The sequence below is a fragment of the Nonomuraea terrae genome (assembly GCF_004348995.1).
In the GTDB taxonomy this organism is placed as follows: domain Bacteria; phylum Actinomycetota; class Actinomycetes; order Streptosporangiales; family Streptosporangiaceae; genus Nonomuraea; species Nonomuraea terrae.
This window is the reverse complement of record NZ_SMKQ01000031.1, coordinates 1-57319: the sequence shown is the minus strand read 5'-3', so window position 1 is coordinate 57319 and position 57319 is coordinate 1. Positions and strand designations below refer to the sequence as shown.

Below are 57319 nucleotides of genomic sequence, written 5' to 3'. Positions count from 1 at the left end.
GGCCCATGCTCAGAGGGCGGCGGTGACGCGGTCGAGTGCGGGAGGGACGATCGTGTCCTTGGACTGGAGGTAGGTGCGGAAGGCGTCGTAGTCGCGGGAGCCGCGTACCGGGTCGGTGAAGGCGGCCAGGGCGTCGAAGCCGTCGGCTCCGATCAGGGTGTACGCGAGGGCGGCCACCCGGTAGGTCCGCCCGGTGTCCAGCGGCGCGCCGTCGACCAGCACGTCGGCGGGGTCGACCCGGTCGCCGACCGGCCGTGAGGCGTCATAGGAGTACCGGACGCCGGCTGAGACGGCCAGCGGGCTGAAGCGCACCGTGCCGTCGGGCTGCGTCTGCCACTGCTGCTCCAGGGCCTGCTCCAGCTGCTGCCCGGTGAGGGAGGCGGTGATCACGGGATTCGCGTAGCCGTACGCGGCCCAGGCCTCCCCGAACAGGACGGTGCCGTCGCCGTCGGCCGGGTCGGCGCCCTTGGCGAAGCGCAGATCGCCGCGCAGGCTGTTGGAGCCCTTCAGCGGCGCCGTGGCCACCAGCGCGAGGTCGACGGGGCCGCCGGCCGTCCGTACGGCGTCGGCGTACTGCGCGTCGGCGATGAGGTTGCCCAGCGAGCTCTCGCCGTCGGCGGCGCGGGCGCGGGTGATGTCACCGCTGATCCTGCCGACCGGGCGGGCGGCCGTCCGGGCGGCGCGGGTCTTCCAGTAGTCGACGAGCCGGGTCATCGCGGGATCGGGGGTGACGTCCCGGGTGACCGGGTGGTTCACCGTGGTGGTGGCGGAGCGGAGGACGTCACCGGTGCGCGGGTCGATCTTGAGGTTCATCTCGTTGATCAGGCGCCCGTGGTTGGCCGCCTCCACCACCGGCCGGGGGTTGCCCGCCGGGTCGGGGACCACGCAGTCGTTGAACAGCGCGTGCCAGTGGCCGGTGATGATCGCGTCGATGTCGGGGGAGGCCTGCTCGGCGAAGTCGAAGACCGGTCCCGAGGGGGTGCCGCATCGGTCGTAGACGTCCCCGGCCGTCCCGCCCTCGTGCACGTTGGCCACGATCGCCTCGACGCCGCGGCGCTTCAGCTCGGCCGCGTACCTGTTCGCGGTCTCCACCAGCGGCAGGTTGTCCAGGTCCGGCTGGTAGGACGTCGAACCGGTGACCGTGGTGGGGGTGGTCAGGTTGATGAACCCGATCCGGACGTTCCTGCCGCCCGTGACCTTCACCTGCTTGATGACGTACGGCTGGAAGATCGGTTTCGTGGAGCCCTTGCGGGTGATGTTCGCGGAGGAGATCGTGTAGTCCGCTCCCCGGAATCTGCGGCCGGTGGAGTCGGTGAAGCAGCTGTCCACGTCGATCTCGCCGAAACAGCGGCCCTTGTCCATGTGGTCGCGCAGGAACTCCAGAGACCGGTCGAGCTCGTGGTTGCCCACCGCGGCGAACTCCACGCCGATCGCGTTGAGGAACTCGATCGTCGGCTCGTCCTGGTGGTAGGCCACCTCGGTGGGCCAGCCGCTGAAGTCGTCGCCGGTGGTGAACGTGATCGAGTTCTTGTGACCCTGCCTCAGGTTCTTCAGGTGCGTGGCGATGTACGGGGCGCCGCCCACCACGATGCTGTTGCCCTGGGCGTCCTTCACCGTGCCGTTCGCGGCGTCGTTCTGCGGGGTGAGGTACCCGTGCAAGTCGGTGATGGACAGCAGTTGCACGTCCACGGGCGCCTCGGCGGCCTGGGCGACGCCGGTCTGCAGGGTCGTGACGGCCGAAACGGCCAGGACGGCGGACAGGACGGGGGACAACATCGTCCAGCGCCGGAAGCTGCTCTGTTGCATGGCGGGATTCGATCACCGTGGGGTGACGGCCCGCGGGCCATTGATCGCCGCGCAAGTGAAGATCGGGATAAAGCGGACAGAAGGGCGGTGGGTCCCGTAGCACGGGACCCACGCGGCTACTTCGTCAGAGGAGCAAGGTTGGGGTCGTCGGCGTACGCCTCGGCGGCGTTCTCCTTGGTGACGATCTGCGGCTCCAGGAGGTAGGCCGGGACGACCTTCACGCCGTTGTTGTACGACTTGGTGTCGTTGATCTGCGGGTCCTTGCCGGCCTGCAGATCCTTGACCATCTGGATGGTCTGCTTGACGAGGTTGCGGGTGTCCTTGTTGATCGTGGAGTACTGCTCGCCGGCCACGATCGACTTGACCGACTCAACCTCGGAGTCCTGGCCGGTGACCACCGGCACCGGCTTGCCGGCGCCCTTGACCGAGGTCAGGATGGCGCGGGCCAGCGTGTCGTTGGGGGAGAGCACGCCGTCCAGGGTCTTGCTGGTGTAGGTGGAGGTGAGCAGTGAGTCCATCCGCCGCTGGGCGTTCTCGGCCTTCCAGCCGTCCGTGGCGGTCTGCTTGATGTCGGTCTGGCCCGAGCCGACCACCACGTCACCCTTGTCGATCGCCGGCTTCAGCACGCTCATCGCGCCGTCGAAGAAGACCGCCGAGTTGTTGTCGTCGGGGGAGCCGGAGAACAGCTCGATGGTGTACGGGCCCTCCGGCTTCTTCTCCTTCATGCCGTCCAGCAGGGCCTGGCCCTGGAGCTGGCCGACCTTGTAGTTGTCGTACGCGACGTAGTAGTCGACGCCCTCGGTGTTCTTGATGAGCCGGTCGTAGGCGATGACGACCGCGCCGGCGGCCTTGGCGGCCTCCACCTGGGTGCTCAGCTGCGCGGCGTCGGTCGCGCCGATGACGATCACCTTGGCGCCCTTGGTGACCATCGCCTGGATCTGCGACTGCTGGTCGGCGACGGTGGTGGAGGAGCCGGCGTACTGCACGTCGGACTGGAAGCCGGCTTCCTTCAGGCCGTTGGTGAACAGGTCGCCGGCCAGGACCCAGTTCTCCGACGTCTTCGCCGGCAGCGCGACGCCGATCACCGAGTTGGCCGGGAAGCCCTTCGCGGCCTCCGCCGAGGCGCCGTCGGCGCCGGCGTCCTGTGAACGCTGGGAGCAGGCGGTGAGCGTCAGCAGCGCGACGGCTGCGGCTGCCACACCCCTGACCAGGATATTGCGCATTTTTCAGCTGCCCTTCTTGGAAATATGACGAGGTGGAGGCTTACCGCGTAGGGGGCCGGCCGGCCGTCAGCCGGCCACCGGACTCTTGCCGCGTTCCTGGCCCGGCTCGGCGGGAGAGGCCGGGCCGGTCGGGGTGTCACGGCGGAAGGGGCGCATCAGCGAGTCGATGACGGAGAAACGCCCCTGCTTCTTGTTGTAGACGTCGAACGCGACGGCCAGCAGCAGGACCAGGCCCTTGATGATCTGCACCCGGTCGGACCCCACGCCCAGCAGTTGCAGGCCGTTGTTGAGCACGGCCATGACCAGGCCGCCCACGATGGAGCCGCTGATCGTGCCGAGGCCGCCGGAGACGGCCGCGCCGCCGATGAAGACGGCGGCGATCGCGTCGAGCTCCCAGCCGATGCCGTCCTGCGGGCCGGAGGCGGCCGAGCGGGCGACGAAGATCATGCCGGCCAGGGCCGCCAGGACCGACATGTTCATCATGACCATGAAGTTGACGCGCTTCAGCTTGACGCCGGACAGCTCGGCGGCCCGGGCGTTGCCGCCGACGGCGTAGATGTGCCGGCCGCCCGCGGTGTTGCGGGTGATGAACGAGTAGATCACGACCAGGACGCCGAGGATGATGCCGGAGACCGGGAAGCTCGTGCCGATCCGTCCGCCGGCGAACTGCAGGGTCGCGAACACCACCACGGCGAGCGGGAAGGCCACCCGGATCACCGAGATCCACATCGGGGCGGCGTCGGCCCCCATCTCCCGCCGGGTGCGGCGGCCCCGCCACTCCCGGACGACCACCGCCACGCAGACCACCAGGCCGAGCAGGAGCGTCAGGTTGTTGTAACCGGTGTCGGGGCCGACCTCCGGCAGGAAGCCGGAGCCGATGACCCGGAACCCCTCGGGAACGGGGATGGTGTTGGCGTTGCCGATGAACTGGTTGCCGCCCCGGAAGAGCATCATGCCGGCCAGCGTGACGATGAACGCCGGCACGCCGACGTACGCGACCCAGAACCCTTGCCAGGCGCCGATGACGGCGCCGACCGCCAGGCCGATCAGGACGGCGAGGAACCATGGCACCGCGTAGTCCTGCATGACCTTGGCGACCACGATGCCGACGAACGCGGCGATCGAGCCGACGGACAGGTCGATGTGCCCGGCGACGATGACCATCAGCATCCCGATGGCCAGCAGCAGGATGTAGGAGTACTGGCTCACCAGGGAGATGAGGTTGCCCGGGTTCAGCGTGAGGCCGTTGGTCAGGATCTCGAACAGCAGGACGATCGCCACCAGCGTGAAGATCATCCCGAACTGCCGGGCGTTGGAGGTGTTGCCTCCGAACAGGGACTTCTGGAGTTCTTTCACGCGGCTCATGATCGCTGTGCTTTCTTCACTGAGGTCATCTGTTTCAGCAGGAGTTCCGGGTCGGCGTCCCGGCGGGGGATGTCGCCGGTGATGGTGCCTTCGAAGACCGTGTAGATCCGGTCGCACAGGCCGATCAGCTCGGGCAGCTCCGACGAGATGACGATGACGCCTTTGCCCTGGTCGGCCAGGCGCTGGATGATGCCGTAGATCTCGTACTTGGCGCCCACGTCGATGCCCCGGGTGGGCTCGTCGAGGATCAGCAGGTCGGGATCGGTGAACATCCACTTGGCCAGCACGACCTTCTGCTGGTTGCCACCGGAGAGCGTGGTGACCGGCTCGTCGACGGTGGGCGCCTTGACGCGCAGGCTCGTCCGGTAGTCCTCGGCCGCCCGGTGCTCGCGTACGTGGTCGATCACGCCGTGGCTGGTGATCTTGGACAGTTTGGCGGACACCACCGAGGTCTTGATGTCGTCGAGCAGGTTCAGGCCGATCGACTTGCGGTCCTCGCTGACGTACGCCAGGCCGTGCTCGATGGCGTCCGACACGGACTTGATCACGATCTCCCGGCCGTCCTTGAAGATCTGCCCGGAGGCGTAGACGCCGTACGAGCGGCCGAAGATGCTCATCGCCAGCTCGGTGCGCCCGGCGCCCATCAGGCCGGCGAACCCGACGATCTCGCCCCTGCGCACGGTGAAGCTCGCGTTCTTGGCCACCAGGCGGTCGCTCGCCACCGGATGCCGGACCGTCCAGTCGCGTACCTCGAAGAAGACCTCGCCGATGTCCGGGGTGTGGTCGGGGAAGCGGCTGTGCAGCTCGCGGCCGACCATGCCGCGCACGATCCGGTCCTCGTCGACACCGTCGGCCTTGACGTCGAGGGTCTCGATCGTGTGGCCGTCGCGCAGGATGGTGATCGCGTCGGCGATCTCGGCGATCTCGTTGAGCTTGTGGGAGATGATGATCGAGGTGATGCCCCGCTGCTTGAAGTCGCGCATCAGCTCCAGCAGGTGCTGGGAGTCCGTCTCGTTCAGCGCGGCGGTGGGCTCGTCGAGGATGAGCAGCCGCACGTTCTTGGCGAACGCCTTGGCGATCTCCACCAGCTGCTGCTTGCCCACGCCGATGTCCTTGATCAGCGTGTCGGGGTCCTCTTCCAGGCCGACCAGGGCCATCAGCTCCAGCGCCCGGCGGTTGGCGGTCTTCCAGTCGATCACGCCGCCGCGGCGCGGCTCGTTGCCGAGGAAGATGTTCTCGGTGATGGACAGGCCGGGCACCAGGGCGAGCTCCTGGTGGATGATCACGATGCCGGCGTTCTCGCTGGCCCGGATGTCGGAGAACCGGCTCTCCGTGCCCTGGTAGAGGATCTGGCCGGTGTAGCTGCCGTAAGGGTGGACCCCGCTGAGCACCTTCATCAGCGTGGACTTGCCGGCGCCGTTCTCCCCGGCGATCGCGTGGATCTCGCCCTGCCGGACCACCAGGTTGACGTCGGAGAGCGCCTTGACCCCGGGGAACTCCTTGGTGATCGCACGCATCTCCAGCAGGACGGGTGCGTCGCGCATGACGTCTTCCCCCTAGATCGTCGTGACATCGTTGTCATCGGGCAGCGGGTAGAGACTGCTCCGACGTGACGAGTGTGTCAACTGATGTGGCCATTTCGTAACGCATCCCGACGTTGAAGCTGGTATTTCCCGATCGGCCGCACGCCCCGATCGGCGCCGTGCCGCCGGCCTTCGGGGGGAACCATACTCGCGCTGTGGCCGCTACTGTGACAACGTTGTCTCGATGAATCCCTAGGGAGTCCCGTGTCCGATTTCGCCCTCGCCCTCGACATCGGGGGCACCAAGGTCGCCGCCGGTCTGATCGCCCCCGACGGAACCGTCGCCGACCGCCGCGTGCGGCCCACGGCCGCCTCCCCTGACCCCGAGACGGTCTGGCGGCCGGTGGCCGAACTGGTCTCGGAGCTGCGCGCGGTCGCCGGCCCGGCGCGGGTGATCGGCGTCGGCGTCGGCTCGGCCGGCCCGATCCACCTGCCCGACGGCTCCATCAGTCCGGTCAACATCCCGGCCTGGCGCCGCTTCCCCCTGCTGGAGCGTCTGGCCGAGCTCGTCCCAGGGGTGCCGGTACGGCTCGCCGGCGACGGCAGCTGCGCCGCGGCGGGGGAGCACTGGCGCGGTGCCGGGCAGGGCGCGGACGATTTGCTGGCCATCGTCGTCTCCACCGGTGTCGGGGGCGGATTGATCCAGGGCGGTCGCCTGGTCGCCGGCCCGACCGGGAACGCCGGCCACATCGGCCACGTGGTCGTCGACCTCGACGGCGTTCCCTGCCCTTGCGGTGGGCGCGGTTGCGTGGAGGCGATGAGCAGCGGGCCGAGCATGGTGGAGTGGGCGTTGAAGGAGGGGTGGCGGGCGCCCGTGCCGGCGCCGACCGGGGTGGAGCTGGCGGCCGCGGCCCGGGAGGGCGACCCGTACGCGAGCCAGGCGTTCCGGCGGGCCGGCCACGCCCTCGCGGCGGGCATCGTCTCCACGGCGGCGATCGGCGACCTGTCGCGGGTGGTGATCGGCGGCGGTGTGGCGGCCGCGCACGACCTGCTCTTCCCGCCGCTGCGGGCGGCCATCACCGAGCACGCGCGGCTGGGCTTCCTGCAGGGGCTGACGGTCACGACGGCCGCTCTCGGCGGCGCGGCCGGCCTGGTCGGGGCCGCGGCGCTGGTGCTCGTCCCGGAGGCGTACGTCGGCCGCGGCGTCGCCTCCCTCGCCTGAGGCCCCGCCCGGGCGAACGGAGCGTTTCGGCGAGGTTACGCGATGAGGCTTGACAACGTTGTCTGAGGTGGACAGGCTAGCGGCGATCTTCAGCCGGATGTGCCCTTCCGTGACGGCCGGCCATCCCGGCGAGTCCGGCGCGACATCCCGCTCCGTCGCGGCCGGCGTTCACCCCGACGTTCGACGCACTCGACGTTCGTCGAGTCGAAAGGCCCTTCGTGATGCCATCTCCCTCCTTCGCCCGCCGGCTGTCCCTCCGGCGGTTAGCCGCGGCAGCGGCGCTGTCGCTGCCGATGTGGGTGCTCGTCCCCGCACAGGGAGCGAGCGCCGCGGCGCCGCCCGGCGACTTCGCCTCGTCCATCGAGTCCTCCGATCCTCAACCCGCGCAGAGCACCGTCGAGGTCGGTGCCGACGGCAAGCCGGTCCAGTCGAACCTGAGCGGATCGAGCTCCACCGAGCTGCCCGGCAGCCTGCTCGGCCAGATCGGCGCGGTGACCGCGAGCGCGGAGAACCCGCCGGGCGAGAGCGCGGCGAACCTCAAGGACGCCGACCCGTCGACCAAGTGGCTGACGTTCGACCGGACCGGCTGGGTGACGTACCGGCTGGTCAAGCCCGCGGTGGTGGTGAAGTATGCGCTGACCTCCGCGAACGACGCGCCGGGCCGTGACCCCAGGGACTTCACCCTGCAGGGCTCGAACGACGGCAGCACGTGGACCGACCTGGACAGGCACACGGGTGTGAGCTTCAGCGGCCGGTTCGCCGGCAACACCTACGCCTTCGGCAACACGACCGCCTACGGCTACTACCGGCTGAACATCACCGCCAACTCCGGTGACTCGCTCGTCCAGCTCGCCGACTGGAACATCAGCGACGGCTCGGACGTCACGCCGCCCGTCACCCCGATGGTCAGCGTCGCCGGCGCCGGCCCGGTCAACGGCCCCACCATGAAGCCGGGGGCCGGCTTCACCGGAGTCGCCTCGCTGCGCTACTCGGGCGGCGCCAAGGCCGACGGCCGTTCGTACGCGACCAACAAGCTGTTCGACGTCGACATCCCGGTCGGGCCCAAGACGCGGCTGTCGTACACGATCTTCCCCGAGTTCACCGGCGGGGACGACCGGTACCCGTCCACCTACGCCGCCGTCGACCTGCACTTCACCGACGGCAGTTACCTGAGCGAGCTGTCCCCGCGCGACCAGCACGGCTACCCGCTGACGGCCGCCGGGCAGGGCGCCGCGAAGGTGCTCTACGCCGACCAGTGGAACGCGGTGCGGTCCGACATCGGGACGGTCGCGAACGGCAAGACGATCGATCGCGTCCTGCTCGCCTACGACAATCCCGGGGCGACCGCGTCGACCCGGTTCCAGGGCTGGCTGGACGACCTCGCCCTGACAGCCGCCCCGGCGCCGATCGACGGGTCCAGCCTCACCAACTACGTCGACACCCGGCGCGGGACCAACGCGACGGGCGGGTTCTCCCGCGGCAACACCCTGCCGATCACGGCGATGCCGAACGGCTTCAACTTCCTCACGCCGACCACCAACGCCGCGTCCGACACCTGGCTGTACGACTACCAGCGGGCCAACAACGCGGACAACCTGCCCACCCTGCAGGGACTCGCGATCTCGCACGAGCCCAGCCCGTGGATGGGCGACCGCAACCAGATGTCCGTCATGCCGGTGCCGGGCGGCGGGCCGCTCACCGGGCCGCTCACCGGGCCGCTCACCGGGCCGCCCAGCGGCCGGGCGGCCGCCTTCAGCCACGACGACGAGACCGCGCGGCCGGACCTCTACCGGGTCACGCTGCGCAACGGCCTGGTCGCGCAGATGTCGCCCACCGACCACGGCGGGATCATGCAGTTCACGTTCCCGTCCGGGCAGGCCGCCGGAAGCCTCGTCTTCCACAACGGCACGTTCACCATCGGCACCGACGGCACGTTCACCGGCTGGGTCGACAACGGAACCGGCCTGTCGGCCGGGCGCAGCCGGATGTTCGTCTCCGGCGCCTTCGACCGGGCGCCGTCGGCGGCCTCCGCCACGTCCGCCACCTTCGACGTCTCCGCCGAGCGGCAGGTGACGCTGCGCATCGCGACGTCGTTCCTCTCCGTCGAGCAGGCACACCGGAACCTCGGCCTGGAGGTCTCCGGCAGAGGCTTCGAGCAGATCCGCGCCGCGGCCGCCGCGGCATGGAACGAGCGGCTCGGCCGGGTCGAGGTGCGGGGCGCGACCGAGACGCAGCTGGTGACCCTGTACTCGAACCTGTACCGGCTGAACCTGTATCCGAACTCCCAGTCGGAGAACACCGGCACCGCCGCCGAGCCGCGCTGGCGGTACGCGAGCCCGGTGTCGGCGCCCACCGGCACGTCGACGGCCACGCAGACCGGCGCGAAGATCGTCGATGGGCAGATCTACGTCAACAACGGGTTCTGGGACACCTACCGCACGGTGTGGCCCGCGTACGCGCTGCTCTACCCGGACGTCGCGGCGAAGATCGCCGACGGGTTCGTCCAGCAGTACCGGGACGGCGGGTGGATCGCCCGCTGGTCGTCACCCGGCTACGCCGACCTGATGACCGGCACCAGCGCGAACGTCTCCCTGGCGCAGGCCTACCTCACCGGCGTCGAGCTGCCCGACCCGCTCGCCGCGTACGACGCGGCGGTCAAGGACGCGACCGTCGCCTCCGGGCGCAGCGAGGTCGGCCGCAAGGGCATCGAGTCCTCGCTGTTCCTCGGCTACACGCCGACCTCCACCGGCGAGTCGGTGTCGTGGGCGCTGGAAGGCTTCATCAACGACTACGGCATCGGCAACATGGCCGCGGGCCTGGCCGAGGACCGGGACACCCCGAAGTCGCAGCGCCGTCGGCTCAAGGAGGAGTCGGAGTACTTCCTGCAGCGAGCCCGCAACTACGTCAATCTCTTCGACCAGAACGGGAAGTTCTTCCGGGGACGCGACGCCGGCGGCAACTTCCTCGCCGGCGACCCGCTGGACTGGGGTGGCGTCTACACCGAGACCAACGGCTGGAACTTCGCGTTCACCGCGCAGCAGGACGGCCAGGGCCTGGCCAACCTGTACGGCGGGCGGCAGGCCCTGAAGCAGAAGCTCGACGAGTTCTTCAGCACCCCGGAGAACGCCGACCGGTTCGGCGGGTACGGCACCCTGATCCACGAGATGCTGGAAGCCCGCGCGGTGCGCATGGGCCAGCTCGGCATGAGCAACCAGCCGTCCCACCACATCCCGTACATGTACGACTACGCCGGCGCGCCCGCCAGGACGCAGGCGATCGTCCGGGAGATCCTGCAGCGTCTCTACGCGGGCGGTGAGATCGGCCAGGGCTACCTGGGCGACGAGGACAACGGCGAGATGTCGTCGTGGTACGTCCTCAGCTCGCTCGGCATCTACCCGCTGCAGGCGGGCTCCTCCCAGTGGGCCATCGGCTCCCCGCAGTTCGCCCAGATGACCGTCCACCGCGAGAGCGGCGACATCGTCGTCGACGCGAGGGACAACAGCACGGAGAACGTCTACGTGCAGAGCGTGAAGGTCAACGGGAAGCAGCAGCGCGGAGTGTCCCTCGACGCTTCCGCGCTCGCCCGCGGCGGCAGGATCGACTTCCAGATGGGCCCGCGGCCGTCGTCCTGGGGGACCGGCAAGAACGACGCGCCACCGTCGCTGACCAAGGGCGACGCGGCGCCCAAGCCGTTCCAGGACACCACGGGGCCCGGACTCGGCACCGCGACCGCGAGCGACGGGCAGGACGCGTCGAAGCTGTTCGACGACTCGTCGATCACCCAGCTGACCTTCGCCTCCGGCACTCCGCAGATCGGCTGGGCGTTCCGGAGCGGTCGGCAGACGCCGGCCTACTACACGCTCACCTCGGGGGCGAGCGCCGGTGATCCGGCGGACTGGCGGCTGGAGGGCTCCAACGACGGGGTCACCTGGGCCACCGTCGACTCCCGCAAGGGGGAGGAGTTCCGGTGGCGCAACGAGACCCGGCCGTTCAGGATCGGCGATCCGGGACGGTACGCGCGCTTCCGCCTGGTCGTGACCAAGACCGCCGGCGCGGCGCAGGCCAACCTCGCCGAGATCGAGCTGCTCGCCGGCGGCGACGTCCAGCTCGGCGGCGGCGCCATCACGGTCACCGGCGCGAGCGGCGTGCGGGCGAGCACCGGCGTCGCGGTGTCGGTGCCGCTGGCCACGGTCACCGGGGGCGCCGCGAGCGGCTACCAGGCCTCCATCGACTGGGGTGACGGCTCACCGGCCACCGCGGGCACCCTGACGCTGAGCTCGCGCAGCGTGTACAGCGTGCGCGGCTCGCACACCTATGCCAAGCCCGGTCACCACCAGGCGAGCGTCACGGTGACCGACGGCACCGGCCAGGGCTCGGCCACGGTCGGCGTGGACGTGGCGTACGTGCCGGACTCCGGCCTCACCGCGGCGTTCGACACCGTCTGCGTCGGCGACGAGGGTGTCCTCGCGGCGGACTGCGACGCCAAGTCGTGGGCGTACTCGCGGGCCGCTCTCGCGGCGGCGGGTGTGACGCAGGGCAGCCGGCACGAGGTGCCAGGAACGGCGCTGCACTTCACCCTGCCGGCGGTCCCCGCCGGCCAGCCCGACAACGCGACCGGCAACGGCAGGACGATCGAGCTCGACCTGCCGGACGACGCGAAGAACGTCTCGTTCGTCGGCGCCGGCACGCAGGGCGGCCAGAGCACGACCGGCACGGCGACGTTCAGCGACGGCAGCACCGCCGCCATCCCGATCCAGCTGAGCGACTGGACGCTGGGCGGCAACGCGGGCGGCACGCCGGCGTACGGCAACATCGTCGTCGCCAAGGCCGCGTACCGGCTGCACGGCACGAGCCGCGACAGCGCACAGCCGTTCCTGTTCGCCACCGCGCCGTACCGGATCCCGGACGGCAAGACGCTCGTCTCGGTCACCCTGCCCGCGCAGACCGGCGACCCCGCGTCGGCGGGCAGGATCCACGTGTTCGCGGTCGCCGACGACGGCACCCCCGCCGCCGCGCTGGCGATCAGCGGTCTTGAGGACCAGAAGGCCGCTCCGGGGGAGCTGCTCTCGACCGGTCTCGGTTCCGTGACCGGTGGCGCCGCCGGGCCGGAGGGTTACCACGCCCGCGTCCAGTGGGGTGACGGCACGGTTCCCGACGACGTCACCGTCGACGCGTCGGGTGCGATGACCGGACGGCACACCTACGCGCAGGACGGCGCGTACACGGTGCGGGTCACCGCGTGGGACACGCTGGCGAGCACCACCGGCACGTTCACCGTGACGGTGGCGCGGGCCGGGGCGCGGCCGTCGATCTCGGTGTCCGCCTCCGCCGCCGCCGGAGACCCGGTCACCGTCGAGGGCAGCGGGTTCGCCGCCGGCGAGCAGGTGACGGTCAAGCTGGGCACCAGCCCGGCGCGGAGCCTGACCGTGGAGGCCTCGCCCACGGGGACGCTACGCACGTCGGTCGAGACGTCCGGCCGGCCCGGCCGGTACTCCGTCACCGCCGCCGGCACGTCCTCGCGGACGCCGGCGACGGCGACCGTCCAGGTGACCGAGGAGCCGCAGGCGCGGACGTACCGTCCGCAGGCGCTGCTGTCGGCGACCTCGGGACCGCGCGGCACGGCGATCGTCGTCGACGGCTCCGGATTCGCGCCCAAGGAAGCGGTCACCATCGGCTTCGGTGACGGCCTGTCCTCCATCATCGTGCACGCGAACGGCGACGGCGTCATCTCGGGCGCGACCCTCAGCGTCCCGGGTACGGCGAGACCCGGCCCGGCCGGCGTCACGCTGACCGGCGCCGCATCGAGGACGGAGGTCGAGGCCCCCTTCGAGGTCACCTCGAACTGACCTGAGCCGGCGAGCCGCCGGCGATCACGACCTCGATCGCCGGCGGCTCCTTGCGTACACCCGGAGATCCTGAGCAGGCAGGTGGTCGCGGTCGGTCCGTCAGGCGCCACTGGACGAGCCCGTCGACATGGGAAAGCCGGGTTGGTGGCCCGAGTCGTGTGGACGCGGGCCACCCGTCGGGTTACTTGGGCAGGCCGGCGCGGATCACGAGGGCGTCGTGGTCGGTGTACGTCGCGGGCTCGAGTTCCAGGGTGGGCGAGGAGAGGGTGCCGTAGGCGTGCTGGATGCCGGGGGCCTGGGTGGCGGCGGCGTCGGTCAGGGTCCAGTGGCCCTCGGGGGCGCAGGAGGCGTGGCGGTTGACGTCGCCGGCGAAGATCGTCGGGCGGCCGCGGGAGGCGAGCACCTTGCCCAGCTCGGCGCACTGGGTGGAGTTGGCGGTGCCGGGCGCCTCGCCGTCGGTGGACAGGTGGCTGGTGCACACATCAACGCCGCGGGCGGTCGTCACGCAGATCCAGCGCCGCTGCTCCACCCCGCTGAACACCGAGTACGGCTCGTCCTGCGACGCCTTGATCGCCTCCTTGGTCAGCACGGCGTTGCCGAACTCGCCGCGCCCGCCCGGCGTCTTGCAGGCCAGCGGGCCGCCGTTGTAGACGACCGTGGCGAAGCGGTAGTGGTAGCCGGTGCGCCGGGCGATCTCGGCCACGTCGCCGCTGCACGCCTCGTTGAGGGTGACCGCGTTGACGTCGTTGGCCTGGATGCGCTCGACCACCTCGTCGAGGACCTTCGGGTACTGGGTGCGGGCGAAGCAGCCGGCGTACCCGCTGTCGCAGATGTTCATCTGCAGCAGCGAGTACGGCGGGCGCGCGTCCTGCACGTTCCCGGGCTGCGCCATGGCGGTGGCGGGGGACAGCAGCAGTCCGGCGGCCGTCAGACCGCCGAGCATCAGGGTACGCAGACGCGTCAGGGAGAATCGGATCACGCCGCAATTGTGGTCGTGCCGGAATCCGACCCGAAAGGGTGCTCGAAAAGAGTTCACCCCCCTCTCATGCGGCCGTCACCGAGCTTGTGGGCGTTCAGGCGAGCCACCCGCCGGACGTCCGTCCACGTCAGGGCCGCAGGAGCGTGGATGGACTACGGGGGGTAACCGCTCGTGTGTCAGTGGATATGCGTCCGGCAGGACGCGCTCCGAGGGCCCGCACTGAGTTACGGAGGGTTATACGGCGCCGGCCTCTCCGAAGAGACACTGTCGGCGAATCGGGTTGGGTGCAGCGCTTCGGTAGGGACTGGTCGCCCAGCCCACAGGCCCCGCGCAGGAGAGCTGCGCCTCATTTCCGTGACTCATGATGATGGGGGTAGGGAACGCCGGTGTTGATCAGGGCGAGGAGGCGGTCGAGAAGGCCGGCGTCTGCGGGGGTCTGCTCGCTGGCCCAGGCGATGGCGTTGGTGAGCATGAGGAGGTCGGCGATGTCGAGCTGCGCGGGGGCGTTGCCGTGGTGTTGGGCGCGGCCGAGCAGGGCGGTTCCGGTGGCGTGGATCGCCTGGTGACAGGCGGCCAGGGCGGTGCTGGTCTCCGTGGTGGGCTGGGCGATCATCTCGGTCGCGACCAGGCCCCGCATGGCAGTCGCGTGGCGGGCGATGGCGCGTAGCCAGATGCGCAGCGCCTCGTCGGGCGACGGATGCTCCAGCAGTTCACGGCCTTGGGCGCAGAGGACCTCGACGTCGCCACCGATGATCGCAACCAGGAGGGCGTGGACATTAGGAAAGTGGCGGTAGAGGGTGCCGGGTCCGACGCCCGCCCGCTGGGCGATCTTGTTGAGCGAGGCATGGGGGCCTTGTTCGTCGAACTCGGCCCGTGCCGCCTGGAGAAGCCGGTCGCGGTTGTCGCGGGCGTCGGCACGCTGTGGGCGGCGACCGTCCCCAGGACTGCTCTTCATGGGTGCCCCCGGGTTGATAAGCGGAGAAGTTCTCCGTACTCTAGCCGAACCTGAGCGGAGAACCTCTCCGCATATGAGGGGAGCGGCAGGATGAGAATCGGGTTGGCAGTTGGCGATCTGCGGGGACCGGTGACGGCCGGCGAGCTCGCCCGCCAGGTCCGCGGTGCCGCCGAACGCGGGCTGAGCAGTGTGTGGGCGTCCCAGGCGTTCGGTTGGGACGCCCTGACCGCCTTGGCCGTGGCTGGTGTCCAGGCTCCGGAGATCGAGCTGGGGACGGCGGTCGTGCCCGTCCCGCAGCGCCACCCTCTCGTCCTGGCGGGCCAGGCGCTGAGCGTCCAGGCGGCCACGGGCAACCGGCTCGCCCTGGGCATCGGGGCAGGGATCTCGACGATGGTCACCAACATGTACGGCCTGCCCGCCGATCGCCCTGCCGCCCGGATGCGCGAGTACCTGTCAGTCCTGCGTCCGCTGCTGCGCGGCGAGGCGGTCTCCCACCAAGGCGAGACCCTGACAGCCGCAGGCCAGGTGGCTGTTGCGGGTACGACACCGCCACCGGTACTGCTGGCCGCCCTGGCTCCCATGATGCTGCGCCTGGCAGGAGAGCTGGCCGACGGAACCGTGACCTGGATGACCGGCCCCCGGACCCTGGCCGACCACATCGTGCCCTCGATCACCAAGGCCGCCGAGGGCGCGAGCCGCCCGTCGCCGCGCGTGGTCGCCGGGCTGCTGGTCAGCGTGACCAACGACGAGCACGGTGTTCGCGGGCGGATCGCCGAACAGTTCGGTCTGGCCGGCCAGGTTCCTGAGTACCGGGCGGTCCTGGATCGAGAACGGGCCGCCGGTCCCCAGGACGTCGTCATCGTTGGAGATGAGACCCAGGTGGAACGCCAACTGCGACGGCTTCATGACGCAGGCGTGACCGACTTCTTCGCCGCGCCCTTCGGCAGCCAAGAGGAACAGGACCGCACCATCGAAGTGATCGCGGCCCTGGCCCGAACCAAGCGCCATCAGAGCTGACCCAGTAAGGCTCGCGAACACGCCTGGCTGCGCTCATGTGCCTGACGTCGACCAGGTGCTCGGCCGGCAGCAGCCCGCGCTCGGCCAACTCCTGTGAACGAGGGGCAGGGGAGCCGGCCTGCGTGAGTCCGGCGGGCAGGGAAGCTCAGGCGTCGCGCTGGGCGCGGGCGCGCCAGAGAAGGTAGACGAAGTACGGGGTGCCGATCAGGGCGGTGACCAGGCCGGCCGGCACCTGGGCCGGGGCGATGACCGTACGTCCCAGCGTGTCGGCCAGGCTCACCAGCAGCGCGCCGAGCAGGGCGGCCACCGGCAGCACCCGCACGTGGTGCGCCCCCACCAGGGCACGGGCGGCGTGCGGGGCCACCAGGCCGACGAAGCCGACCACCCCCACCGCCGACACCGCCGCCGCGGCGAGCAGCACGGCGCAGCCCAGCGCGGCCAGCCGTACCGGCTCCAGGGGGACGCCGAGGATGCGCGGCGTGTCCTCGTCCAGGGAGAGCAGGTCGAGGTCGCGGCGCAGCCACGCCAGCAGCGGCACGGTGACCACGAGCGCGAGCGCGACGGGGACCAGCTGCTCCGGCACCCGGCCGTACGTGGAGCCCGACAGCCAGGTCAGCGCCTTGGCGGTGTTCCACGGGTCGGACAGCACGATGATCAGCACGGTTCCGGCGGTACAGGCCGCCTGCACGGCGACGCCGATCAGCACCAGCCGGTCGGAGCTCAGCCCGCCCCGCCACGACAGCCCGTACACCACGGCGAACGTGACCAGCGCGCCCGCGCCCGCCGCCGCGGACATCGTCCAGATGCCGGCCAGCGGCGCCAGGGTGAGCAGCGAGATCGCCCCGACGCCCGCGCCCGCGGTGACGCCCAGCATGCCGGGCTCGGCGAGCGGGTTGCGGCACACGGCCTGCACTGCCGCACCGGCCACGGCCAGCGCGGTGCCGGCCAGGACGGCCGCCATGACGCGCGGCCAGCGCTGGTCGAGGACGAACGTCAGCGCCCGCCCGCTGCGCCCCTGCAGCCAGTTGACCACGTCACCGGTGAGCAGCCACCTGTCCCCGCCCAGCATGCCGAGGACCAGCGCCCCCGCCAGCAGGGCCGCGCAGACGGCGACCACGGCGGTGAACGCGGCCCGCGACCGCGTCGCACCCGTACGGACCGCCGGAGGACGGCGGGTCGGGCCCGCGTCGCGGTAGCGGCGGGCCAGCCAGATCATCACCGCCGCGCCGAGCACGGTGGTCACCACGCCCGGCGGCACCTCCACCCCGGCCTGCGCGCCCAGCAGAGCGCGCAGCGCGATGTCGGAGCCCAGCACGACCAGCACCCCGGCGAGCCCGGACATCGGCACCAGGACCCGGTGCCGGTGCAGCCCGGGAATGGACCGGGGCAGCAGCCGAACGATCACCGGCGCGCACAGCCCGACGAACCCGATCGGCCCCGCGACGGTCACCGCGGCGGCCGACAGCAGCACGGCCAGCAGGGTGAGCCACAAGCGCAGCCGGCGCACCTTCACGCCGAGCACCGTGGCGGTGTCGTCGCCCAGGCCGAGGATGTCCAGGCGCGGCCCGGCCAGCACCGCCGCCGCCAGCGCCACGGCGATCACCGGGCCCATCTGGGTGACCGCGTTCAGGTCGCTCTGCACGAGCGAGCCGCTGCCCCAGGCGAACAGCCCGGTCGTCTCCTGCTCGAAAAGGATCATGAACAGGTTCGTCAGCGAGCTGAGCGCCAGGGCGGTGGCCGAGCCGGCCAGGATCAGCCGGGTCGTCCCCGTACGCCCGCCCGCCGACAGCGCCAGCACCAGGGCCGCGGCGGCCAGCCCGCCGAGCAGCGCGAGCCCGCCCGACAACGCCACCGGCAGGGTCAGCCCGAACGCGGCCGCGGCGGCGGCCGCCAGGTACGCCCCGGCGCTGACGGCCAGCGTGTCGGGGGAGGCCATCGCGTTGCGGGCGACCGCCTGCAGCAGCGCTCCCGCCGCGCCCAGCGCGACGCCGACGCACACCCCGGCCAGCAGCCGGGGCAGCCGCGAGGCGAGCAGCACGCGGGCGGCCTCGTCGCTGCCGCCGAACGGCAGCGCCAGCAGGTCGAACGCGCCGACCGACGAGGTGCCCTGCGTCACGTGCACGGCGGCCACCAGGACGGTGGCGGCCAGCGCCAGGAGGAAGACCCCGGCGGTGCCCAGCCGCCGCAGCGGCGTGGCGGGCGGCGCCCCGGGAGACGCGGGGGTCAGGACGTCCGTGCTCACCCCGCGTACGCCTTGACCAGGGCGTCGGCGTACTGGCGGCTGGACAGGGGGCCGCCGAAGGTCCAGATGCCGTTGGGCAGCTTGGTGACCTGCCCCTTCTCCACGAACGGCAGCGACTTCCAGATGGCGTTGCCGGCCAGCCCGTCGGCGAAGACGTCGTCGCCGTCGGAGGCGTTGTAGAAGAAGCGGATCGCGGGGTCCTTGAGCGTGGTCAGGCCCTCGACGTCGGTGTTGCCGAGGCCCCACATCTCGTCGACCTTGCCCGTCCAGGCGTTCTTCAGGCCGAGTTCGGTCGCGACGTCGGAGACGAGCGAGCCCTTGCCGAACAGCCGGATCGAGATCGTGCTGCCCTGCTTCCACCCGTCGGCCATGACGAACGGGCTGCCGGCGGCGCCCGCCGCGGCGATCTTCTGCTTGCCCTCGGCCAGCGCCGCGTCGAACTCGGCCAGCACCTTGCCGGCCTCCGCGGTCTTGCCGAGCGCGGTCGCGATCATGTTGAGGTCCTCGCGCATGCGCGCGAGGTTGCCGGTCGCGTCGCTGCCCTCGGTCACCAGCACCGGCACGAACGACTCCAGCTGCGTGACCAGCGCGGAGTCGCGCACGGCCTCCATGACGACCAGGTCGGGCTGCAGGGCGCTGATGGAGTCGACGCTGGGCTCCTGCCGGTTGCCGACGTCCTTCACGGACGGGTCGAGCTTGACGGAGGTGTTCCAGACGCCGTACCCCGCCACGTCGGCCGCGCCCACCGGCATGACGCCGAGGGAGGCCACCATCTCGGTCTCGGCCCACTCCAGGGTGACGACCCTGGTGGCCGGGCGGTCGAGCGTGATCTGCTTGCCGCGGCTGTCGGTCACGGTCACGGGGGCGGCCGACGGCGTCGTGCCGCCGGAGGGAGCCTGCTCGGCCACCGGGGCCTCGGTCGTGCCGCAGGCGGCGAGGAGGACGATGGCGGCCAGGGCCGTCAGGGCGCTGCGCATGGTGGTTCCTGTCATGTCGTCGCGGGGGCGGTTCTGCTGTGGCGGCCGATCGGCCGGGTGGTCACGGCCCCGGTGCCGGGGTCGTGGCTGATCTCGATGCGGATGCCGTAGGTGTCGCTGAGCAGGCTCTCGGTGAGCACCTGCGCGGGCGGGCCGTCGGCGCGGACCCGCCCCTCGTGCAGCAGCACGACGTGGTCGGCGATCTCGGCGGCCTGGTTGAGGTCGTGCAGGACGACGCCGATCGCCACGCCGTGCCCGTCGGCCAGGTCGCGGACGAGCTCCAGCAGCTCCACCTGGTAACGCAGGTCGAGGAACGTGGTGGGCTCGTCCAGGAGCAGGACGCCGGTGTCCTGCGCCAGGCAGGTGGCCAGCCAGACGCGCTGCAGCTCGCCGCCCGACAGCTCGTCCACCGGCCGGTCGGCCATCGGCGTCACGCCGGTCAGCTCCATCGCCCTGGTGACGGCCGCCGCGCCGCCGGGGTCGGCGGCCCGCCAGCGCCGCCGGTAGGGGTGGCGGCCGTACCCGACGACGTCCGACACCCGCACGCCGCCCGGCGTGGGGCGGCTCTGCGCGAGCAGGGTCACCCGCCGGGCGAAGTCGCGCGCCGTCAGCTGCAGCGCGTCGGTGCCGTCGCCCAGCGTCACGGTGCCGCCGTCGGGGTGGTGCAGCCTGGCCAGCGCGCGCAGCAGCGTGGACTTGCCGCTGCCGTTCGGGCCCACCAGGGCGGTCACGTGGCCCGGGCGCAACGTGATGCGTCCGTCCTCGACCACGGGGGTGCCGTGATAGCTGAGGCGCAGCTCCGCGCCGCGGAGGGCGATCTCCTCGGTCATGGGCCTTAGGTTAGCCTAACCTTTCCTGAAATATTACTCCAGGTCGTCTTATGTCAGAGATGACACGAGGGCGGCGCGCTCGGCGGCCTGCCGGCGGACGGCGACTCCGAGCGGCGCCGGCTGATCGAGGCGGGGAGATCGCGGACGTCGTCCAGCGCCATGTTGTCAGATGACTTGGCGACTCGTACGATGACATGCGACTTGTCCGACTTCACTGCTGGGATCCGCCATGGCCTCCGACCGCATCCGCCACGTCTCGCTCTCCTCCGTCAGCCTTCCGCTCGACGTCCCCGTCAGTGACGCCAAGGTGCTGACAGGGCGGCAGAAGCCGATGACGGAGATCGCCTTCCTCTTCGCCGAGATCTCCACGGAGGACGGCCACGAGGGCGTCGGCTTCAGCTACTCCAAGCGGGCGGGCGGCCCGGCCCAGTACGCCCACGCCAAGGAGGTCGGTGAGAACCTCCTCGGCCAGGACCCGTCCGACATCGGCAAGGTGTACGACACGCTGCTGTGGGCGGGCGCCTCGGTGGGCCGCTCCGGGGTGGCCACCCAGGCGCTGGCCGCGATCGACATCGCCCTGTGGGACCTGAAGGCCAAGCGCGCCGGGCTGCCGCTGGCCAAGCTGCTCGGCGCCTACCGCGACTCCGTCCGGACGTACAACACCTCCGGGGGCTTCCTGCACGCGCCGATCGAGGAGGTCAAGGAGCGTGCGGCGAAGTCGCTGGCGGACGGGATCGGCGGCATCAAGATCAAGGTGGGCCAGCCGGACATGAAGGAGGACCTGCGCCGCCTGGCCGCCGTGCGCGAGCACATCGGTGCGGACACGCCGTTGATGGTGGACGCCAACCAGCAGTGGGACCGGCCGGCCGCTCTCCGCTTCGGCCGCGCGGTGGAGGAGCTCGGCCTGGTGTGGATCGAGGAGCCCCTCGACGCGTACGACGCCGAGGGGCACGCCCAGCTCGCCGCCGCGCTCGACACCCCGGTCGCGACAGGGGAGATGCTCTCCAGCGTCGCCGAGCACGTCCGGCTCATCGAGGCCCGCGCCGCCGACATCATCCAGCCCGACGCCCCGCGCGTCGGAGGCATCACCCCGTTCCTGCGCCTGGCAACCCTCGCCGACCACGCGGGCCTGCAGCTGGCCCCGCACTTCGCCATGGAGATCCACCTCCACCTGGCCGCCGCCTACCCGCGCGAGCCCTGGGTCGAGCACTTCGAGTGGCTCAACCCGCTGTTCAACGAGCGGCTGGAGACCCGCGACGGCCGCATGGTCGTCCCGGACCGGCCGGGGCTCGGGTTCACGCTGAGCGAGCAGTGCCGCAAGTGGGCCGTGGACGGCGTCGAGTTCGGGAAGGCCTGACGGCGTGGGCGACCGCGTCAGGTCGGTACGCCTCGGCCACTACGCCGTGCCACTGGACCAGGCCGTCAGCGACGCCAAGGTCGCGACGGGCAGGCAGCGGCCGCTGACCCAGATCGACGTCCTCACCTGTGAGATCGTCACGGACGACGGCCTGACCGGGCTCGGGTTCTCCTACACGACGCGGGCCGGGTGCCGGGCGCAGTTCGCGCACGCCAAGGAGATCGCGGAGAACCTCCTGGGCGAGGACCCGTCCGACATCGGGCGCCTCTACGACCGGCTGTTGTGGGCCGGCGCGTCGGTGGGCAGGTCGGGAGCGGCCACGCAGGCCATCGCGGCCGCCGACACCGCGCTCTGGGACGTCAAGGCCAGGCGCGCCGGGCTGCCGCTGGCCAAGCTGCTCGGCGCCCACCGCGACGCGGTGCGGGTCTACAACACCTCCGGCGGCTACCTCCAGGCGCCGATCGAGGAGGTCAAGGAGCGCGCCGCCGCGTCGCTGGCCGACGGGATCGGCGGCATCAAGATCAAGGTCGGGCAGCCGGACATGCGGGAGGATTCGCGCCGGCTGGCGGCCGTGCGTGAGCACATCGGTGCGGACACGCCGTTGATGGTGGACGCCAACCAGCAGTGGGACCGGCAGGCCGCGCTGCGTTTCGGGCGGGCGGTGGAGGAGCTCGGCCTGGTGTGGATCGAGGAGCCGCTGGACGCGTACGACGCCGAGGGGCACGCCCAGCTCGCCGCCGCGCTCGACACCCCGATCGCGACAGGGGAGATGCTGACCGGTGTCCCCGACCTCGTCCGCCTCATCGACCTGCGCGCGGTCGGTTTCCTGCAGCCCGACGTGCCGCGCGTCGGCGGCATCACCCCCTATCTCAAGGTCGCCGCGCTGGCCGACCACGCCCATCTGCAGGTCACGCCGCACTTCGTGATGGAGATCCACGTGCACCTGGCCGCCGCCTACCCGCGTGACTCCTGGGTCGAGCACATCGAGTGGCTCTCTCCGCTGTTCGAGGAGCGGCTGCGGATCGACGGCGGCCGCATGCTCGTCCCCGACCGGCCCGGTCTCGGGCTCACGCTCAGCGAACGCCGCCACGAGTGGCTCGTGGACGACGTCGCGTTCGGGACGGCCGAGTAGATTGTCAGCCGTGCCGCCCGATCACCAGCCCCGCTCAGGGGAGAAGCTCGACCGCGACACCGGGCGCGGGCTCGCCCACGAGCTGGTCGAGCGGCTCAAGGCGCGCATCCTGGCCGGCGAGATCCAGCCGGGCCAGAAGCTGCCGACCGAATCCTCGCTCATCCAGGAGTTCGGCGTGAGCCGCACGGTGGTGCGCGAGGCCGTCTCGCGGCTCCAGGCGGCGGGGCTGGTCGAGACGTTCCAGGGGCGCGGCTCGTTCGTGCTGGACGTGCCCGCCTCGACGGCCTTCTCCGTCGAGGCGTCCCGCGTCCGCACCCACCGCGACGTCCTCGACATGATCGAGTTCCGTATCGGCGTCGAGTCGGAGGCCGCCGGGCTGGCCGCGGAGCGGCGTACGGACCTGCAGCTGAAAGCCGTCGAGCGGGCGCTGGTCGACCTCGGGCGCTCCGGCGAGCAGCCGGGGCACGCGGTCGAGGCCGACTTCGCGTTCCACCTCAAGATCGCGCTCGCGTCGGGCAACCGGTTCTACTCCGACCTGCTCTCCTCGCTCGGCCCCATGATGATCATGCTGCCGCGTACCCGCCTGGAGCACGTCTACACCGTCTCCGACGCCACCCACCTCACGCGGGTGACGCTGGAGCACGAGAACATCTACCGCGCCATCGCCGACCGCGACGCCGCCGCCGCGCGAGCCGCGATGCGGCTGCACCTGTCCAACTCGCGCGCGCGGCTGCAGGCCCCCTGACCGCTACCAGCGGGCGGTGTTGGGCGTGAAGCCGGGGACGATCGAGCGCATGTACGCCGTGTCCTCGCGGCCGCGCTGGCCGCAGGTCACGTACTGCTCGTGCAGGGCGGCGAGCGCGTCCTCGTCCAGCTCGACCCCGAGCCCCGGCGTGGAGGGCACGGCCACACCGCCGTCGCGGAACTCCAGCACCCCCGGCCTCACGACGTCCTCCGTCTTCCACGGGTAGTGGGTGTCGCAGGCGTAGGTGAGGTTGGGGGTGGCCGCGGCCAGGTGGGTCATCGCCGCGAGGCTGACCCCCAGGTGCGAGTTGGAGTGCATCGACAGCCCCATCCCGAACGTCTCGCAGATGCCGCCCAGCAGCGCCGAACGCCGCAGCCCGCCCCACAGGTGGTGGTCCGACAGGACGACCTGCACGGCGTCGGCGGCCACGGCCGGCTTGAGGTGCTCGAAGGCGATGACGCACATGTTCGTGGCCAGCGGCAGATCGGTGTGCCGGGAGACCTCGGCCATGCCCTCGATGCCCGGCGTCGGGTCCTCCAGGTACTCGAGGACGCCCGACAGCCGCCCGGCCACCTCGATCGAGGTCGCCACCGTCCAGGCGCCGTTCGGGTCGATGCGCAGCCGGTGACCGGGGAACGCGGCGGCGAGCGCCTCGACGGTCTCGATCTCGTGGCGGGGCTCGTACACGCCGCCCTTGAGCTTGATCGCCGTGAAGCCGTACTCGTCGACCATGCGGCGGGCCTGGGCCACCATCTGCTCGGGCGTGCGGCCCTCGCCCCACGTGTCCTCGCCGTACCCGGGGTGGCCGGCCCACTTGTAGAACAGGTACGCCGAGTACGGCACCCGCTCGCGCACGGCGCCGCCCAGCAAGTCGCTCACCGGCCGCCCGAGCGCCTTGCCCTGCAGGTCGAGCAGGGCCACCTCGAACGGCGAAGCCACGGTGTCGACCGCGCTGGAGACCTCCAGCATGCCGCCGAAGCTCGCACCCGCCCCGCCCGTGGACGCGCCGAGCACCTCCGTCACGACGCGGCGCAGGCCGTACAGATCGAACACGTCCGCGCCGGGCAGCGCCGCGGCCACCGCGCCGAGCCGGTCGAGGTGCGCCTGGTCGGCGTAGGTCTCCCCGAGCCCCACCAGCCCCTCGTCGGTGTGCACCTGGACGATCGCCCGCAGCACGTACGGCTGGTGCACGCCCACGACGTTGAGCAGCGGCGGGTCGCGGAAGGCGACCGGGGTCACGGTGACCCGGCTGACCCGGCCCGCGACCGGCGCGCTCACCTGGCGGCCTTCACGGTGAGCACCGGCACCTCGGCCTCCATGAGGATCCGCTGCGCCGCGCTGCCCAGGACGAACTTGCCGACCAGCGACCGGTGCCGCAGCCCGATGACGATGAGGCTCGCGCCGGTCTCCTCCACCAGCCGGTCGAACGTCTCCGGCAGGTCGTCGTCGTGCAGTGGCTGGCGTACCTCGGCCTCGACGCCGGCCTCCTTGGCGCGGCGGAGCAGCTCGTCGCGGGCCGCCTCGCCGACCATGTGCTCGTCGACGGGGGCGCCCCGGCGCGGTGAGTTCACGATGATCACGCGTTCGCCGCGCAGCGCGCCCTCGCGCAGGCCCGCCTCCACGGCGGCCTCGCCCTCGGGCGTCGGCAGGTAGCCGACGAGGATGGTCATGGGGTCTTCTCCTCCACACGATCGGAGTCGCCGGGAACGGCGGCCGGTTTCTTGCGGGGCAGCGCCTTGCGGATCAGCGGCCAGGCCGCCACGATCACGACCACGGCCAGCACGGTGCCCGAGATGGGACGGGTGAGGAACCCGGCCGGGTCGCCGCCGAAGATGAGCAGCGACTGCCGTGCCGAGCTCTCGATCATCGAGCCCAGCACGAACGCCAGCACGAGCGGCCCCGGCTCGAACCCGAACTTCTTCATCAGGTAGCCGAGCACGCCGAACCCGATGACCAGGAAGATGTCGTAGACCTGGTTGCGCACCGTGTACGCGCCCAGCAGCGTGATCAGCACCGTGATCGGCGCCAGGATGGCCGGGCGTACCCGCAGGATCCGCACGAACACGCCGACCATCGGGATGCTCATGATCAGCAGCAGGATGTTGCCGATGTACATCGAGTTGATGACGCCCCAGAACACGTCGGGGTGCTCGGTGACGAGCTGCGGCCCCGGCTGGATGCCCTGGATGAGCAGCGCGCCGAAGATCAGGGCCATCGTCGCGTTCGCCGGGATGCCGAGCGTCAGCAACGGGATGAACGACGAGGTGGCCGCGGCGTTGTTGGCGGTCTCAGGAGCGGCCACGCCCTCGACGGCGCCGCGCCCGAAGCGCTCGGGCTGTTTGGCGCGGCGCTTCTCCACCGCGTACGCCGCCAGCGACGACAGCACCGCGCCGCCGCCGGGCAGCACGCCCAGCAGGAAGCCGATGAGCGAACCGCGCCCGATGGCGCCCTTCGCCTGGCCGAGATCCTTGCGCGAGGGCCACACGTTGCCGACCTTCGCGGGGGAGTGCACCTGGTTGTGCCGCTCCTCGATGTTGTAGAGGATCTCGCTCAGGCCGAACAGGCCCATCGCGATCGGGATGAAGTCGATGCCCTCGGCCAGGTTCAGGCTGTCGAAGGTGAAGCGCTCGGCGCCGGTGAACGTGTCGCGGCCCACCGTCGCGATCAGCAGACCGACGCAGGCGGCGATGACGGCCTTGAGCCGGTTGCCGTTGCCGATCGCCGAGACCAGCAGCACACCGAGGATGCCGAGCGCCGCGTACTCCGGTGGGCCGAAGTCGAGCGCGAAGCCGGCGACGACCGGGGCCAGCACCGTCAGCCCGATGATCGAGACCGTGCCGCCGACGAACGAGCCGATGGCGGCGATGCCCAGCGCGGTGCCCGCCCGGCCCTGCCTGGCCAGCGCGAACCCGTCGAAGACGGTGACCACCGAGGACGCCTCGCCCGGCAGGCGCAGCAGCACCGAGGTGATGGTCCCGCCGTACTGGGCGCCGTAGAAGATGCCCGCCAGCATGATGATCGCCGAGACGGGGTCGATGCCGTACGTGATCGGCAGCAGGATGGCGATCGTCGCGCCGGGCCCGAGGCCGGGCAGCACGCCGATGAGCATGCCGATGATGACGCCGACGAGGCAGTAGAGGAGGTTCGTGGGCTCCAACACGACGCCGAAGCCATTGAGGATCGGGGAGATGTCCATGCGACTTTCTCAGATGAGGCGTGGGAGCGGGATCTGCAGCAGCAGAACGAAGATCACGTAGAACGCCGCCACGGCGCCGATGCTGATCACGATGGACGACCGCCACGACTCCTTGCCCAGCCAGCGCAGCCACACGAACGTCAGCAGCAGCGAGGGGATCTCGAAGCCGATCACCGGCAGCAGCGCGGCGAGCGCCACGAGCGTCACCAGGGCGACCGCGGTGAGCAGGCTCGACTTCGAGAAGCGTTCGGTGTCCTCCAGCCTGCGGCCGGTCACGAGGAGCACCACGGACAGAACGACGATGACGACGCTGATGGCGAACGGCCACAGACCCGGGCCGGGCTGGGTGAGCCGCCCCAGCCCGAGGGCGTAGGAGCCGGTCGCCGCGAGGACGCCGACGACGAGCGCCACCAGGGCCGCCGCGGCCTGGGAGATCGGGCCGGCGTGCGGCGGGCGCGCCTCCTCCATCTCGGCGTGGAGCCGTTCGACCTCCTCCTGGAGGCCGGCGTCCGCGACGCCGGACGGCGTGGGGTCGGGCTGAGACATGCTCACTCCTCGATCAGCCGGTCAGGCTGATGCCGAACTCGTTCAGCTGCTCTTTGTACGTGGCCGTGTCGCTCTGCAGCGCCTTGAGGACCTCCTCGGGGGAGATCTCCATCGGGGTGAGCGAGTTCTGCTCGTTGAACTGCTTGTACTCCGGCGTCGCGAACGTCTTCTTGGCCGCGTCCAGCAGGCGTGTCTTGACGTTCTCCGGGGTGCCCTTCGGCGCGGTCAGGAACCGGTACTGCGTCACCTGGACCTCGTAGCCCTGCTCCTTGGCCGTCTTGACGTCCGGCAGGTACGGGATGCGCTCGGCGGAGAAGACGGCGAGCGGGACGAGCTTGCCGGCCTTGATGTTCTCGATGCCCTCGCCGATCTGCATGGTCGAGACGTCGACCTGGTTGCCCAGCAGCGCGGTCAGCGCCGGGGCGCCGCCGTCGAACGGCACCGCCGTGGACTCGATCCCGGCGCTCTTGAACGTCAGGGCCGAGGCGAGCTGGGCGCCGGTGCCGACGCCGGTGGTGCCGTACCGGATGGTCTTGCCGGCCTTCTTCAGGTCGTCGATCGACTTGTAGCCGGACTCGGCGCTGGTGGCCATGACGTAGTCGTCACGGGAGATGCCGGTGATGACGTCGAAGTCCTCGATCTTCGTGGCCTCCTCGGGCGAGACCGTGAGAGGCGTGATGGTGAAGAGCGAGGCGTTCTGCACCGCGATCTTGTAGCCGTCGGGCTTGGCGGCCTGCAGTTCCTTGGCGTTGAGCGCGCCGTTGGCGCCCGGCTTGTTGATGACCGGGGCGGAGACGCCCAGCTCCTTGCCGATGCCCTGGGCCAGGGCCCGGGTGATCAGGTCGGTGGAGCCGCCGGCGGACGCGCCGACGCTGAACTCGATGTTGCCCGTCGGATACTCGCCGTCGCCGCCGCCGGAGGAGGTCGTCTTGACACCACCGCACGCGGTCAGCGTGATCGCGGCGGTGGCGCCGAGCACGCCCATGAGGACGCGGCGGGGGATGGTCCGGTATCTCGGCATGGGACTACTCCTTCGTGCGGGGGCGGCGCCACCCGGGACTGTCATGGAGCGGACAGGGGGTCGCGTCAGGTTACGGCAAGGTTTCCGCTCTGTAGTCTCCGGAGACTAGGTACCAGGCTCGATGCCTGTCCAGGCTCATTTCGGTATCGAGTGATACAGTCTGCGCATCATGCTAACGCTTGACCAAATCAGGGCGTTCGTGGCTGTGGCCGAGGAGCTGCACTTCGGCCGCGCGGCCGCCCGACTGCGGATGACGCAGCCCCCGCTCAGCCGCCACATCCAGAAGCTGGAGCGCGTGGTCGGCGTGACCCTCCTGGAACGTGACAACCGGCGGGTGATCCTCACCGACGCCGGCCGCGGCTTCCTGGAGGACGCGCGCCGCATGCTCTCGCTCGTGGACACCGCCGGCGACCGGGCCCGCCGGATCGCCAGCGGCGCCGCCGGCACCGTACGGCTGGGGTTCACCGCCGTCTCGGCCATCAGCATGCTCGGCACGCTGCTCAAGCGGCTGGCGGAGGAGCTGCCCGAGATCGACGTCATCCTGCACGAACGCGTGACCGCCGGGCAGGTGGACGGCCTGCTGCGCGGCGAGCTCGACCTGGGCCTGGCCCGGCCGCCGTTCGACATCGCCACGCTCGACTCCCGCGTGGTCTTCCGGGAGGCGCTGTGCGCCGTGGTGCCCGAGGGCCACCCGCTGGCCGGGCTCGGCCGGCCGCTCGCGCCCGACGACTTCGACGGCCTGCCGGTGATCAGCTACAACCCCGTCCAGTCGCGGTACTTCCACGAGCTGACCGTCCGGTTCCTGACCAACGCCCACCCGCGCATCGAGCAGCAGGTCCACCAGATCCTCACCGCCGTGCTGCTGGTGGCGGCCCGGCGCGGCGTGGCACTGGTGCCCGCCAGCGCCCGCTCGCTCGGAGTCCGGCACGTGGCCTACTGCGACCTCGTACGCGGCGGCGGCGATCCCCTCGACCCCGGCGGGGGCGCCACGAACGAACCGGTCGAGCTGCACGTCATCTGGGACCGCGGCTCCACCAACCCCGCGCTCGCCCGCGTGCTGGATCTCCTGCCGGACCTGGAGTCGCCGTCATGATGCCCTGCCGGTATCGACGGATACAGAATCGCACTTGGACAGGAATCACTCCTCCTCCTTAGCCTGACGGGCGACAGACCAGACCGGCCTCGTGGAGCCTCCCGCGGCCGCACGTCAAACGAGGAGCGACCGTCATGCCCGACTACTCCCCACAAGAGCTCGCCACGCAGCTCAAAAGCGGCCTGCTGTCCTTCCCCGTGACCCACTTCACGCAGGACCTGGAGTTCGACGAGGCCCGCTACCGCGAGCACCTGTCCTGGCTGAGCGGGTACCCGGTGGCGGGCCTGTTCGCCGCGGGAGGCACGGGCGAGGGCTTCTCGCTGACCCCTGAGGAGATCGACCGGGTCGTGCGCGCGGCGGTGGACGAGGTCGGCGGCCGGGTGCCGGTCGTGGCACCGGCCACCGGAGGCACCGCCAACGCGGTCGCGCAGGCCAAGGCCGCCGAGGCCGCTGGCGCCGACGGCCTGCTCCTCATGCCCCCCTACCTGACCGAGGCCGGCCAGGAGGGCCTGGTCGAGCACGTCTCCGCGGTCTGCGCCGCCACCGGGCTCGGCGTCATCGTCTACAGCAGGGCCAACGCGGTCCTGGTCGACCGCTCCGTCGAGGCCCTGGTCGAGCGGAACCCCACGCTCGTCGGCTTCAAGGACGGCGTCGGCAACATCGAGAACCTCACCCGCATCTACGCCGCCGTCGGCGACCGCCTGGCCTACATCGGCGGCCTGCCCACCGCCGAGACCTTCGCCCTGCCGCTGCTGCAGCTCGGCATGAGCACCTACTCCTCGGCCATCTTCAACTTCGTGCCGCAGTACGCGCTCGACTTCTACGCCGACGTGCGGGCCCAGGACCGCGACGCGGTCTACCGGCGCATCAAGGAGTTCGTGGTGCCGTACCTGAACATCCGCGACCGGACGAAGGGGTACGCCGTGTCCATCATCAAGGCGGGCCTGACCGCCGTCGGGCGCCCGGCCGGCCCGGTGCGGCCGCCGCTGTCGAACCTCACCGAGGACGAGCTCGCCGAGCTGACCGCCCTCGTCAACAAGATCAGCTAGGAGCCGCGGTGTCTCCCACGATCGAGCGTGTCGAGGTCGTCCCCGTCGCGGGGCACGACAGCATGCTGCTCAACCTCAGCGGCGCGCACGCGCCGTTCTTCACCCGCAACGTCGTCATCACCACCGACTCCGACGGCCGCACCGGCCTCGGCGAGGTGCCCGGCGGCGAGGCGATCCGCCGGACGGTCGAGGAGGCGGCCGAGCTGCTCGTCGGCCGGCCGGTGGCCCGCTACCGCAGCCTGCTGCGGGCGGTCGCCGAGCGGTACGCCGCCCGCGACGCCGGGGGGCGCGGGCGGCAGACGTTCGACCTGCGCACCACCGTGCACGCCGTCACCGGCCTCGAATCCACCCTGCTCGACCTGCACGGCCAGTACCTCGGCGTGCCGGTGGCCGAGCTGCTCGGCGAGGGCCGGCAGCGCGATCGCGTGCCGATGCTGGGCTACCTCTTCTACGTCGGCGACGCAGGCAGGACCGACCTGCCGTATGCCGTCGATGACGGCGGCGACGACCGCTGGTCGCGCCTGCGCCGCCGCGAGGCGCTCACCCCCGACGCCGTCGTCGCACTGGCCGAGGCCGCGCAGGAGCGCTACGGCTTCACCGACTTCAAGCTCAAGGGCGGCGTGCTGGCCGGCGAGGAGGAGGTGGAGGCGGTCAGGGCGCTGGCCGCCCGCTTCCCCGAGGCCCGCGTCACGCTCGACCCCAACGGCGGCTGGCTGCTCGCCGACGCGATCCGGCTCTGCCGCGATCTCGGCGGCGTGCTCGCCTACGCCGAGGACCCGTGCGGTGCCGAGGGCCGCTTCTCCGGGCGGGAGACGATGGCCGAGTTCCGCCGCGCCACCGGCCTGCCCACCGCGACCAACATGATCGCGACCGACTGGCGGGAGATGGCGCACGCCATCCGCTCCAACGCGGTCGACATCCCGCTGGCCGACCCGCACTTCTGGACGATGGCCGGGTCGGTGCGCGTCGCCCAGCTCTGCCACGACTTCGGGCTGACGTGGGGCTCGCACTCCAACAACCACTTCGACATCTCGCTGGCGATGTTCACGCACGTCGGGGCGGCCGCCCCGGGCGAGATCACGGCACTCGACACGCACTGGATCTGGCAGGACGGCCAGGCGCTCACCACGAAGCCGTTCCAGATCACCGACGGCGCGATCGACGTGCCCGACACGCCGGGCCTGGGCGTCGAGCTCGACCGGGACGCGCTGGCGGCGGCCCACGAGCTGTACCTCGTCCACGGGCTCGGCGCTCGGGACGACGCCGTGGCGATGCGGTTCCTCATCGAGGGCTGGGTGTTCGACCCGAAGCGGCCCTGCCTCGTGCGCTGAGGCTTCACAAGCTCGTGCGCTGAGGCTTCAGAAGAGCGTCAGCGGCGGCTCGTCCGCGGCGACCGGCTCGGGGAGCGGGGCCAGCTCAGGCAGGCGGGCCCGCACCTCGTCGTGGAAGCGGCGGGCGAGCGCCGGGGCGTCGGCGTTGTCGGGCGTGTGCACGAACACGGTCGGGGAGCGGCCCTCACGCAGCCACTCCGCGACCGTGTCCACCCACGGCCGCCAGCCCTGCACCGTGCGCTCCTCGGCGTCGCGCCCCAGGTAGCGGACGATCGGATGGCCGGTCAGCGCCCGCGTACGCCGCGGCACCCGCGGCTTCTTCGTCCACGCGTCGCGCTCGGCGTCGCTGGTCGGCGGGCTGCCGAACAACACGGTCGTGTCGAACGGCACCCACTCCGCGCCCGCCCCGGCCAGGACGCGTTCGAGCAGGCGCTCGGCGCGCTCCTCGGCGAAGAACGCGGGGTGGCGCACCTCGACGGCGTAGCGGTGGCCGCGCGGCAGCCGGCGCAGGAACGCCGCCAGCGCGCCGACGTCGGCGGGGGAGAACGAGCCGGGCAGCTGCACCCACAGGGCGTGGTGGCGCGGCCCCAGCGGCTCCATCGCGTCGAGGAACGCGCGCAGCTCGTCCTCGGCCCCGATGAGGCGGTGTTCGTGGGTGATCGGCTTGGGCAGCTTGACCACGAACCGGAAGTCCGCGGGCGTCTGCCGGGCCCATGACTCGACCGTCTCGCGCGACGGGGTCGCGTAGAACGTCGTGTTGCCCTCCACCGCGTCGCACCAGGAGGCGTAGGCGCGCAGGCGGTCGCCGGGAGGGAGCCGGGCGGGCAGGAAGCGCCCCTGCCAGCGCGCGTGCGTCCACATCGCGCATCCCACATGAAGCCGCATGGCGCAAGACGCTACCGAAGCCGGCGCTCCCTCGGCATCTCGGCATCTCGGCGGAGGGCGGCGCGACCGCCGCCGGTCCGGGCCACGTAGGCTGACCACATGGGCATGGTCGGGACGGTCGGGCTGGTGCTGCATCCTCGCCGCGACTCCAAGAAGGCGATCGAGATCATCCTCCGCTGGGCCGCGGAGAAAGGCGTCACCGTTCTCGGGCTGCACGAGGAGGTGGACCGCATCGACTGCTCGGCGGTGGCGGTCGACGCCGCGACGCTCGTGGATCGGGCCGACCTGCTGGTCGGGCTCGGCGGCGACGGCACGATGCTGCGCACGATGCGGCTGCTGGCCGGGCGGCCGACACCGATCCTCGGGGTCAACCTGGGGCGGCTCGGCTTCCTCGCCGAGATCGACGTGGACGAGCTGGAGCAGACGCTGTCGGCCATCGACGCGCACGCGTACACCATCGAGCCGCGCATGGCGATCCGCGCCGAGGTGGCGGGGGCCGAGGTGACGGCGTTCAACGACATCGCGCTCGTGCGCACCCCGGGGGAGGGGCTGGCCGGGGTGATGGTCACCCCGGCAGGGAGCCCGTTCGTCCGGTACGCCTCCGACGCCGTGATCGTGGCGACCTCAACCGGGTCCACCGCCTACAGCTTCTCCGCCGGCGGGCCGCTCGTCTCGCCCCGCGTGGAGGCGGTGCTCGTGGTGGCCGCCGCCGCGCACTCGGCGTTCAACCGGGCGCTGGTGCTGCCCGCCGACGAGGAGGTCGCCCTCCAGGTGCTGCCGACCAGCGGGCGGCTGGCGGTGGAGGTCGACGGGGCCGTGGTCGGCCACCTGTCGCCTGGCGACTCCATCACGGTGTCCGCCTGGCCGGCGGCGGCCAAGGTCGTCCGCCTCGGCACCACCTTCTACGAACGCGCCCGCCGCAAGCTCCGCGTCGACGGCAGCGTCGAACCCTGCTAGAGCCTGTATCGAAGTCGCTGTGGTGTGAGCCGGCCTGCGCTTCGGGCTCGCAGATCGACGATGAGAGAGGCCGCCGGTAGATGGTCGGTCGACCAAGACACACCGAGTGCCGGAGACCTCGTGGCCACCTCAGCGGTGACGAGGCGGTTCGACCTGACGGATGCGCAGTGGGCGGTGCTGAAGCCGTTGCTGCCGGTGGCGAAGCGATCAGGACGGCCGTCGTTGTCCAGCAGGCGGCAGTTGATCGATGGGATCCGCCGGCGGGTACGGGTCGGTGCACCCTGGCGCGATGTGCCCGCCTGCTACGGATCCTGGTCGGCGGTGTATGCGTTGTTCCGGCGATTACCGCGAAATGGCACCTGGCAGCAGATCTTGACGGCGTTGCAAGCCTTGGCGGACGCGGCCGGGCGCATCACTTGGGATGTCAGCGTGGACTCCACCATCGCCGGCGCCCATCAGCACGCCGCAGGGGCGCGGAAAAGGGGGATCTTCAGGCCGAGCCGCCCGGTGGGAGTCGGGTGGAGCCGGCTGATCGTGGGCTGGGACGGGTCTCGGGGAGGATGGGGCACCAAGCTGCATCTGGCGTGTGAGCAGGGGCAAAAGCCGCTGTCGATCGTGCTCACCGCCGGTCAGCGTGGGGATGGCCCGCAGTTCACCACGGTCGTCGACGGCATCCGCGTACCGCGTCTGCGTGGCGGGCGTCCCCGTACCCGTCCGGATCGGGTACTCGCTGATAAGGCTTACACCTCCAAGGCAGATCGCGCCTACCTGCGCAGGCGGGGCATCAAAGCGACCATCCCCAGCAAGGGATCGACTTCGATACAGGCCCTAGACGCTCAGCCGCCAGAGCGCCGGCGGTGCCGGGCGGGCCGCTCCGCCCCCGCGTCGGGGTGCTGCTGCGGCGTGAAAAGGCTCTCGGTCTCGACCGGCGCCGCGCCGTCGTGGCCGGGCCATGCCCGGGCGGCGCCGTCGTGGGCGGGCCGCGGGCCGGCGTCCCTGGAATCCCTCGGGGCGGCCCTGCGCGGGGCGACGCCGTCGTGGCGCTCGGGGGAGAAGAAGTCCTCGTCGTCGGGGAGCGGGGCGAAGAAGTCGTCGTCGCGTGGCACGTCGTCGCGCCGCCGGGAGCGCCTGGCCGGAAGGGCGTCGCTCGGCCTCCGGGGCGGGCCGTCGCCCTGCCCGGCGGGCGGTTCGGGGCGGCGGGTGGCGGTCAGGGCGGCCAGGGCCGTGGTGATGGGCACCGCGGCGATCAGCCCCAGCGTGCCGACCACGCTGCGGACGATCTCCTGCGCGATCACCGGCGTCGCCATCACCTCGCCGAGCGGCTGCTCCCCGATGCTGAACAGCAGCAGCAGCGGCAGCGACGCCCCCGCGTACGCCAGGATGATCGTGTTGATCACCGAGGCGATGTGCGCCCGCCCGATGCGCGCGGCGGCCCGGTAGAGGCGGGCGAAACCGTACGACGGGTTGGCGTGCGCCAGCTCGGCCACCGTCACCGCCTGCGTGACCGTGACGTCGTCGAGCACCCCGAGCGCGCCGATGATGATGCTGGCCAGCAGCAGGCCCTGGGTGTCGATCGGCAGGCTCATGTCCAGCGCCAGCGCGCTGTCGTCGGTGACGCCGTTGAGCCGGGCGAACCCCAGCGCGCCGTACGACAGCAACCCCGTCAGCGTCAGGCTGGACAGCGTGCCGAGCACGGCCACCGAGGTGGTCGGGGAGAAGCCGTGCGTGAGGTAGAGCACGGCCAGCATGATCGCCGCCGCCCCGACGATGGCGACCAGCATGGGCGGCCGCCCCTCCAGGATGCCCGGGATGACGAACGTCAGCAGCAGCACGAACGTCACCGCCAGCCCCACCAGCGCCGTGACCCCCCGCCACCGGCCGAACGCGATCACCGCCAGCGCGAACGCCGCCCCGAACATCCACAGCGGCACCGCCCGGTCGTGATCGGAGATCTGGTACGCCCCGTCGGCGTCGCGCAGCAGGATCACGTCGTCGCCCGCGGCGAAGTGCTGCGCGCCCGGCCCGCTCGGCAGCCGCAGCTGGACGTCCTGGCTCGCGTCGGCGCCCTCGGTGACGGTCACGGTCGCGGTGCCGCAGGTGGCCGGGTCAGGCCGGGGCGACCCGTCGGGGACCACGGGGCAGCTCTTCAGGGTGACGGCGGTGACCGTGCCGGTGAGCCGCTCGACGCCGGACTGCGGTGCGGCCTCCCTGGCCTTGCCCTCGGGCCACAGCCACAGCAGCGCGGCCAGCGTGATGACCGCCAGCGGCACGAGGACGGCCAGACCGGCCACCATCGTGCGCCGCGACATGGGCACGGCGGTGCCGTGCGCGTGATTGGCGCCCATCGCGTGAAACGTCCTCCTCGGTGACGGACAGGACAGTACTGCACCCCGGCGCACGGGGCAGGGGCAATGGCATGACGTGGCTGGTCGGCACCTCGGGGTGGCAGTACAAGGACTGGCGCGGGGTGCTGTACCCGCCGGGCGTCCCGCAGCGGCTCTGGTTGGAGACGTACGCGGCCGAGTTCCCCACCGTGGAGAGCAACAACGCCTTCTACCGGCTGCCGAGCGCCGAGTCGTTCGCGGCCTGGCGCGACCGCACGCCGCCCGGGTTCGTGATGGCGGTCAAGGCCAGCAGGTTCCTGACCCACATCAAGCGGCTGGAGGACCCGGAGGAGCCCGTACGGCGCCTCATGGGAGCGGCCTCGGAGCTGAAGGAGAAGCTCGGCCCGATCCTGCTGCAGCTGCCGCCGACGCTGAAGGCCGCGCCCGAGCGGCTCGACCGGTGCCTGGCCTGTTTCCCCGGCGACGTGCGGGTGGCCGTCGAGCCGCGCCACGCGTCGTGGTGGACCGACGAGGTGCGCGACATCCTGCTCGCCCGCGGCGCCGCGCTGTGCTGGGCCGACCGGCTGGGCCGTCCGCAGAACCCGCCCTGGCGCACGGCTTGCTGGGGTTACGTGCGCCTGCACGAGGGCCGGGCGGGCTTCGAGTACGGCGAGACCGCGCTGCGGTCATGGGTCAGGCGCGTGCGGGAGGCGGGCTGGGAGGACGCGTACGTGTACTTCAACAACGATCCGGGAGGCGCGGCCGTGCGTAACGCCCGGCGATTTGCCACACTCTGCTAGTGCTGCACACGCGTCTTTACCGCAACGGCGTCCTCGAAAAGAAAGATTTCCCCGTCGAGGAGGTCTCCGACCACCTGGCCGACCCCGCCAGCACGGTCTGGTTCGACCTGTGCTCGCCGTCGGCCGCCGACCTCGGCGTGATCAGCGAGGAGCTCGGCCTGCACGAGCTGGCCGTCGAGGACGTGCTCAACGACCACCAGCGGCCCAAGGTCGACGTCTACGACAACCACCTGTTCGTCACCGTCTACGGCGTGCACTGCGAGGGCGACCGCGTCATCCCGGTCGAGGTCAACGTCTTCGTCACCCGCAACGCCCTGGTCACCGTGCGGGAGAACGAGCACTTCGACATCGGCGCGGTCATGCGGCGCTGGGACGCCACCTCCCGGCTGGCCGGGCACGGCGTGACGTTCCTGCTGCACGGCCTGCTCGACTACGTGGTCGACCGCCACATGGCGGTGGTGCAGGACCTCGACGGGCAGGCCGAGGCGCTGGAGGAGTCGCTGTTCGAGGAGGAGGTGCGCGACGGCAGGACGCTGCAGCGCGAGATGTACACGCTGCGCAAGAACACCGCCCGCCTGCGCAAGGTCACCATGCCGATGCGCGAGGTGCTCGGCACCCTGCTCCGCCGCGACCAGGAGATCGTCGGCGACCGGGTGATGACCCCGTACTACGAGGACGTCCGCGACCACGTGGTGCGCGTCAACGAGGCGGTCGAGTCCATCCGCGAGATGCTCGCGAACGTCCGCGAGACCCGCCTGTCCCAGCAGGGCTTCCGGCTCAACGAGATCATGAAGCGTGTCACCGGCTGGGCCGCCATCATCGCCGTGCCCACCATGATCACCGGCTTCTACGGTCAGAACGTGCCCTATCCGGGCTCCGGCCAGCCGTGGGGCTTCTTCATGTCCGCGATGCTGGTGGCGGTGGCCTCGGTGGCGCTGTACGCCGTCTTCAAGAAGAAGGACTGGCTGTAGAGCCGTGGGCAGGGCTCGCCCCGCACGTCCAGGGTGAGCTCCAGGGCCAGGCGCACTTCACCGCTCCGGCTGAGGGGCAGGCAGCGGCCACCGGAGATCAGCGTCCTGCGGCCGATCGACGTGGTGAGCAACGACAGCTCCTCGTACGTCGCCGGCTCGGCCAGCCGCAGCACCCACGCGCCGTCCGGGGTGCGGGAACGCTCGCCGTCCAGCGCGTAGTAGTCGAGCACGCCCCCGCTGCCCGACACGACCGCCCGCATGGTGAACCGGCGGCCCTCCACGGTGAACACCTCCGCGGAGGGCGCCTGGTAGATCGAATGCACGTACCCGATCGCGAACGCCCGGCCGGACACCGGCAGGCCGTTCACGGTCAGGCGCCCGGCGCCGCCGGCGGAGCAGAGCGCCACCACCGCCGCCAGCGCCGGCAGCAGTCGGATCAGCCCTGTTCCTGGTAGTAGCGCGCCGCGCCCGGGTGCAGCTGGACCGGCGCCACCTGCTGCCCGAGCGCCGGGTCGAGCTTCTCCGCCTCCGGATGCACGGCCGTCAGCTCGGCCTTCTTCGCGAACAGCGTCTTGGTGATGTCGTACGCGAGCTGCTCGTCCATCGAGTCGGGCACCAGCAGCACGTTCGCGATGCCGACCGTCTTGATCGAGTCGGACAGCTTGTAGACGGACATGTCCACGTCGAGCGAGACGTACTGCTCGCCGTAGGTGGCCTGCATCGTCTGCAGCACGTCGGAGGTGTCGAGCATCTTCATGTCGGGCTTGCTCGTGGCCAGGTCGGTGATGCCGGCCGTGGGCACGCCGCCGACCCAGAAGAACGCGTCGATGGTGCCGTCCTTGGCGGCCTGCACCGACTCGTTGATCGACAGCTGCTGCTTGGAGATGTCGGTGTCGGGATTGACCCCGGCCGCCTCCAGCATGCGCCGGGCCACGACCTGGGTGCCGGAGTTCGCCGGGCCGAGCGAGACGCGCTTGCCCTTCAGGTCGGCGACCGTGTTCGCCTCCACGCCGGGGGAGACCACGACGTGCGCGTAGTTGTCGTAGATGCGGGCGATGGCCTTGATCGGCTGCGGGGCGGTGAAGGTGTCCTTGCCGTTGACCGCGTCGGCGGCCGTGTCGGACTGCGAGAACGCGATGTCGGCCCGGCCGGAGGCGAGCAGCTTGATGTTCTCCACGGAGGCCGACGTGACCGACGCGGTGGCCTGGGTGTTGGCGATGTTCGACGAGAGCTGCTTGGCCAGGCCGCCGCCGTAGACGTAGTAGACGCCCGTCGTGCCGCCCGTGGCGATCGACAGCCGGTTGCCCGAGCCGCCGCCCGCGGCTCCGCCTCCGCAGCCCGCCGCGGCCAGGACGGCGATGGCGACTATCGCGAGAATCCGCTTCACGCTGTTCTCCTTCTTCTGACGAGGTGCACGGCGGCGGCCACGGCCAGGACGGCCAGGCCGGCGACGATGGGGACGGGCTCGAGGAACAGCAGCAGCACCGCGGCCACCGCGGCGAGCAGGCGTTCCGGCACGCCGCTCAGCCCGCCGGTCGCCATGGCGAGCGCGGCGACGGCGACCGCCGAGACCGCGGTCATCAGCAGCACGGTGCCGATCGGCCCCTGGAAGAGCAGCGCCTGCCCGTTCGGCGTCAGCACGAAGGCGAACGGCACCAGGAACGCCGGCAGCGTGTAGCGCCAGGTCATCATCATCGTCCGGTACGTGTTGCCGCCGGTGATCGCGGCCGCCGCGACGGCCGACAGCGCCGTGGGCGGGCTCACCTCCGACAGCACCGCGTAGTAGAAGACGAACATGTACGCCTCGGCCTGCGAGACGCCGAGCTGGAACAGCGCCGGGCCGATGATCACGGCGGCGATGATGAAGCTCGCCGTGACCGGTACCGCCAGGCCCAGCAGCAGCACCGCGACGGCCGCCAGCACCGTGGTGAGCAGCAGGTTGCCCGCGGCCAGGCTGACGATGATGTCGGCCAGGTTGAGCCCGAGGCCGGTCTGCGTGATGACGCCGACGATGATGCCCGCCGCCGCGCACACGGCGGTCACCGGCAGCACCTCCAGCGTGCCCTTGGCCAGCGCCTGCCCCACCCGCTTGGGGCCCATCCGGTGCGCCGGGTCGAGGAACGACAGCAGGAAGGCCACCGCCGTGGCGATCGCCACCGCCTGGAACGCCGAGCGGTCCAGCGCCATCAGCACGACGATGAGGATGAGCGAGCTGAAGTGGTAGCCGAAGCGCAGCAGCAGCCGACCGGCCTTGGGCGCGTCCACCGGCACGGCCTGGGTGCCGAAGCGGCGCGAGTCGACCTCGATGGCCAGGAAGATGCCGAGGTAGTACAGCAGCGTCGGGATCGTCGCGTACAACAGCACCTCGAGGTAGCTGACCCGCAGGTACTCGGCGATGATGAACGCCGCCGCGCCCAGCGTGGGCGGCGACAGGATCGCGCCGATGCCGCCGGCGGCCAGGATGCCGCCCGCGGGCTCCCTGGGATAGCCGGCCCGGCGCAGCACCGGCCAGGCGACGCTGCCCAGGCTGACCGTGGTGGCCACACCGGAGCCCGAGACGGTGCCGAGCAGGAAGCCGGCCATCGTCACCGTGCGGCCGGGAGCGGCGCGGGACCTGCGGAAGGCGGCGAAGCTCAGGTCGATGAAGAACCGGCTCGCGCCGGAAAAGTCCAGTACAGCGCCGTAAATCGTGAAAAGGATGATGTAGCTGGCGGCTACTTGCATGGGGACGCCGAAGAAGCCCTCGGTGCCCGTATAGAGTTGCGAGACGATTTGGCTGAGGTCGAAGCCACGGTGCCCGATCGGCCAGTTAATCGGCAAATATGCGCCGTAATAGGCATAAATCAGGAAAATGACGCAGATAATGGTCAGTGCCCAGCCGACCGTGCGCCGTACCGCCTCCAGCAGCAGCACCGTCAGCACCAGCCCCGCCACGATGTCGAGCTCCGTCAGCGCCGCGCCCGAGCCGCGGTCGCGGAAGGCGTCGATGTTCATCAGCGGGTAGAGCAGCACGGCCAGCGAGGCCGCGGCCAGCAGCCAGTCGCCGACGCTCGGCCACTCCCGCGGCGCCTCCGCCGCCCCTTGGGCGACGGGCGCGGGCGGCTGCTCGCGGGGCGGGCGCCGCAGCAGCCGCCGCGCCAGAGACGACACCCCCGAGCGGTAGGACAGGAAGACCAGCGGCAGCGCCACCGCCAGGAAGGTCATGCGGTGTTGCAGCGCCTCCACCGGCTGGAACACCACCACCAGCGAATACGCGGAAAGCAGCCCGCCCGCGACCCACACGCCGAGCCGCAGGGGCCCGCCGAGCCGCCGTGCCGGTCGTTCCTGCTCGTGGGCGGAAACCAGTTCCGCCTCACGACTGCTGAGCTCGGTCAAGTCGCTCCTCCCCGACACGGCGTTGCAGGGACTTTATGAGCGCTTTACCTATTTAGGGAAGAGGCCGTTACCTATTTGATTTCCCCGCTTCAGAACAATGGCCGCGCCTCGGCCGCCAGCCGCTCGACGGGCACGTCGCCCGCCTGGCGCCCGTCCCGCAGCCGTACCGAGGCGCCACTGCCCGCCGCCTCGCGCGGCCCCACCACCAGCTGGTACGGCACCAGCCGGTGCGCCCTGATCCGGGCCCCGAGGCTGCCCCGGTCCGCCGGCGCCAGCTCCGCCCGCAGCCCGGCGGCCAGGCAGCGGCGCAGCACGTCCTCGGCGGCGGGCAGCTCGGCGTCCGACACCGGCAGCACCACCGCCTGCACGGGCGCCATCCAGGCGGGGAACGCGCCGCCGTGCACCTCGACGAGGTGGGCGACCAGGCGCTCGATGCCGCCGACGACGCTGCGGTGCACCATGACCGGCCGGTCCCCGCCGGCGTAGCGCAGGTCGAAGCGCTCGGGCTGGAAGTAGTCGACCTGGACGGTGGACAGGGTGGCCTCGCGCCCGGCCGGGTCGGCGATCTGGATGTCGATCTTCGGCCCGTAGAAGGCGCCCTCGCCGCGTTCCTCGTCGAAGTCGCGCCCGCGCTCCTTCAGCACCGCGCGTAGGACCGCCTCCGAGCGCTCCCACATGCCGGGGTCGTCCACGAACTTCGCGCCGTCGCCGCGCAGCGAGAGCCGGTGACGGGCGGCGCTGATGCCCAGCTGGGCGTGCGCGGCCTCGATGAGGTCGAGCGCCGCCGACACCTCGGCCGCGGCCTGCTCGGGCGCACAGAACACGTGCCCGTCGTTCAGCTGGATGGCCCGCACCCTGGTCAGCCCGCCGAGCACCCCGGACAGCTCCGAGCGGTACATTCCGCCCAGTTCGGCGATGCGCAGCGGCAGCTCCCGGCGGCCGCGCCCGCGCGAGCGGTAGATGAGCGCGTGGTGCGGGCACAGGCTGGGCCGCAGCACGAACTCCTCGCCGCCCACCCGCATCGGCGGGAACATGTCGTCGGCGTAGTGGGCCCAGTGGCCCGAGCGCTCGTACAGCTCGCGTTTGCCCAGGACGGGTGAGTTGACGTGCAGGTAGCCGCCGCGGCGCTCCAGCTCGTGCACGTAGTCCTCGACGGCCTTGCGCACGGCCGCCCCGGCGGGCAACCAGTAGGGCAGGCCGGAGCCGATCAGCGGGTCGGTGTCGAAGATGCCGAGCTCACGGCCGAGCCTGCGGTGGTCGTTCATGATCAACCTTTCGCGGGAAAGGGCGAACGACCGTGCTCCCGGGCGTCCGCCCGGGAAGCATGGAATCAGCGCGCCGGGACGGGGTCCGGCGTCGTCGTGACGAAGGCGCGCTGCATGGACAGGACCCTAACATCCGTACACACGACCGGCCGCCCCGTTTTCCGGCTGCCGGGTGATGCGAGGTTCGGTAAAGCGTCGCGCGGAATTCGGCAAATGATATAAACCTTGCGTGGCCGAGATCACCCTGGACGTGCGTCGGCTCCGGGCGTTCGCCGAGGTCGGATACCAGGTCGCGGCCGGCGGCGGCGCGCACGGCGCGATGGCGGCGCTGCGCCGGGTGGTGCCGCTCGACGCCTACGAGTTCGTCGCGTTCGACCCGGCCACCGGCCGCCACCACAGCGTCGTCTCCGACGGCCACCCCCGCATCGACCGCGACGCCGCCGAGGAGTACGCCGGGCTCGACGCCTACCGCAGGGCCCTGGCCACCCGCGCGCCGGTCGCCATGCCCGAGCCCGGCACCGAGCGTTACTTCCGGCGCCACCTCGCCCCCTACGGCTGGCGGGCGGGGCTGACGGCGCCGCTGTTCCTGAGCGAGGGCCGCTACACCGGCCTGCTCCACCTCGCTTCCAAGGACCCTTTCCCGCGGCTCACCGCGGCGCTGCTGGCCGCCGTCACCCCCATGCTGGCCCACGTGACCGACCTGAGCAGGTGCGTGATCGATCCGGTGGGGCTGCCGCCAGGCTTCCGCGCGGTCGCCTACGACCGGCTGGGCACCCGCCGCCGCGTCCCCGGCCGCGAGACCTCCGTCGTGCTGTGGGACGACCCGGCGATGGCCGCGTACGCGCGCGCGTTCATCGACTCACGCGAGCTGAGCCGGCACGGGCTGTGGCTCGGCGGCGACGGCGGCTGGCACGAGGTGCGGCTGCTGCGGGCGGGCGTCGGCTTCCAGGGCACGCTCCAAGGGGCCGTCGCCGCCGAGCGGCCGTGCCCGCTGCCGTACGACCTCACCGGCCGCGAGCTCGACGTGCTCACCCGGGTGGCGGCCGGCGACTCCAACCCGCAGATCGCCGCCGCGCTGGTGCTCAGCGTCCGCACGGTGACCACGCACCTGGAGCACATCTTCGCCAAACTCGGCTGCGACAGCCGCACCCGCCTCACCACCAAGGCTCTCGCCGAGGGCCTGTGCCGCCTCGACACCTAGCTTGAAGACCGATGAATCGGCTGCTATAGGGCATGCCGGAATCGCAAGTCGTTGGTCCGCCACACGGTATTCGTGATGATCGACTATCGACTGTGATGAAAATGAGTGCACATGGCCAGATGTCCGGCGCCGCTACGCGTGCCGCCCGGGCGAGGACCCGGCCGCTGATCGCGGCGGCCATTCCGCTCGGCGTCATCGCCGCCGGAACGATCCTGTCGCCGGCGCTCGCCGACCCCGGCGGGCAGCAGGCGCTGTGCTTCGGCCAGAAGGCCACGATCGTGGCACAGCCCGGCACGCCCACGATCGGGACCGCCGGCCCCGACGTGATCGTCGGCACCGACGGCCCGGACACCATCGACGGCGGGCACGGCGACGACCGCATCTGCGGGCTGGAGGGCGACGACGTCCTGCTCGGCGGGCTGGGCAACAACCTGATCGACGGCGGTCCCGGCGGGGACACCATGCGCTCCGGCCCCGGTACGGGCTCCGCGACCGCGCCGGAGGCGGAGGATCGGCGTGGCGCCCAGCACACGCCCGCCGTGGAGCCCGCGGCCGGCCCGTCGGCCGGGGCCGTCGCGTGTTCTCCGCTCGGGATCCCGGCCGGTGGACCGCAGCGCTGCGCTTAGACGGCCACCGCGGCGGGCACGCGCGTGTGCTGCAGCTCGAACCAGACCGTGGTGGAGCCGTCCTCGCGGGTGAAGCCCCAGCGGTGGCTGAGGGCCTCGATCAGCGGCAGGCCGCGTCCGCTGGTGGACCGCGCGCTCGTACGGCACACGCACGGCGGCCCGTCCGAACCCGCGTCCGAGACGAGCACCCGCACGGCCGCCTCCGAGTTCGTCACGGTCACCGTGAACGAGCCCCCGTCACCGGACCTGCTGTGCAGGATCGCGTTCGTGGCCAGCTCGCTGGTGAGCAGCACCACGTCGTCGTGGAGGGGATGGTCGCGGCCGAGCGCGTCGGTCACCAGCCCCCTGGCCCTGGACACCTGCGACGGTGTCCCCGGCAGCCGGGCCTCAAGATCGCGATCATCCCCCTTGGTGCGCAGCTGCGAGTCCTGCGGTGCCACGGCGACCTCCCCCAACATCCGGTGACGTTATAAGACGCGCGGCAGGGGTCCCGGAGATTATCGCGAAAAGGTAGGAATGGTCTGTCCCAAGGTCGGCTGCGCGAGTGCTGGTGACGACCGAGTACGCTGCGATCGACGAGTCGTCGAGGCCCGAAGGGTTGGCAGGAGGTCGCGTGAGCAGCCTGGAGGCCGTCTGGGTGCAGCCGTACGAGCGGCCGGGTGCGGTGGTCGTGACCGGCGTCTTCGACATTCTGCACGTGGGCCACGTGCGCTACCTGGGCACGGTGGCGGCGCGCGGGCTGCCCCTGGTCGTCGGCGTCGAGGACGACCCGCGCGTGCGTGCGTGGAAGGGGCCGAGCCGCCCGCTCAACCCATCGGCGGAGCGCGCCGAGGTGCTGGCCGCGCTCCGCTTCGTCACCGGGGTCTTCATCGTGACGGGCCCGCCTGAGGCGCACGGGCCCGAGGACTACATCGACCTGCTCGCGCCGATGCGGCCGGACGCGCTGGCCCACACGGCGGGCGACCCGCACGCGGGGGCCCGCGCCGCCGCGGCGGCCATCCTGGGGGCCGACTGCTGGGAGATGGCCGCCATTCCGGGCCGTTCCACGACCCGCATCGTCAACGCCGCCACCAAGCCCTGACGGCCGCGTAACGCGACCGGCACGGAGAGGGCGACGTAGCCCTCGGCGCCGCCTCGAGATTGCGGGCGACGGGCCTGCGCGTCGAACGCCGCCGCTCCGAGGCCGTACGCCCCGTCGAATGCGGCAGGTGGCAGAGCCTCGATGCCGGTGCGCGCCGCTCGACAAGCCCAGGAGCGCGGAGGCCACCTTCCCGTCGCGCGGGGCCAGCGGGTCGAGCTCGGCGTAGGCGGCCGAGGCGGCTGAGCCGCGAACGGCTTTCACCGGCGCCCTTCCGCCGACAGCCCCGTTCCGTTCTGCCGACTCTCTTGCCGTATCTATCGAATCTCGATAGATTCCCATCGTTGGTCGATGGATGGAGCGGTGATGGGGAAGCTGACAGTGCTTGCGTTGCGCGCCGTGCTCGTGGTGCTGCTCGCCGGCTCGGTGTTCGTGCAGGCGGTCATGGTGCCGTTGCTGGCCGCGGACCTCGATGGGCTCGACTCGGAGCTCGCGTACCCGATCCCCGCCTACCTCGTGACGATCCTGCTGGGCGTCGTGACGGCGCAGGTCGTGCTGGTCTGTCTGTGGCGGCTGGTCACCATGGTGCGGCGCGGCACGGTGTTCTCGCACGCCGCCTTCCGGCACGTGCACGTCGTGATCGGGGCGTTCGTGGCGGCCGCCGTCCTGACGTTCGTGCTCGCGGTCCTGCTGGCGCCTGGTGAGGCCGTCGCCCCCGGTGTGGTCCTGCTCGTCTGCGGGGTCGTCGTGGCGATCCTGGGGGTCGCGCTCGTCGTGCTCGTACTGCGGATGCTCCTGGCTCAGGCCGTCGCGCGGGACATCGAGGCGGCGCGGCTGGAGGCCGAGCTGGACGAGGTCATCTGATGCCGATCGTCGTCGACATCGACGTGATGCTGGCCAAGCGGAAGATGTCCGTGGGGCAGCTCGCCGACCGGGTCGGGATCACGCCCGCCAACCTGGCGGTGCTCAAGAACGGCCGCGCCAAGGCGGTGCGCTTCACGACGCTGGCCGCGCTCTGCGAGGTGCTCGAATGCCAGCCGGGAGATCTGCTGCGCTGGGAGCCAGAAGCCGCCGCGGAGCGGTGACCCTTGTACGTCGCCGATCCGGGGGTCACGGAGGCGCAGCCGCGTGCGTACGCCGCCGGGTGGGGGCCGAGCATGATCGCGTAGTCTTTCCTGGCATGACGGCCGACAGGGTGGCGAGGCGGGTGACGGACCTGCTGGCGCCGCAGGTGCTGGTGATCGTCATGCCGCCCGTCGTGGGCCTGCTCGCCCAGGGGTGGACGGGCGCGGCCTGGGGGCTGGTGGCCTCGGCGTTGTGCGGCGGCATACCGGCGGCGGTGATCGCGCTGGGTGTGCGTTCCGGGCGCCTCGACTCGCACCACATCGTGGACCGCGCCCGCCGTACGGGGCCGCTGCTCGCGGCGGCGGCGGCCGTGCTCGTGGCGCTGGCGCTGCTGATCCTGCTGGGCGCTCCGACGCTGCTCGTCGCGACGGTGACCGCCATGCTCATCGCGCTGGGCGTCACCGTGCCGATCACCCTGCGCTGGAAGATCTCTTTTCACGCCGCCGTGTCCGCCGGCACGGTCGTCGTGCTCACGGATGTGCTGCCCCCGTGGCCGGCCGCGCTCATCGGAGGAGCCGTCGTGGCGCTGGTGTGCTGGGCCCGCGTCCGCCTCACGCACCACACCGCGGCCCAGGTGGTGGCGGGCGCGGCGGTCGGCACGCTGACGACGTGGGCGACGCTGGCCGCCTTCGGGCAGTGGTGAGCGCGGAATAGCGGGCTCGCCGGCGGGGTTGCCGCGAACATGGACGTCACGAATCGTGGCCGGGTGCGCGTCGAGCGTACGGCCAAGCGTGTGAGGACCTATCTCGGCGGCCGGGTGGTGGCCGACACCACCTCCGCCCTCCTGGTGTGGGAGGTGCCCTACTATCCCGCCTACTACTTCCCGGCGGACGACGTGGACGCCTCCGCGCTCAAGCCGACCGGCGCGACCAAGCACTCCCCGAGCAGGGGCGACGCCGTGGTCTACACGGTCACCTCCGGCACCGCCGAGGCGAAGGACGCGGCGCTGTCCTACCCTGAGTCGCCGCTGGAGGAGATCCGCGGCCATGTCCGGTTCGAGTGGGACGCCATGGACGCCTGGTTCGAGGAGGACGAGGAGGTCTTCACCCACCCGCGCGACCCGTACACCAGGGTGGACATCCTGCCCAGCCAGCGGCACGTGCGCGTCGAGGTGGGCGGCGTCACCGTGGCCGACTCGCGCAGCCCGCGCATCCTCTTCGAGACGGGGCTGCCGCCGCGCTACTACCTGCCGAAGACCGACGTACGGCTCGACCTGCTGGAGCCCTCCGACACCGTCACGCACTGCCCGTACAAGGGCAGCGCCGAATACTGGAAGGTCAACGGCGAGAAGGACCTCGCCTGGTCGTACCGGACGCCACTGCCGGAGAGCCAGAAGGTCGCCGGGCTGATCGCCTTCTACGACGAGAAGCTGGACGTCTACGTGGACGACGTCCTCCAGCCCCGCCCCAAGACCAAGTTCTCCTGACCCGCCCGCCCAGGTCTCGCCGGCCGGTCACACGCCGGCCGGCCGGGCTCACGGTGCGGTAGTACGGCAGGGGTCACGCCGGCGACGGTGACGGAGGTTGTCCCGGGTCCTGAACCGCAGGGTCGGCTTCGCCGCGTCCCGCCCATTTTTTGAGGGCCTCAGCAGGTCCTTTCCGGGGGACGTCGTGATGCTTCAGGACCGTCCGGGCGAGCAAGATCGCTCCAGGGACGTGTTCTTCGGCGTTGCCCTTCGGATCCTCCAGCAGTTGATGGGCCCAGAGCTGGTTCCAGCGCCCCGCCTCCACGAAGGTCAGCAGGATCTCGCCGACGTGGTGTTGGGCGCTCGTGGTGGGGGCGGGCGCGGGAAGGCGCAGGAGGGCGTCCTCGATTCTTTGCAAGGCCGCTTTGATCTCCGCCATGGATTCTTCGGCCGCGTTCTTCTCGATCGCCTGTGGCGCGGCATCTGGCATGCTTTCGACCTCGCTCGCCTGGGGCAGCGGGTCGGGCGTGCCCCCACCCTCCCTCCGCGGCCTCTTGAACGAACTCATGAACGCGGCCCATATCGCAGCCCACCATGGGGCCTTCGGGTATTCCTGCTGCGTACCGATGTTCGTTGTCATTCGCCCCTCGCCTGGTCGAGACAACTGTCGCTCGAACCGTACGAAGCGGACGGGCGCACGACCAGGCGATACTTCGCTGGCCGCACAGCGACTATGTGATCCCCCCGCGGCCCTCGGTTGACACCCGATGGGGTGATGCAACACCCTTTCACTACTCAATTAGTGAAAGGGTGTTTCGGTGATCGAGTTTCATCTCGACCGCGGCTCGGGGGTTGCGACGTACCTGCAGCTCGTCCACCAGGTCAGGCAGGCCCTGAGGCTGGGTGAGCTACGGCCGGGTGACCAGTTGCCCACCGCTCGTGAGGTGGTCGAGCGGCTGGCCATCAACCCCAACACCGTGCTGAAGGCGTACCGCGAGCTGGAGCACGAGGGCCTGGTCGAGGGGCGGCCGGGCATGGGGACGTTCGTGCGGCAGGGCGTCGCCGGGCCGACGCTCGCCGACCACACGCGGTTGCGGCGCGGGCTGGAGGCGTGGGTGCGCGAGGCCAGGGCGGCCGGGCTGGATCAGGAGGATCTGCGGGCGCTGTTCAGCGTGGTCCTGGCCGATGCCTCGAAGGAGGGGGCGGCGTGAGGCCCGCGCTGGAGGCGACCGGGCTGGGCGTGCGCTACCGCCGCTCGTGGGCGCTGCGCGACTGCTCGCTCGCGGTGCCGGCCGGGCGCGTCGCGGCGCTCGTCGGCCCGAACGGCGCCGGCAAGACCACCCTCATGCACGCCGCCGTCGGCCTGCTGCGGCCCGCGCGGGGCAGCGTGCGCGTGGCGGGGGAGGCGGCGTTCGTGGCGCAGGACAAGCCGCTGTACGACGGGTTCACCGTCGCCGAGACGCTCGCCTTCGGCCGCCGGATGAACACCCGCTGGGACGGCGACGCGGCGGCCGACCGGCTCGCCCGGCTCGGCATCCCCCTGGACCGGAAGGCGGGCGGGTTGTCGGGCGGCCAGCGGGCGCAGGTGGCGATCACGCTCGCGCTGGCCAGGCGGCCCGACCTGCTCGTGCTCGACGAGCCGCTGGCCAACCTCGACCCGCTCGCCCGGCACGACGTGATGCGCGCGATCATGGCGGAGGTGGCCGAGCGGGAGCTGACCGTGCTGCTGTCCTCGCACGTCGTCTCCGATCTGGAGGAGACCTGTGACTGGCTCGTCGTGCTGAACGACGGGCGGCTCCAGGTCAGCGGCGACATCGAGGACCTGCTCGCCGGGCACCTCGTGCTGACGGGCCCCGCCGACACGCCGTCCCCGGCCGGGGTGTCGGTCGTGGGGGAGAGCCGTACCGGGCGGCAGGCCGGCCTGCTCGTCAGAGGCGGCCCCGTGCCGGACCCGCGCTGGCGGGCGCGCCGCGCGAGCCTGGAGGAGCTCGTCATGGGTTACCTGCGCAGCCCCGCCTCGGCGGCCCTGCCCGGCCTGGCGGGGGTGGGCGCGTGATCTGGGTGACGTGGCGCCAGCACCGGGCGCAGATCCTCCTCACGGCCGGCTTCCTCGCGGTGCTCGGGGTGCTGCTGCTCGGATCGGCGGTGGAGGCGAGGCTGTACGTCGCCGGGCACGCCCCGCCCGGCTGTCCCGGCCCCGCCGTGGCCTGCGCCGAACTGGAGGTGGCGCTGGGACGGCGCTACGACGCGGTCTACTCCGTCTTCGGCTGGATGCCGCTGGTGTTGCCCGCGCTGATCGGGGCGTTCTGGGGAGCGCCGCTGCTCGGCCGCGAGTACGAGCGCGGCACCCACCGCCTGGCCTGGACCCAGTCGGTGCCGGTGTGGCGGTGGCTGGCGGTCAAGCTGTCGGTGCTGGCCGGGGCGGTCGTGGCGGGCGGGCTGCTGCTGTCGCTCATGGTGAGCCTGTGGCGGCCGGTCTTCAGGGCGGGGATCGACTCCTCGTTCGGCAACATCGGCGTGTTCAACATGGTCGGGGTGGCGCCCGCGGCGTGGTGGCTGTACGCGTTCGCGCTCGGCACCCTGGCCGGGGCCGTGTTCCGGCGTACGTTGCCGGCGATGGCGCTGGTCGTGGCCGGGGTGGCGGCGACGATGGCCGCGCTGTTCGGGCTGAGCGACCATTACGCCGAGCCGGCGCGGGCCGAGCTGACGGGGACGGTGGTGCTCGACGACGTCGACGCCCGGCTGGTGCGCGCCGCCTGGGTGGAGCCGTCCGGCAGGGAGGTCGCCGACCCGGCCGGCAGCGGCTGCCCGCTCCGGGCGGACGCGGGGCGCAGCTCCAGGAACGCCGAGGCGTGGCAGGAATGCCTGTTCGCCAAGGGCTACCGGTATGCCATGTACTACCACCCGCCGTCCAGGTTCTGGCGCTTCCAGTGGACGGAGGCGGGCATCCTCCTGCTCGCCTCAGCGGCCTTCGGCGGCCTGGCCGTACACCGCACCCTCCGCCGTCCGGGTTGAGGTGGTCACCGGTCGAGCGGGGTGGAGGCGGTGACCTGCTGGAGGAAGGCGAGCCCGTCGTACTGCTCGGCCGGCACGGTCGGCATGAAGGCGAACTTCGCGGTGAGCCGGCCCGCCGCCGCGCCGAAGGCGCGCATGTGGCTGGTCGCCGCCAGCCAGCCGGCCACGGATTCCGGGCGGTCACCGCCGCGCAGGTCCACCAGGTGGTCGCCGGAGTGGGCCGCGGCCAGGCGCGCCTCCACCACGCGCGGCGCGCCGGCCAGGGGGACGCGGAAACGCGCGGGCCTTCGGCGGCGTACCATCCGGCCGAACCGCATGCGGTGCGCGCGGAACACGCCCTTCCCGAACGTCGCCCCGAGCGCGTAGTACGCCGCGCCGTGGTCGCGCGCCAGGTGCAGGCCCATCGAGGGAACGGTGCCGCCGCTGTAGTGGCCCTTCATGATGTGCCCGTTGTGCGCCCACAGCGCGATCTTGGCTCCCGGCTCGGCCATGAGCAGGTTCACGTTCTCGGCCATGTGCCGGTCGCGGGCGACGCCCAGCGTCCGCAGGGGATCGGCGTGCCGGTACGGCCTGCTCGCCATGTCGGCGAACTGCCGCACGATCCTGGCGTGCTCGCGCGCCTCGGCGGGACCGTGCGCGGCCACGTACTCCTCCAGCCGCCGCGCGTCCGCCTCGGCCTGCCGGTCCAGCGGCTCCCACCGGGGCCGCGGCGTCGTATGGCCGAGACCGTCGAGCGGGTCGAGCAGTTCGGCGGCGTCCTCGCCCAGGCAGGCGCGCAACGCGCGCAGCGCCGCTCCCGGGTGCTGCGGGTCGACGCCGGCGAACCGTACGGGACGCGCGGCGGTGCGGTTGTGCTCGCGCAGCCGTTCGATCACGGTCAGCATCTCGGCGGTGTTCAGCGTCCAGAAGCCCAGCCCCGCCAGCGCCTCACGTGGGTCGCCGGTCCCGCCGGTCACGTAGGCGTCCACGGCCCGCGCCGCCGCGGCGCTGGCCTCGATCGCCAGCATGGTGAAACCCAGCTCCTTGATCAGGAACTCGGTGAGCCGCCACCTGAGCGAGAAGAACTCCGCACTGCCGTGGGTGGACTCGCCCAGCCCGACCAGCGTCACCCCGTCGAGCACGTCCTTCAGCGGCTCCAGCCGGCCGAGCGGGATCGCCCGCTCGGCCAGCCACGCCGTCACGTCATCCGGCATGGGCGGTGAACAGACGGGTCAGGACACGGGTGCCGAACTCCAGGCCCTCCACCGGGACGCGTTCGTCCTTGCCGTGGAACATGCCGAAGTAGTCGAGGTCCGGCCGCAGCATGAGGGGAGTGAAACCGTACCCCTGGATGCCGATGCGGGCGAACGACTTGGCGTCCGTGCCCCCGGCCAGCACGTACGGCACCGGCCGCGCCCCCGGGTCCTCGGCCACCAGCGTCCCCGCCAGCTCGTCGAAGAACGCCGACGGGTACGGCGCCGCCGGCGCCTCCTCCAGGTTGACGAACTCCCGGGTGATCTTCGGCCCGAGCAGCTCGTCGATCGTCTCCAGGAACTCCTCCTGCAGCCCCGGCAGGTAGCGCCCGTCCACGTGCGCCTCGGCCGTCGAGGGCACCACGTTCACCTTGTAACCGGCCTCCAGCATCGTCGGGTTGGCCGAGTTGCGGATCTGGCCGCGGAACAGGCCGCCCAGCGCGCCGAGCCGGGCCGCCTCCTCGTCCAGCCGGTCGAGGTCGATCGGCTGCCCGGTGATCTCCGACAGGCTTCGGAGCAGCGCCGCGACCGACGGCGTCAGCCGTACCGGCCACTCGTACGAGGCCACCCGCGACAGCGCGTGCGCCAGCGTCGCGACCGGGTTGTCCACCGCCGGGCGCGACCCGTGGCCGGCCACGCCGTGCGCGGTCACCTTCATCCACGAGGTGCCGCGCTCGCCCACCGCGATCGGGTACACCCGGTGCTCGCCCGAGGCGACGCTGAACCCGCCGGACTCGCTGATCGCCTCCGTGACGCCGTCGAACAGCTCCCGGTGCTCGGTCACCGCGTGCCGCGAGCCGTAGTCGCCGGTCGCCTCCTCGTCGGCCAGGAACGCCAGCACCAGGTCGCGCCTGGGCCGCTCGCCGCGCGCCGCCATGCCGAGCACGGTCGCGAGGGTCATCGCGCACGCGCCCTTCATGTCGACCGCGCCGCGCCCGTGCACGCAGCCGTCGGCGATCTCGCCGGAGAACGGGTGCGTGCGCCACTCGGCCGGGTCGGCGGGCACCACGTCGAGGTGGCCGTGCACGAGCAGCGCGTCGGGGGAGTCGCCGTCGATCCTGGCCACGACGGTGGTCCGCTTCGGCGCCGACTCGAACACCACCGGCTCCAGCCCGGCGTCGGCCAGCAGCGTGGCGACGTACTCGGCGGCCGGGCGTTCCCCGGAGCCAGGGTTGGTGGTGTCGAACCTGATCAGATCCGAGCAGATCTCGGCAACGCTCTTCAAGCTCTTCCCTTCAGGGTCAGTGGCGGCACCTCGGGCGTCTCCAGGTCGAAGATCAGCCCGTAGAAGGCCAGCTCGGCCTCCAGCGTCGCCACGATGGTCTCTTCCCTGCGCCAGCCGTGCTGCTCGCCGGGGAAGGTGAGCAGGGCCCACGGCCTGCCGTGCTTGTCCAGCTCGCCGACGAACCGCTCCGCCTGGCCGACGTCCACGATCGCGTCCTCCAGACCGTGCAGCATCAGGCACGGGCCGGACGCGCGGGAGGCGTTCAGCAGCGGCGAGCGCTCGGTGTAGCGCTCGCGCGTCTCCGGCAGCGGGCCGACCAGGCCGTCCAGGTAGCGCGACTCGAAGTCGTGCGTCTCGGCCGCCCAGCTCTCCGGGTCGGTGATCGCGTAGTGCGCGACGCCGCCCGCGAACACGTCGCTGTGCACGAGCGCCGCCACCGTCGTCCAGCCGCCCGCGCTGCCGCCGCGGATCGCGATCTTCGCGGCGTCGGCCAGGCCCCGTTCGACCAGGCCGCGCGCCACCTTGGCGCAGTCCTGCACGTCCACCACGCCCCACTGGTGGCGCAGCCGCTCCCGGTACGCCCGCCCGTAGCCGGTGGAGCCGCCGTAGTTGACCACGGCCACGCCGATGCCCCTGCTGGTGAAGTACGCGATCTCCAGGTCGAGCACGATCGGCAGGTTCCCCGTGGGCCCGCCGTGCACGAAGATCACGTACGGTCCGGGGCCCCGGGCGTCCAGCGGCGGGTACAGGTGCGCGTGCACGCCCTCGATCGTCACGGCCTCCGGCGTGGGCAGCAGGGCGCGCTCCGGCAGCGGCTTGCGCGCCGACACCGCCTCGTGCGCGCCGTCGCCGAGGTCCACGAGCGTCACCTCCAGCGGCGTGTACGGCGTGCCCTTCACCGCCGCGACCCTGCCGCCGGCCACGGAGACGGTCGAGGCCCAGAAGGTGGCGTCGCCGCCGACCTCGCGCAGGTCGCCCGTCCCCGGGTCCAGTACGCCCAGGCGACGGTGGTCGGGGGTGCCGTACACGACGGCGAGCCGCCCGTCGGCGGCCACCGCGAAGGAGGTCAGGCCCGGTTTCCAGGCCGCGGCGCCGAACTCCGCCGCCATCGGGGTGAGGTTGCGGGCGGGGGAGCCGTCCAGCGGGACGAGGTGCACGTTCCACCAGCCGGTGGGGTCGGTCACCGCGTACAGGCTCCTCTCGTCGCGCCACTCGGCCTGCACGACCGACTCCTGCGGGCCGCCGGCGACCACCTCGTACGCGCCCGCCGTCCCTTCCGCGGACAGCGGGGCCACGCACAGTTCGGTGCCGTCCCAGGGCATGTTCGGATGGTCCCAGCCGATCCAGGCGACATTTCGCCCGTCGGGCGAAATTCTGGGATTCATCAGGAAATGGTGGGCCTTGGTGATGGCCCTGACCGGGCCGCCGTCCAGCGGCACCGCCACCAGGTCCCGCACGTCGTCGATCTCCCTGACCGCCCAGACCTCGCCGCGGCCCGGCGGCAGGTACAGGTCGCCGTACCGGGCTGGGCCCTGCGGGGTCAGCGGCTCGGGCGCGCCGCCCGGTCCGAGGCGGTACAGGCGCTGGTCGGCCCAGTTCGTGAAGACCAGGCCGCCATCCGGCAGCGGACGCCAGGAACGGCCGCCGTACTCGATGAGGCGGTTGCGCGCGTTCCAGCCGGCGGGCAGCGCGTCCACCCGGGAACCGTCCGGCAGGCGGCGCACCACGCAACGCCTGCCGCCCTCGTGGGGACGCGGCTCGTCCCACCAGACCTCGACGCCGGCGGGAGTCTCCACCGCCTCCACCCACTGGGGGCCGCCGTCGGTACGGGCCACGTCGATCGGTCGAATGCTCATGAACTCACCAATTGCCATTGCTACAAGGAGGAAGAGGAACTTCGGGAGGGTGGATGACGTACGTGATGCCGCCGCTGCCCGAGCTCCTGAGCCACACGTGCTCGAACGCCGCCCGTGGGTAGACCCGGCGGACCTCGGCGTCGCGCGGCGCGGCGGGGTCGTTGACGACGACGTCGCCCTCGGCGGTGAAGCCGGTGACGACGAGGAGGTGACCGCTGGTGGAGTAGCAGGAGCCCGGCAGCTCGGCCGCCTTGAACGACTGCGACGTGATCACCGGGATCCCGGCCCGTACGAAGCACTCCAGCTCCGCCGCCGAACGCAGCCGAGTGACGAACCCCGCCAGCCCGTACCGCCCCGCGTAGGCCACGCCGAACGGCCAGTTGCCGGTGCCCTGGTAGCTCGTGTCGTACGTGCCCGCCGCCGCGTGGTCCACCGCCGGCGCCGGGTCGCCGTCGCCCACCCAGGCCAGCTCCCCGGCGGACGGGCCGCGGCCCCAGAACCCCAGCACCATCGCCACCGAGGCGGGTCCGCACCAGTTGGCGCCGCCGCCGTCGTAGCGCGGATGGTGCCCGGCGTGGGCGTGCTGGGTGTGCCGCGGCACCGGCAGCTCCACCGCGGGACCCGGCGTGAACGGCGCCGGCTCCGGCGGATGCGGCGGCAGCGCCGAAGCCATCACGCCCAGGCCGGTCACCCGCGCGCCGGCGCCGTGCCAGGCCACCCGCACCTGGTAGGCGGTCACCGGCCGCCGCGCCACGAACGTGTCCACCGCCACGTCGCCGTCCCCGTCCCCCTGTCCCGGCACCGAGGTGCGCGGGTCGCCGTGCTCGGACCAGCGGCCCATCACGTACCACTTGGTCAGGCCGCCCGAGGCGGTCCTGGCGCGCAACGCGATCTCGATCCAGGAGCCGGGCGCGGTGCGCGCGGTCCAGGACGGCACGACCTGGGTGGCCGCGAAACCGATGGGGTGCTCCTCGCCGGTCCACTCGCCATCCCCGTTCCTTCCGGGCCCGTTGATCAGGGGCCCGTTGATCAAGTACCCGGTGATCTCGGGCACGGCGAAGCGGGTGAAGGCGACGCGGGCCAGATCGACGGTGAGCACCAGCCACATTGTGGTTTTGTACCCCGTGTCGCACATCGGATGGTTTACGTACCGGCGTGATTGTGTCGGTGATCATCTCTATGGTTCGGGGCATGACTCAAGCCGTTCAGGCGTACTCGTACGCCGGTTCCTCGACGCTCGCCGGCGGCAGGCTCGGCCTCTCGACCTCCGGTGGCACGGCGTTATCCGGTCCCCAGACGCACCCCAGGTTCTTCAGCGGCCTGCTCACCCACGCGGCGCCGGCCGCCGCCGGGCTGCTCGCCGTGGCCGACGTGGCGCTCACCCGCTACCACAAGCCCCGGCCCGGCTGGACCCGCGACCCGGTGGTGACCTGCGACGGCGAACGCCTCAGGTTCGAGTCGTTCTCGGCGTGCGGCGGCGTCTACGCCCGCCTCGACGTGACCGGGCTCGACGGCGACGTCCTCGACCGCGGCACCACCAACGTCGACGTCAACGGCCCGCTGCGCGAGTCGCTGGCCAGGGTCGGCGGGAGCGACCCGCTTCACTTGGGTGTCGGGCCCGACGATCTGACCGTCACCACGCTCGACGGGGCGGTGGTCGAGAAGAAGGTGCCGCTGCCGTCGCGGTGGCTGCGCGGGTTCGCCGAGGTGCAGGTGATCGCCGCCGGCTGGGATCTGCGGGCCGAGCTGGCCGGGCCGCACGCCGTACGGTTCCTGCGCTCCCTGCCGCGCGGCGCCCGCGCCACCGTCTGGGCCGTCCCGGCGGGCCGCGACCTGCGCGTCTCCACGAGCCCCGCGCCGGGCGGGGTCTGCCTGTCGGGCGCGGGCCGGGTGGCCACGCTCATGCCGCTGCTCAGGTTCGCCAAGGCGCTGCGCGTGTACGGGCCCGCCGACGGGTCCTCCACGGCGAGCGCGTGGGAGGTGGAGCTGCCCGGCATGCGCTACACGCTGGCCCTGTCGCCCGAGCCGTGGCGCGGCTTCTCTGGCGAGGGCGCCGTCCTCGACGACCTGGCCACCGACGAGGCGGCGGGCGACGCCGACGTGGTCGGCATGCTGCTCAACTTCGAGCCCACCGTCGAGCTGGGGCTGCTCGCCGACCGCTCAGGGCTGCCCCTGGATCGGGTACGCGCCGCGCTCACCCAGCTCGGCACGGCCGGCCGCGTCGGCTACGACCTGCACGACGCCGGCCACTTCCACCGCGAGCTGCCCTACGACAAGGAGCAGGTGGCCGAGCTCAACCCGCGTCTCACGGCCGCCAGGGCACTGGCCGAGTCCGGCGCCGTGCGACTGCTGTCAGGCGACGAGGCCGAGGTGACGACGCGCGGCGGGGTCCGCCGGGTGCGCATCGCCGAGGGCGCCTGCACCTGCCCCTGGTGGTTCGACCACCGGGGCTCCCGCGGGCCGTGCAAGCACGTCCTGGCGGCCCGCGTCCGCGCCCGCACGCCCGCGGAGGCGACCCTGTGACC

49 protein-coding genes and 1 pseudogene are annotated in these 57319 nt (G+C 71.8%); 24 read left to right on the top strand and 26 right to left on the bottom strand.

What is annotated here, in order from left to right; genetic code table 11:
- Positions 1-9 precede the first annotated feature (9 nt).
- The 4 genes from E1286_RS13795 to mmsA all read right to left on the bottom strand — a co-directional run bounded on the left by E1286_RS13795 (position 10) and on the right by mmsA (position 5938).
- Positions 10-1806: a bifunctional metallophosphatase/5'-nucleotidase gene (locus E1286_RS13795; RefSeq protein WP_132612387.1), complete on the bottom strand. Its 1797-nt coding sequence runs from the start codon at positions 1804-1806 to the stop codon at positions 10-12.
- A 116-nt stretch (positions 1807-1922) separates the two neighbouring features.
- Positions 1923-3005 (bottom strand): substrate-binding domain-containing protein, encoded by a 1083-nt coding sequence (locus tag E1286_RS13790; RefSeq protein WP_246074833.1) that lies wholly within the window; start codon positions 3003-3005, stop codon positions 1923-1925.
- 90 nt (positions 3006-3095) lie between these two features.
- Positions 3096-4385, bottom strand: coding sequence for a multiple monosaccharide ABC transporter permease (gene mmsB, locus E1286_RS13785; protein WP_223189930.1), 1290 nt, complete (start codon positions 4383-4385; stop codon positions 3096-3098).
- A gap of 5 nt (positions 4386-4390) precedes the next feature.
- A complete protein-coding gene (mmsA, locus tag E1286_RS13780; protein ID WP_132612381.1) occupies positions 4391-5938 on the bottom strand; it encodes a multiple monosaccharide ABC transporter ATP-binding protein in 1548 nt (515 codons plus the stop codon).
- A 243-nt stretch (positions 5939-6181) separates the two neighbouring features.
- Here mmsA and E1286_RS13775 point away from each other — a divergent pair, with 243 nt between their 5' ends.
- Both E1286_RS13775 and E1286_RS13770 read left to right on the top strand, forming a co-directional pair.
- On the top strand, positions 6182-7138 hold the full coding sequence (locus tag E1286_RS13775; RefSeq protein ID WP_132612379.1) for an ROK family protein: 957 nt from the start codon (positions 6182-6184) through the stop codon (positions 7136-7138).
- Between the two features lie 221 nt (positions 7139-7359).
- Positions 7360-12984: a GH92 family glycosyl hydrolase gene (locus E1286_RS13770; RefSeq protein WP_132612377.1), complete on the top strand. Its 5625-nt coding sequence runs from the start codon at positions 7360-7362 to the stop codon at positions 12982-12984.
- Between the two features lie 181 nt (positions 12985-13165).
- Here the strand turns inward: E1286_RS13770 and E1286_RS13765 are convergent, their stop codons facing one another.
- Both E1286_RS13765 and E1286_RS13760 read right to left on the bottom strand, forming a co-directional pair.
- A complete protein-coding gene (locus tag E1286_RS13765; protein ID WP_132612375.1) occupies positions 13166-13963 on the bottom strand; it encodes an endonuclease/exonuclease/phosphatase family protein in 798 nt (265 codons plus the stop codon).
- A gap of 346 nt (positions 13964-14309) precedes the next feature.
- Positions 14310-14918, bottom strand: coding sequence for a TetR/AcrR family transcriptional regulator (locus tag E1286_RS13760; protein WP_132612373.1), 609 nt, complete (start codon positions 14916-14918; stop codon positions 14310-14312).
- Between the two features lie 90 nt (positions 14919-15008).
- Here E1286_RS13760 and E1286_RS13755 point away from each other — a divergent pair, with 90 nt between their 5' ends.
- Positions 15009-15935, top strand: a complete 927-nt coding sequence (locus tag E1286_RS13755) for a TIGR03564 family F420-dependent LLM class oxidoreductase (RefSeq protein WP_132612371.1) — start codon at positions 15009-15011, stop codon at positions 15933-15935.
- Between the two features lie 145 nt (positions 15936-16080).
- Here E1286_RS13755 and E1286_RS13750 read toward each other — a convergent pair whose 3' ends face one another.
- The 3 genes from E1286_RS13750 to E1286_RS13740 are packed head-to-tail and all read right to left on the bottom strand — an operon-like array spanning position 16081 to position 19984.
- Positions 16081-18177, bottom strand: coding sequence for an iron ABC transporter permease (locus E1286_RS13750; protein WP_132612369.1), 2097 nt, complete (start codon positions 18175-18177; stop codon positions 16081-16083).
- Positions 18174-19154, bottom strand: a complete 981-nt coding sequence (locus E1286_RS13745) for an ABC transporter substrate-binding protein (protein WP_132612367.1) — start codon at positions 19152-19154, stop codon at positions 18174-18176. The genes E1286_RS13750 and E1286_RS13745 overlap by 4 nt, the downstream gene beginning before the upstream one ends.
- An 11-nt stretch (positions 19155-19165) precedes the next feature.
- On the bottom strand, positions 19166-19984 hold the full coding sequence (locus E1286_RS13740; protein WP_132612365.1) for an ABC transporter ATP-binding protein: 819 nt from the start codon (positions 19982-19984) through the stop codon (positions 19166-19168).
- Between the two features lie 229 nt (positions 19985-20213).
- On the opposite strand from E1286_RS13740, the gene E1286_RS13735 reads away from it, so the two are divergent.
- From E1286_RS13735 to E1286_RS13725, 3 genes are read left to right on the top strand one after another with little or no spacing between them, the layout of a single operon-like run.
- The gene (locus E1286_RS13735) at positions 20214-21341 is read left to right on the top strand and encodes an L-talarate/galactarate dehydratase (RefSeq protein WP_132612363.1); all 1128 of its coding nucleotides are present in this window, start codon (positions 20214-20216) and stop codon (positions 21339-21341) included.
- Positions 21342-21345: 4 nt separating this feature from the next.
- Positions 21346-22473, top strand: coding sequence for an L-talarate/galactarate dehydratase (locus E1286_RS13730; RefSeq protein WP_132612361.1), 1128 nt, complete (start codon positions 21346-21348; stop codon positions 22471-22473).
- A gap of 10 nt (positions 22474-22483) precedes the next feature.
- A complete protein-coding gene (locus E1286_RS13725) occupies positions 22484-23218 on the top strand; it encodes a FadR/GntR family transcriptional regulator (protein ID WP_132612359.1) in 735 nt (244 codons plus the stop codon).
- 3 nt (positions 23219-23221) lie between these two features.
- Here E1286_RS13725 and E1286_RS13720 read toward each other — a convergent pair whose 3' ends face one another.
- From E1286_RS13720 to E1286_RS13700, 5 genes are read right to left on the bottom strand one after another with little or no spacing between them, the layout of a single operon-like run.
- Positions 23222-24496, bottom strand: a complete 1275-nt coding sequence (locus tag E1286_RS13720) for a glucarate dehydratase family protein (protein ID WP_132612357.1) — start codon at positions 24494-24496, stop codon at positions 23222-23224.
- Complete coding sequence (locus E1286_RS13715; RefSeq protein WP_132612355.1) at positions 24493-24888, bottom strand: universal stress protein; 396 nt, start codon at positions 24886-24888, stop codon at positions 24493-24495. Before E1286_RS13715 ends, E1286_RS13720 begins: the two co-directional genes overlap by 4 nt.
- Positions 24885-26414, bottom strand: coding sequence for a tripartite tricarboxylate transporter permease (locus E1286_RS13710; RefSeq protein WP_132612353.1), 1530 nt, complete (start codon positions 26412-26414; stop codon positions 24885-24887). Before E1286_RS13710 ends, E1286_RS13715 begins: the two co-directional genes overlap by 4 nt.
- A 9-nt stretch (positions 26415-26423) precedes the next feature.
- Positions 26424-26960, bottom strand: a complete 537-nt coding sequence (locus E1286_RS13705; protein ID WP_132612351.1) for a tripartite tricarboxylate transporter TctB family protein — start codon at positions 26958-26960, stop codon at positions 26424-26426.
- A 13-nt stretch (positions 26961-26973) separates the two neighbouring features.
- Positions 26974-27981 carry a tripartite tricarboxylate transporter substrate binding protein gene (locus E1286_RS13700; protein ID WP_132612349.1) on the bottom strand — a complete coding sequence of 336 codons (1008 nt, stop codon included), beginning with the start codon at positions 27979-27981 and terminating at the stop codon, positions 26974-26976.
- 169 nt (positions 27982-28150) lie between these two features.
- Between E1286_RS13700 and E1286_RS13695 the strand changes: the two genes are divergently transcribed.
- From E1286_RS13695 to E1286_RS13685, 3 genes are all read left to right on the top strand, one after another.
- Entirely contained in the window at positions 28151-29074 is a 924-nt protein-coding gene (locus tag E1286_RS13695) for a LysR family transcriptional regulator (protein WP_132612347.1), read from the top strand.
- 134 nt (positions 29075-29208) lie between these two features.
- A complete protein-coding gene (gene kdgD, locus E1286_RS13690; protein WP_132612345.1) occupies positions 29209-30123 on the top strand; it encodes a 5-dehydro-4-deoxyglucarate dehydratase in 915 nt (304 codons plus the stop codon).
- An 8-nt stretch (positions 30124-30131) separates the two neighbouring features.
- Positions 30132-31454: an enolase C-terminal domain-like protein gene (locus tag E1286_RS13685; RefSeq protein WP_246074831.1), complete on the top strand. Its 1323-nt coding sequence runs from the start codon at positions 30132-30134 to the stop codon at positions 31452-31454.
- 27 nt (positions 31455-31481) lie between these two features.
- Here the strand turns inward: E1286_RS13685 and E1286_RS13680 are convergent, their stop codons facing one another.
- Complete coding sequence (locus E1286_RS13680; RefSeq protein ID WP_132612343.1) at positions 31482-32339, bottom strand: DUF72 domain-containing protein; 858 nt, start codon at positions 32337-32339, stop codon at positions 31482-31484.
- Between the two features lie 99 nt (positions 32340-32438).
- Here E1286_RS13680 and E1286_RS13675 point away from each other — a divergent pair, with 99 nt between their 5' ends.
- Both E1286_RS13675 and E1286_RS52025 read left to right on the top strand, forming a co-directional pair.
- A complete protein-coding gene (locus tag E1286_RS13675; RefSeq protein WP_132612341.1) occupies positions 32439-33296 on the top strand; it encodes an NAD(+)/NADH kinase in 858 nt (285 codons plus the stop codon).
- A gap of 60 nt (positions 33297-33356) precedes the next feature.
- Positions 33357-34091 (top strand): annotated as a pseudogene (locus E1286_RS52025) (IS5 family transposase); the annotation flags it as partial.
- 41 nt (positions 34092-34132) lie between these two features.
- Here the strand turns inward: E1286_RS52025 and E1286_RS13665 are convergent.
- Complete coding sequence (locus E1286_RS13665; RefSeq protein ID WP_132612339.1) at positions 34133-35641, bottom strand: YibE/F family protein; 1509 nt, start codon at positions 35639-35641, stop codon at positions 34133-34135.
- Between the two features lie 71 nt (positions 35642-35712).
- Here E1286_RS13665 and E1286_RS13660 point away from each other — a divergent pair, with 71 nt between their 5' ends.
- Positions 35713-36420, top strand: a complete 708-nt coding sequence (locus tag E1286_RS13660; protein ID WP_132612337.1) for a DUF72 domain-containing protein — start codon at positions 35713-35715, stop codon at positions 36418-36420.
- Entirely contained in the window at positions 36420-37391 is a 972-nt protein-coding gene (locus tag E1286_RS13655) for a magnesium transporter CorA family protein (RefSeq protein ID WP_132612335.1), read from the top strand. Before E1286_RS13660 ends, E1286_RS13655 begins: the two co-directional genes overlap by 1 nt.
- Here E1286_RS13655 and E1286_RS13650 read toward each other — a convergent pair.
- The 4 genes from E1286_RS13650 to thrS all read right to left on the bottom strand — a co-directional run bounded on the left by E1286_RS13650 (position 37286) and on the right by thrS (position 42097).
- A complete protein-coding gene (locus tag E1286_RS13650; protein WP_165969721.1) occupies positions 37286-37798 on the bottom strand; it encodes a DUF1850 domain-containing protein in 513 nt (170 codons plus the stop codon). The two genes, E1286_RS13655 and E1286_RS13650, sit on opposite strands and share 106 nt — an antisense overlap.
- 29 nt (positions 37799-37827) lie before the next feature.
- A complete protein-coding gene (locus E1286_RS13645; RefSeq protein WP_132612331.1) occupies positions 37828-38778 on the bottom strand; it encodes a TAXI family TRAP transporter solute-binding subunit in 951 nt (316 codons plus the stop codon).
- Positions 38775-40766, bottom strand: a complete 1992-nt coding sequence (locus E1286_RS13640) for a TRAP transporter permease (RefSeq protein ID WP_223189928.1) — start codon at positions 40764-40766, stop codon at positions 38775-38777. The genes E1286_RS13645 and E1286_RS13640 overlap by 4 nt, the downstream gene beginning before the upstream one ends.
- Before the next feature lie 89 nt (positions 40767-40855).
- Positions 40856-42097, bottom strand: coding sequence for a threonine--tRNA ligase (gene thrS, locus E1286_RS13635; RefSeq protein ID WP_281282674.1), 1242 nt, complete (start codon positions 42095-42097; stop codon positions 40856-40858).
- Between the two features lie 163 nt (positions 42098-42260).
- On the opposite strand from thrS, the gene E1286_RS13630 reads away from it, so the two are divergent.
- Complete coding sequence (locus E1286_RS13630) at positions 42261-43232, top strand: helix-turn-helix transcriptional regulator (protein WP_132612325.1); 972 nt, start codon at positions 42261-42263, stop codon at positions 43230-43232.
- A gap of 101 nt (positions 43233-43333) precedes the next feature.
- On the top strand, positions 43334-43858 hold the full coding sequence (locus E1286_RS13625; protein WP_223189926.1) for a calcium-binding protein: 525 nt from the start codon (positions 43334-43336) through the stop codon (positions 43856-43858).
- Here E1286_RS13625 and E1286_RS13620 read toward each other — a convergent pair.
- Positions 43855-44316, bottom strand: coding sequence for an ATP-binding protein (locus E1286_RS13620; RefSeq protein WP_132612321.1), 462 nt, complete (start codon positions 44314-44316; stop codon positions 43855-43857). The genes E1286_RS13625 and E1286_RS13620 overlap by 4 nt on opposite strands.
- Before the next feature lie 155 nt (positions 44317-44471).
- Between E1286_RS13620 and E1286_RS13615 the strand changes: the two genes are divergently transcribed.
- The 5 genes from E1286_RS13615 to E1286_RS13595 all read left to right on the top strand — a co-directional run bounded on the left by E1286_RS13615 (position 44472) and on the right by E1286_RS13595 (position 47487).
- The gene (locus tag E1286_RS13615) at positions 44472-44939 is read left to right on the top strand and encodes an adenylyltransferase/cytidyltransferase family protein (RefSeq protein ID WP_132612319.1); all 468 of its coding nucleotides are present in this window, start codon (positions 44472-44474) and stop codon (positions 44937-44939) included.
- Positions 44940-45302: 363 nt separating this feature from the next.
- The gene (locus E1286_RS13610) at positions 45303-45800 is read left to right on the top strand and encodes a DUF2975 domain-containing protein (RefSeq protein WP_132612317.1); all 498 of its coding nucleotides are present in this window, start codon (positions 45303-45305) and stop codon (positions 45798-45800) included.
- Positions 45800-46021, top strand: a complete 222-nt coding sequence (locus E1286_RS13605) for a helix-turn-helix domain-containing protein (protein WP_132612315.1) — start codon at positions 45800-45802, stop codon at positions 46019-46021. Before E1286_RS13610 ends, E1286_RS13605 begins: the two co-directional genes overlap by 1 nt.
- A 95-nt stretch (positions 46022-46116) precedes the next feature.
- A complete protein-coding gene (locus E1286_RS13600) occupies positions 46117-46704 on the top strand; it encodes a hypothetical protein (protein ID WP_132612313.1) in 588 nt (195 codons plus the stop codon).
- Between the two features lie 90 nt (positions 46705-46794).
- Positions 46795-47487, top strand: coding sequence for a DUF427 domain-containing protein (locus tag E1286_RS13595; protein ID WP_246074829.1), 693 nt, complete (start codon positions 46795-46797; stop codon positions 47485-47487).
- A 73-nt stretch (positions 47488-47560) separates the two neighbouring features.
- On the opposite strand, the gene E1286_RS13590 is transcribed toward E1286_RS13595, so the two are convergent.
- A complete protein-coding gene (locus E1286_RS13590) occupies positions 47561-48106 on the bottom strand; it encodes a hypothetical protein (protein WP_132612309.1) in 546 nt (181 codons plus the stop codon).
- 178 nt (positions 48107-48284) lie between these two features.
- Here E1286_RS13590 and E1286_RS13585 point away from each other — a divergent pair, with 178 nt between their 5' ends.
- From E1286_RS13585 to E1286_RS13575, 3 genes are read left to right on the top strand one after another with little or no spacing between them, the layout of a single operon-like run.
- Positions 48285-48677 (top strand): GntR family transcriptional regulator, encoded by a 393-nt coding sequence (locus E1286_RS13585; protein ID WP_132612307.1) that lies wholly within the window; start codon positions 48285-48287, stop codon positions 48675-48677.
- Entirely contained in the window at positions 48674-49522 is an 849-nt protein-coding gene (locus E1286_RS13580; RefSeq protein ID WP_132612305.1) for an ABC transporter ATP-binding protein, read from the top strand. The genes E1286_RS13585 and E1286_RS13580 overlap by 4 nt, the downstream gene beginning before the upstream one ends.
- Positions 49519-50481: an ABC transporter permease gene (locus E1286_RS13575; RefSeq protein WP_132612303.1), complete on the top strand. Its 963-nt coding sequence runs from the start codon at positions 49519-49521 to the stop codon at positions 50479-50481. The genes E1286_RS13580 and E1286_RS13575 overlap by 4 nt, the downstream gene beginning before the upstream one ends.
- A gap of 5 nt (positions 50482-50486) precedes the next feature.
- Here the strand turns inward: E1286_RS13575 and E1286_RS13570 are convergent, their stop codons facing one another.
- The 4 genes from E1286_RS13570 to E1286_RS13555 are packed head-to-tail and all read right to left on the bottom strand — an operon-like array spanning position 50487 to position 55902.
- Entirely contained in the window at positions 50487-51674 is a 1188-nt protein-coding gene (locus E1286_RS13570) for an erythromycin esterase family protein (protein WP_132612301.1), read from the bottom strand.
- Positions 51664-52938 carry a M20/M25/M40 family metallo-hydrolase gene (locus E1286_RS13565; protein WP_132612299.1) on the bottom strand — a complete coding sequence of 425 codons (1275 nt, stop codon included), beginning with the start codon at positions 52936-52938 and terminating at the stop codon, positions 51664-51666. The genes E1286_RS13570 and E1286_RS13565 overlap by 11 nt, the downstream gene beginning before the upstream one ends.
- Positions 52935-54794 carry a dipeptidyl-peptidase 5 gene (locus E1286_RS13560; protein WP_187368159.1) on the bottom strand — a complete coding sequence of 620 codons (1860 nt, stop codon included), beginning with the start codon at positions 54792-54794 and terminating at the stop codon, positions 52935-52937. Before E1286_RS13560 ends, E1286_RS13565 begins: the two co-directional genes overlap by 4 nt.
- 4 nt (positions 54795-54798) lie before the next feature.
- Positions 54799-55902 (bottom strand): C39 family peptidase, encoded by a 1104-nt coding sequence (locus E1286_RS13555; protein WP_132612297.1) that lies wholly within the window; start codon positions 55900-55902, stop codon positions 54799-54801.
- Positions 55903-55985: 83 nt separating this feature from the next.
- Here E1286_RS13555 and E1286_RS13550 point away from each other — a divergent pair, with 83 nt between their 5' ends.
- On the top strand, positions 55986-57317 hold the full coding sequence (locus E1286_RS13550) for an SWIM zinc finger family protein (RefSeq protein ID WP_165969719.1): 1332 nt from the start codon (positions 55986-55988) through the stop codon (positions 57315-57317).
- Positions 57318-57319 lie beyond the last annotated feature (2 nt).

Bases quoted from the DNA above. Each gene is read 5' to 3' on its own strand.
- E1286_RS13795 (WP_132612387.1), bottom strand. From the start codon at position 1,806: ATGCAACAGAGCAGCTTCCGGCGCTGGACGATGTTGTCCCCCGTCCTG.
- mmsA (WP_132612381.1), bottom strand. From the start codon at position 5,938: ATGCGCGACGCACCCGTCCTGCTGGAGATGCGTGCGATCACCAAGGAG.
- E1286_RS13770 (WP_132612377.1), top strand. From the start codon at position 7,360: ATGCCATCTCCCTCCTTCGCCCGCCGGCTGTCCCTCCGGCGGTTAGCC.
- E1286_RS13760 (WP_132612373.1), bottom strand. From the start codon at position 14,918: ATGAAGAGCAGTCCTGGGGACGGTCGCCGCCCACAGCGTGCCGACGCC.
- E1286_RS13755 (WP_132612371.1), top strand. From the start codon at position 15,009: ATGAGAATCGGGTTGGCAGTTGGCGATCTGCGGGGACCGGTGACGGCC.
- E1286_RS13745 (WP_132612367.1), bottom strand. From the start codon at position 19,154: ATGCGCAGCGCCCTGACGGCCCTGGCCGCCATCGTCCTCCTCGCCGCC.
- E1286_RS13740 (WP_132612365.1), bottom strand. From the start codon at position 19,984: ATGACCGAGGAGATCGCCCTCCGCGGCGCGGAGCTGCGCCTCAGCTAT.
- E1286_RS13735 (WP_132612363.1), top strand. From the start codon at position 20,214: ATGGCCTCCGACCGCATCCGCCACGTCTCGCTCTCCTCCGTCAGCCTT.
- E1286_RS13715 (WP_132612355.1), bottom strand. From the start codon at position 24,888: ATGACCATCCTCGTCGGCTACCTGCCGACGCCCGAGGGCGAGGCCGCC.
- E1286_RS13710 (WP_132612353.1), bottom strand. From the start codon at position 26,414: ATGGACATCTCCCCGATCCTCAATGGCTTCGGCGTCGTGTTGGAGCCC.
- E1286_RS13705 (WP_132612351.1), bottom strand. From the start codon at position 26,960: ATGTCTCAGCCCGACCCCACGCCGTCCGGCGTCGCGGACGCCGGCCTC.
- E1286_RS13700 (WP_132612349.1), bottom strand. From the start codon at position 27,981: ATGCCGAGATACCGGACCATCCCCCGCCGCGTCCTCATGGGCGTGCTC.
- E1286_RS13695 (WP_132612347.1), top strand. From the start codon at position 28,151: ATGCTAACGCTTGACCAAATCAGGGCGTTCGTGGCTGTGGCCGAGGAG.
- kdgD (WP_132612345.1), top strand. From the start codon at position 29,209: ATGCCCGACTACTCCCCACAAGAGCTCGCCACGCAGCTCAAAAGCGGC.
- E1286_RS13680 (WP_132612343.1), bottom strand. From the start codon at position 32,339: ATGCGGCTTCATGTGGGATGCGCGATGTGGACGCACGCGCGCTGGCAG.
- E1286_RS13675 (WP_132612341.1), top strand. From the start codon at position 32,439: ATGGGCATGGTCGGGACGGTCGGGCTGGTGCTGCATCCTCGCCGCGAC.
- E1286_RS13665 (WP_132612339.1), bottom strand. From the start codon at position 35,641: ATGGGCGCCAATCACGCGCACGGCACCGCCGTGCCCATGTCGCGGCGC.
- E1286_RS13660 (WP_132612337.1), top strand. From the start codon at position 35,713: ATGACGTGGCTGGTCGGCACCTCGGGGTGGCAGTACAAGGACTGGCGC.
- E1286_RS13625 (WP_223189926.1), top strand. From the start codon at position 43,334: ATGAGTGCACATGGCCAGATGTCCGGCGCCGCTACGCGTGCCGCCCGG.
- E1286_RS13620 (WP_132612321.1), bottom strand. From the start codon at position 44,316: ATGTTGGGGGAGGTCGCCGTGGCACCGCAGGACTCGCAGCTGCGCACC.
- E1286_RS13610 (WP_132612317.1), top strand. From the start codon at position 45,303: ATGGGGAAGCTGACAGTGCTTGCGTTGCGCGCCGTGCTCGTGGTGCTG.
- E1286_RS13605 (WP_132612315.1), top strand. From the start codon at position 45,800: ATGCCGATCGTCGTCGACATCGACGTGATGCTGGCCAAGCGGAAGATG.
- E1286_RS13600 (WP_132612313.1), top strand. From the start codon at position 46,117: ATGACGGCCGACAGGGTGGCGAGGCGGGTGACGGACCTGCTGGCGCCG.
- E1286_RS13590 (WP_132612309.1), bottom strand. From the start codon at position 48,106: ATGACAACGAACATCGGTACGCAGCAGGAATACCCGAAGGCCCCATGG.
- E1286_RS13570 (WP_132612301.1), bottom strand. From the start codon at position 51,674: ATGCCGGATGACGTGACGGCGTGGCTGGCCGAGCGGGCGATCCCGCTC.
- E1286_RS13560 (WP_187368159.1), bottom strand. From the start codon at position 54,794: ATGAGCATTCGACCGATCGACGTGGCCCGTACCGACGGCGGCCCCCAG.
- E1286_RS13555 (WP_132612297.1), bottom strand. From the start codon at position 55,902: ATGTGGCTGGTGCTCACCGTCGATCTGGCCCGCGTCGCCTTCACCCGC.
- E1286_RS13550 (WP_165969719.1), top strand. From the start codon at position 55,986: ATGACTCAAGCCGTTCAGGCGTACTCGTACGCCGGTTCCTCGACGCTC.